We start from the raw sequence: 57,671 nt of genomic DNA, 5'->3' as shown, positions 1-57,671 counted from the left end.
CGCGTGATTCCACACCACGATTTCGTCATCCGGCCCGAGCGAGCATACCGCCAGCGGCAGCTCTTGCAGGAGCTGACGGTGATAGCGGCGCAGCGCATCGAGCTCGGCCGCCAGGCCTTGCAAGCGCGAGCGTGATTCCTCCAGATGTTCCTCGAGCGAGTGCACCGTGTCGGCGAGCGCGAGTGGCGAGCCCCGGTCGAGCTGCAGACGGTCGTTCACCACCATGCGCGCGAGCAGCGGGCCGATCAGACCCGAAAGATTGCGCTCGATGCGCTCGCGCAGGCGGCGCAATTGTGTCGGTCGGCGCTCGTTGTCGTCCATCTCGAGATCGACGAGCGCTTGGTGTACCTCGCGCGCGGCGGTCTGGGGACCGACGATGCGTGCCAGTTGATCCGCGAACTGTTGCGGCGAAAGCGCAGCCACCACGCCGCGCGGCGGCAACATCTCGCGTGCGCAGGCGCGCGACGCTTCCATTTCCTCGGCCGTCGGACGCGTGAACACAGACAATCCCACGAACAACAAACTGTTGACCGCGAGTGACCAGAACGTGCCGAATGCGATCGCGTCCTCGCCGCCGGCGCCGAGCCACTCTTGCAGGTTGACGCCGGTGTGGACGATGCCGGAGCGCTCGAACAACGGCACCAGCAATGCCAGCGCCCACACGAGTCCGCCGCCAAGCAGTCCGCCGATGAAGCCGGTGCGGGTCGCGCGCGGCCAGAACAGCAGCCCGACGATGCCGGGCAGGAACTGCGCCACCGCCACGAACGAGATCAGGCCTAGCTGCACTAGGCTCTGGTTCGCCTCGAGCAGCAGATAGAAGCCGTAGCCGGCGAGAACGATCACGGCGATGAGCAGCCGCCGCCACCACAGCAGCCGCTGGTAGAGGTTCTCGTACGGCGCCTCGCGCGCCGAGAAACTCATCGGCAGGATCAGGTGATTGAGACACATGGCCGCCAACGCGAGCGTCTCGACAATCATCATCGCGCTCGCGGCGGATACGCCGCCGAGAAACGCGATCGTCGCCAGCCATGCCGAGCCGGATTTAAGCGTAATCCCGAGCACGTAGTAATCGGGATTCGTGCCGGGTTGAAACGCCGCGCCGGCCCAAAGGATAGGCACAATCGGAAGATTCAACAGCAACAGGAACAGCGGAAACCCCCAAGCGGCGAACGGAAGCGTGCGCGGTTCGATGTTCTCGGTGAAGGTCATATGAAACTGCCGCGGCAACAGAAACGCCGCCGCGAATGCGAGCACCATCAGCGCCATCCACGGCCCGTGCTGCATCGGCTGGTAGAGCGCCTTAAGCGCTTCGGGATGACTCACCAGCCACTCCCCCATTCCGCCGACGTCGCCGAACAAACCAAACACCGCGAACACGGCAACCGCGCCGAGCGCGAGCAGTTTCACGGCCGACTCGAAGGCGATCGCCACCACCAGCCCTTCATGCTTCTCGCGCGCCGAGGCGTGGCGCGCGCCGAATAGAATCGCAAACAGGATCAGCGTCACGCAGAACCCGAACGCCAGCACCGACGGCGTGGCCACTTGGGTAAGCGATCGGACCGACGCCGTCACCGCCAGAATTTGCAGCGAGATATAAGGCAGGATGCCGACCAGCATGAACAGCGTCACCAGCACGCCCGTCGCCTGGTTGCGGTAACGGAAAGCGAACAGGTCGGCGAGCGAGGTAAGCTGATAGTCGCGCGTCAGCCGCAGGATCGGCATCAACAATACCGGTGTCAGCGCAAACGCGAGCGTCACCCCGAGGTAGATGGTCAGAAAACTGAAGCCCTGCGTTTGGGCGAAACCGACGCTGCCGTAGTAACTCCAGGAGGTGGCGTAGACGCCGAGCGAGAGCACATAAGTCAGCGGGTGGCGCGCGACCGAAGACGGTATCCAACCCCGCTCCGCCGCATAGGCGATCAGAAACAGGACCAGCAGGTAGGCGACCCCGGCCAGAAACAGCGTCCAGAGTTCAAACGTCATGATGGTGACGATGCGCAACCCAGGCGATCAACCCAATCAACCCGAGCCACAACAGATACGGGAGATACCAGACGCTTGTGGTCGCGGCCCACCAGAAGGTGAAGGGCGAGAAAAACACGAACAGCCCGAACAGAAACAGCAGCACCACGCTGTCGCGACTGTGACCGTTTTCCTGGTCTAAAAGCATGAGCTTAGGCTAACAGAAACTGTTACATAAGGTAACACCAGGGAGAATGCTGTGTGAGCGGCATTTACGCGGCGAAGTTGATTGCGTGTAACCGGTGTAACAGGGGCTGTCCACGTTTAGCGTTTCGCCCCTTTGCCCCTCCCTCCCGGGAATAACCTTGTCTTGTGCTCGTCTAGCGGATGGAGCTCGCTAAGTCTGGTCAGCCGACATGCTCGGACATGCTACGGGAATAGCGCCGGGCCCGGGGTGAGCCAGATCGAGCCAGGGATCACGCAAGCGCCTGCCAAGCGCCTCCCGCAAAGTGCGATCCAGCATGGCCTGATTAAAACTGGCATGAAACGCCACAAGCGGATATTTACCAATGAATCCAAGAAATACCATCAGCGCGGTCTCCGGTGCCTCGCCCGCCGCTTGGGGTTGCGGGCTGATGCCGTGGATCGGGATATTGTTTAGCTCACTTGCTTGGTGGTGACGCCAAATGGCCTCGAAACCTTCGCCCGGGCGCTGACGCAGCGCCTCAACGCCGCAGGCGCCGATGGAAAGCAGCCGGTCCTGGCGTGTGTCGAGCCCTGTCGTTTCGACGTCCACAACCACACAGCGTGCTTGTCTCAGCGGCACATTTTCGCTTACGCCGGGAAGTTTTTTCCAGGTCGCAACACGGTGGGCGAAGCCGGGGGTAGTTCAACGTGTGGACGGAAAAGGCGTCTAAGCCAACTATAGCTAGTAGTCCAGCGACAGACGCGTCTGCAATTTGCGCGCCTGGCGGAAGGCCTCTATTAGGATACGGCGGTCAAGATCATTGAGCGTGTCCGGGTTGATGTGGTTATCAAGAGTCAATCCCTGGCTTTCCTGTTTCTGGTGCGAACGCATGCGTAACAATTGAATAAAGTCAAAGGCATTGCACCAGGCTTCCGCCTCTTCGTCGGGGATCCCCCCTGCCACGGCGGTGGCGCGCAACCGCCCTGCGGTGTTGGTATCAGTTATGCCGTGCGCCAGCGCAAGCAGCCGCGCGCCGTCGACAAACGGTGTGGTCCCGCGCAGCTTCAGGTTAATTGTGTTGGGATGCTCGCCGCCACTTTCGACGACGAAGTCGCGAACAAGTCCCAAAGGCGGGCTATTTCCCAGGGCATTCTCCGCCATCTGATGCAAGAAGGCGTCATTTTTGGCCACGCGTTCCGCCACCCAGCGCCGAAGTTCTTCCACCGGTGTGCGATCGCCGTAAATGGCACGGAAATCGAAATAGATGCTGGCTTTCAGCAGATGCATCGGTGAACCGTGCTCGATCCAGTTCTGGAAACAAGCTTTCCACTCATCCAGGCTAAGACAACACTCGGGGTTGCTGGCCATGATGTTGCCGGGACACAGCGGGAAACCGCACTCAGCGAGGACCTGATTGATGCGGTACGCGACCGGCAGCAATTCCTCGCGCACCGCGGCGGCGTTCGCCCCGGCTGCGGGCACAAAAAGGATGCCGTTGTCCTGATCGGTTTTCAGTGTCTGTTCCTGGCGTCCTTCACTGCCAAAAGACAGCCAGCCAAACGCACAGGTCGGCGTACCCAGTTTGTCCAGAGATAACGTAATTACGCGCCGGGTTATATGATCATTGAACTGCGAGATGATTGTTGTCAGCTGCGCGACCGATGCACCTTGCGCCAGCATCTGGTCAATAACGCGGTGTATGTCCTCGCCCAGTTGCACCAGCTCAGCCACGTCCGGAGCATTCTTGATGGCACGGCTCAAGTGCACCAGGCCCACGCGTTGCAGCGAAAAGAGATCCCGCTCGGAAACGACCCCGACTAATCGGTCATTTTCGACCACGCACACATGGCCAAAGCCCATGCGTGTCATGAGTTCGACGGCTTGATGCCCGAAGGCTTTTGGCGGCAGCGAAAGCGGGCTCCGTGTCATCACCGTTTCGATAGGGGCGTCGCGGTCCACGCTTGAATTCACCACGCGCCACAACAGGTCATGGAGCGTGAATACACCCAGCGGTTTGAGGCTAGTGTCCGTGATCACCATGGAACCGATACGTGCGGCATTCATGGCCTGCAAGACTTCGCGAATGGGAGTTTGCGGCCGGCAAGTGACCGGTGCCCGGCGCACGATGCGCGACAACGGCGCGTTCAGAGAAGTTTCGCCAGAGGCAACCTTGGTGGCGACTTGCGCCTGAAAGCATTCCAGCGCCTGGTCGAGGAGACTGGCCAGTCGCCGGGTACAGAAATTGTGAAAAACCGCACTGTCTTTAAGAAGTTTTTGAAAGTCTTTCTGGTCCAACTCGAAGCAGAAGGTGTCCTCCACGGCGCGATGCACGGTATGGACAGGACGATCGGCTAATAGCGCCCCGACAGGGAAACACTCGCCGGTGACTAGTACCGCCTCGTCCACTGCCGGATCGGAATTTTTGTCTTCACGCGCGGTAGTATTCGTCCAATTGGCTTGTTTTTCATGGATGGCGCTTATCTCCCCACGCACACGCCCCTGCTTGATGATGTAACAATGCCCGGCGGCTCCTTCGGCAGGATCCGTAATCACTTCCCCGGCGGCGTAAAACCCGAGATGTAGGTGCTTGGCGAGAAATTCGAGGTGGGCGGGCGCCATGCGGTCGAAAGGCGCGTGCCGATTCAGGAATTCGATAACCGGGGCCTGCCCATGCCGTGCCTCTGTCGGTTGTGATGTCCTAACCATCATCGGATCGTGAATTGATTCCACGTGTACACACAAGCACCCCCATTAATTACGGGTTATGGCTGCTCCGGTACTGGTGCGGGTTAAGTTAACAGAATTACCGAAATAAGTAACAATGACCGCTGTCGGCTGTATCAAGTACCGGCAAAACAGTGGCTTGACGCGATCGCCCCACCACGGCCCGTGCCACATCGATCCGCTATGCCAGCAATCTCCCGGACGTGGGATGTGCCGGCGCCATCCTAATCGCGCTGAATGCTCGCAGCCGTGGCTAATCCGTAAACGCTAGCGCAGGGTCATCGCCAACTAATCAGGCATCAACAATGGGTGAGATTATCAAATTCAAAAAACCGTCCTTGAAGGAAAAGGCGGAGGGCAAAACTTTATGCAAGCACGGATTTCACCGATGGCAAGTTGCGGTGGAAAGAAAATTCGATGTCATACAAGGAAAATTGGTCACACTCCTGCGCTGCGCGCGTTGTGGAAAGGAACGAACAAAACTCCTGTAAGCAGGGTTGAACACGATGAATCGGCTGGGCATTAACCCGTAGGGCGGAATAGCGCAGCGTCTTCCGCCGTTATGTACTCATCTAGTGCCGCAAGTTGGGTTGAACGCAGTGAATCACAAACATGCTGGGTTTCATTTCTCAATCCAGGCATCAGCGTTGTACGGTTAACCATGGGCGACGACAAGTTTTGCGGCAACACATCTTAATTTTTTATCCAGTGTCCACAGCTTCACGCGAGATATCAGACAGGAAGCGAGAAGATGAATATCGATCAACCCGAGGCCGAGACCAGCGAGTTTCCGTTCTTCGATAAAGAATAGAATCTCGTCGGACTCCACCAAGGTAGCGATCGGCAATGCCTTCAGCAGGGAAAGAATTTGTTCGCGGGACCTGAGATGGCCGCAGGCGAGTTCGCCAATCACAAACGGGTGACAGACTACCTCGCCTTTGTTCAGGAGATCCCGAAGTTCGGGCTCGCCCCTTCTGAGATGCTCAACCCAGACAGAGGTGTCAACGAGCACCATGCCGGGTAGCGGTCCTTCTTCGGGGTATGGACTTCAACGATTTTTCCGAGCCACCCAGTTCAGCCAAACGCTTGCTGCTTTCAAGTGCGAGCAGAGCCTCCAGCCCGGCCTTCACCAGCGCGGTCTTTTCGGAAATGCCGGTTAACGCTGCCGCTTTTTTCAGCAATCTGTCTTCGATATTTAATGTGGTGCGCATATGCATATATATATGCACTGATAATGCATATATGTCAAATTTGGGTAGTTCGGCAGAAATCTATGCTTGCCGGGCGCCCAGGGCACGAACCTGCTGCAACCATTTCTTGCGTTTCTCATCCGTCGAATCTTTGACCGGACCGATCTCGGTAATGCGCACTGGTTTGATGCCGCAGAATTCGAGGATGGTTTTTTTCATGGTGTTGTGCCCGGGACGACCGTAGACCCAACGGTAAATCCATGAAGGGGTGTTAAGCGTGACGATGAGGCGGGCGCTACGACCGGTGAGCAGCTTATCCCACAGGGGCGAGTTGTCGCGGAAATTCACGGCAAACCCGGGGAGAAAAACCCGCTCGATGAAACCTTTTAACAGCGCCGGGATGGTCCCCCACCAGATGGGATAGACAAACACCAGATGCTCGGCCCATTTAATCGCTTCCTGGGCCATCACCAGATCGGTTTCCAGTGCCGGCGGCGAGGAATGATTCATGGCACCCGTGGGATCGAATTTGAGATCCCCGAGAAATATTTCCCTTACCTCGGCCCCGGAGGCGCTCGCCCCCTCGGCATAGGCCTGTGCCAGCGCCGCACCGAAACTCTGCCGTTGCGGCTGGCCGAGAATGACCAAAATTCTTTTTGGCATCGATTTTCTCTAGCTTGTTTTCCCTGGAAGCGGGGTCATCGTACCCAAACGCATGTATACCGGCCACTGGACGGTAAGCCGCTTTTCCGCCGGATACCATGTTTCCGCCAGTTTCCCGCGTATCAATTCCAGCGGGTTGTAACCGTTTTTATCCTGATAACGCTGTGTCGCCGACCAGGTGCGAAGATATCCGATGAGATTATTCAAATTCCAGTCCGCCTTCATGATGAATTCGGGCGTCGGCAGCTCAACCAGCGGAAAAGGCACGGTTTGATACTTCTCGTCGATGTAGCGGCGCTCCGGGGGCCAGCAGGAACCCACAATATTTTTATAATAATGTTGCACAATTGGGTCCACGGCAGGATTGACCCGCATCGACCCGTAACACCAGACGGCGATCAACCCTCCCGGCTTCAGGACCCGGTGCACTTCCCGAAAAAAAGACTCGAAACCGAGCCAGTGCAGCGCCTGGGCCACCGTAATCAAGTCCACGGTATGTGAGGGAATATTCGAGTTTTCCGCCGCCGCCACGTGATAACTGATTCTTGCGTGCGGCACGGCATTTCGAATCTGCTCCGCGCTCATGTCCGTCGCGATAACGCGGTCAAAATATTCCACCAGTCCGCGCGCCGCCTGACCGCTACCGGTGGCACAGTCCCAGGCCAGGTCATGATCCTTCACTGTCCGGGCGAGAAATTCAAACAGCGCTTGGGGATATTCCGGCCGGAATTCGGCGTAATCCACCGCATGATCCGAAAAATGGTCTTTGAATTCCATAAAATAAATAGACAGGATTAACAAGATTTACAGGATTAAAGGCGAAAAACCGTTTTAATGTTTCTGATTTTCAATCCTGTTAATCCTGCGAATCCTGTCCATTATCCCTCTAATAATATTTTTTCAGCCTGCTCCAGGGCCTCGGGCGTGCCGTGGAGTACCAGCACGTCACCGGCAGCAAGGCGGGTTTCCGGTGCCGGTTCGGGGCCGCGGATACCGCCACGGCGCACCGCGCTGTCCGTGACTCCGGCTTTTTCAAGTTGGAGGGTAGAGATCGGCTGGCCCACGGCATGCGCCCCATCCGGCTGGGTGACAGAGTGCAGCCGCGCCTGGTAAGCATGCGTATCCTTGCCATCGTGAAGGTCCTCGCCGTGGAAGAAACCGCGCAACATTTGGTAACGGTCGGCGCGTACATTGCGCACATGCCGGACGATACGCGATATCGGCACACCCATGAGCAGCAGGTGCGAACCCATCATCAGGCTGCCTTCGAGGCTTTCCGGGACCACTTCGGTCGCCCCGGCGGCACTAAGCCGTTCGAGATCGGCGTCATCCTTGGTGCGCACGATCACCGGCATGTCCGGTCGTACCAGGCGCGTGGTGTCAAGAATCTTGAGGGCGGCGGGCACGTCGTAGAAACTGATGGCCAATGCCGTGGCGCGCGACAAGCCGGCCGCCTCCAAAACGTCTCGCAGCGTGACGTCCCCGTAAACGACGGGCTTGCCGGCATCGCGCGCATCACGCACGCGTATCGGATCGAGATCGAGCGCCAGATTCGGGACTCCTTCCTGTTCAAGCATCCATGCCAGATTCTGTCCGCTCCGGCCATAACCGCAGACGATCACGTGCCGATCCGTCACATCCGCCTCGGCGCGGATCACGTCAAGGCTGCTTTCGCCGGCGTGGGTGTAACCGGGCACCAGTCGCTTGGCCAGGTTACCGTTGTGACGCACGATGATCGGCGCGACCATCATGCTCAGAATGATTGAGGCAAGCAGGATCTGCGATGTTTGCTGGTTAAAAAGATGAAACTGATTCGCCAGCAACAACAGGGCAAAGGCAAACTCGCCGACTTGGGACAGCACCAAGCCGGTGCGCAACGCCACTGCCGTTTCCATGGCAAATAATTTTCCCAGACCGAGGATCAGCAGCGCTTTAAAGAGAATAATCGCGGCAACGCTGACGAGGACCCATGGCCAGAGCTGTCGCATGGCGCTTAAATCAAGCATCATGCCGATGGTGACAAAGAACAACCCCAGCAATATATCGCGAAACGGAAGGATATCGCTCTCGACCTGATGGCGGTATTCGGTTTCACCCAGCATCACACCGGCCAGAAACGCCCCGAGCGCCAGCGACAGGCCCGCAACATCGGTCAGCCAGGCCGAAGCCAGGGTGAGCAGTAACACGGCCAGCATGAAAAATTCTCGCAACCGTGCCGAGGCGACTTCATGAAAGAAGGGGCGCAGCAACCAGCGTCCGAGAAAAATTATCGCGATCATCACCATGACGCCTTTCAGCAGCGCCCAGCCCAGTGTGATCCACACCGTTTGTTCGCCATCTCCGGCCAGCGCCGGGATCAAAATCAGGAATGGAACGACGATCAAGTCCTGAAACAACAGCACGCTGAAGGCGTGGCGTCCATGAAGTAAATTCTGTTCGAGCTGTTCGGACAACAATTTCATGACAATGGCCGTGGATGACATCGCCAGCATGCCGCCGATGACAATGGCGCCTTCAGCCGGTACGCCAACCAGCCACGCCACAAACCCGAATACGAGACAACTGAAGAACACCTGCGCGCCACCGAGCCCGAACACCACGGTCTTCATGGCCATCAGCTTGGGGAACGAAAACTCAAGGCCGACGGTGAACATGAGAAACACAAGCCCGAACTCGGCAAGGTAACGCGTTCCCTCCAGATCCGGGATCCATGCCATCCCGTATGGTCCCACGACGATACCGGCGCAGAGATAAGCCAGAACCTGCGGCAGCTGCAGATAGCGGAACATTGCAACCAGCACCACCGCGACTACCAGCAATATCAGAATGCTTTGAAAGCCAATGGGCTCCATGGGATTATCGCAGCCGTTTGGATATACTCAAATATAATCACTGCTTTCAAGCCGGCGGCTTTTGATGTTGTCGGCTTGAAGTCAACCGACTCCCCCTCTCTCGCGTAAGCGGGAGAGGGCAAGGGGTGAGGGCGAAATGCCAAACACAGGAACGAATTCCGCGCCACCCCTCACCCTAACCCTCTCCCCGCCAGCGGGGAGAGGGAACATAAATTTGCTTCGCCGGAAGGCGAGAGATTTCAACCATCCCCTAAAGGGACATGAAAGATTACCCTAAGCCAACACAAACCGCGAAACACATGAATTCATCTTCTTCATTCGAACAACTGGGGCGCGAGGTAATTCAGCTCGAAGCCGAGGCCTTGCTCGCCCTGGCGAAACGGTTGGATGGGCATTTCATGGAGGCCTGCCGGTTGATATTGAATTGCCAGGGACGCGTGATCGTCACCGGCATGGGGAAGTCGGGGCATATTGGTAAAAAAATCGCGGCCACGCTCGCGAGCACCGGCACGCCATCATTCTTCGTGCACCCCGGCGAAGCCTCGCATGGCGATCTCGGCATGATTACACCGGCCGACATCCTGCTGGCCATTTCCAATTCCGGTGAAACGGAGGAAATCGTCACCATATTGCCGATCATCAAGCGCATGGGCGTGAAGCTCATCTCGTTTGTCGGCCAAACCGACTCCAGTCTTGCCAAGCAAGCCGACGCGGCACTTTTTGTGGGCGTGGAAAAGGAGGCTTGTCCGCACAATCTGGCCCCAACCGCCAGCACCACGGCGGCGCTTGCCATGGGCGATGCCCTGGCGGTGGCCTTGCTCAAATCGCGCGGTTTCACGCGCGAGGATTTTGCGCGCGCGCATCCGGCGGGCAGTCTCGGTCGACGCCTGCTGCTCTACGTCAGCGACGTCATGCACACGGGGGGCGAAATTCCCCAAGTCGCGGAACAAGCCGAGCTGCGCGAGGCACTCCTCGAAATGACCGGTAAAGGGCTTGGCATGACCGGGGTGGTGGACCGCAACAACCGCCTTGTCGGTATTTTCACCGACGGCGATCTGCGTCGTGTCCTGAATCGCGGAGTCGATGTCTACCGTGTCATCATCACTGAAGTCATGACAAAGAATCCCAAAACCACGCGCGCGGACCGGCTGGCGGCCGAGACCGTGCAACTGATGCGCTCGCTCAGGATCAACGGTTTATTCGTGGTGGATGAAGACAACCACGTGCTGGGTGCACTCAACATGCACGACCTTTTCCGCGCCGGCGTCATCTGAATGAACCAGATCCACGCACCGGCATTCGAAGTGAATCCGGAAGTTCTTGTTCTCGCGGCAAAGATAAAGCTGGTGCTGTTCGACGTGGACGGGGTGCTTACCGACGGGCGGATTGTGATCAGCGACGATGGCCAGGAGTACAAGGCGTTCAACTCGCGCGACGGTCATGGCATCAAAATGCTGCAAAACAACAATATTGCCGTGGGCGTGATTACCGGCCGGACATCCGAAGTGGTGAAACACCGTATGCAGGAACTGGATATCAAACATGTCTATCAGGGCTGCGACGAAAAATTACCGGTATACCGCCGGCTGATCGCCGAATTGGGGCTCGCACCGGAGCAGACAGCCTACGTTGGCGATGACGTCGTAGACCTCCCTATCATGCTGCAGACGGGCCTCGCCATTGCCGTGCTGAACGCGCATCCGATAGCGAAGAAATACGCGCACTGGATCACACCGAGCATTGGCGGATACGGTGCCGCTCGCGAGGCTTGCGAGCTGATCCTGTATGCACAGGGGGCCTTTCACGCTGAAATACAGAAACTCATCTCGGATGCAGGTCATTAGACTTCCGGATGACGCTCGATCTCAAAAGATTCGCCATCGCCTTGACCCTGGTTCTGCTCGCCGGCGGCTCCTGGTGGCTGACACACAAAGTCAGCGAACCGGAAAAACCGTTCGACGGCAAGGCGCGCCATGATCCCGACTACATCATCGAGAATCTCATCGCTACCGTTATGAATGAGGATGGCAACCGGCGCTATACGCTTGCCGCCGTTCGTCTCACACATTACGGCGATGACTTCAGCTCGGAACTCGACCAGCCCTATCTCGTCCAGTTCCGCCCGGGGCTCGCGCCGCTCCATACGCGCGCCGACAAGGGATGGATGCCGATGGATAATAGCCGGATACTCATGAGCGGAAATGTCATTTCTTCCCAGGGACGCGATCCGCGAAGCGCCGGTGGGGAAATCCGGACTGACACCATGAAAATCCTGCTCGACAAGTAATGCCTCCGTGATCACGCGCCATGACAAGACACGACTCACGGCGATGGCGGCCTGCCTGTCACTTTGGCTGTTGATGTCCCCGGATTCCTACGCCGTTAAAAAAAATGAGGATGAGCCTATCCAAATCAATGCGCGCTCCGTGGAAGCCAATGAAAAAACCGGATTATCGGTATATTCCGGGAACGTGCTGGTTGAACAGGGGCTGTTGTCAATCAAGGCGGATCGCATCGAAATCCGCATGCGCGACAACAAACCCCAGACGATCCGCGCCACCGGCAAGCCGGTGAAACTCAGACGACAACCGGACGATGAAAGCGAGGAGATACAGGCTGAGGCCAGACGAATTGATTACTATATCCCGGGGAAAAAACTGGAGATGACCGGTGACGTGACGGTGCGCCGGGGCGGAGATTTATTTACGGGCAGCGTATTGCACTACGATATCAATGAAAAAAATCTGACTGCCCAGGGCGACGCCAACTCCGGCGGCCGCGTGCATGCCGTGATACAGCCCAGAAAGCGGGGCGAAGCGCCGAATTCCGGTACCGATGCCGCGCCCCGTTCCCGGGAAGTCACCCAATGAAAAAAACTCCCGGCCAGCTCTCCTCCACCCTTCCCGCAGGCACCCTTACCGTCAAACGTCTCAACAAGCAGTACCAGGGACGTGACGTCGTAAAAGACGTATCAATGGAAATAAAGAGCGGAGAGATCGTCGGGCTTCTCGGTCCAAACGGCGCCGGAAAGACAACCTGTTTTTACATGATCGTTGGACTTATTCCGAAAGACAGCGGAACCATACTTCTGGATGAAGTGAATATCGGCGATTTGCCGATGCACCGGCGTGCACAATTGGGCGTGGGTTACCTTCCGCAGGAACCTTCCGTGTTCCGCAACCTGACCGTCGCGGAAAATATCATGGCAATACTCGAGACGAGACCTGAGTTACCGGATTCCGAACGAAACCGCATCCTCCAGGAATTGATGCACGATCTCAATATTACCGCGAGACGTGATGCCCTGGGGATCAGTCTTTCCGGAGGTGAGCGAAGGCGTGTTGAAATCGCGCGCGCCCTGGCATCAAAACCGCGCTTCATGCTGCTCGATGAACCGTTCGCCGGTGTCGATCCGATATCCGTTCTGGAAATACAACAGTTAATCAAACACCTGCAAAATCGCGGGATCGGCGTACTGATCACGGATCACAACGTGCGGGAAACCCTCAAGATTTGCGACCGCGCATACATTCTCAGCGAAGGGATGGTGCTTACGTCGGGTATGCCCGGCGATATCTTGTATAATGATGCGGTCAAAAAAGTTTATCTGGGCGAGGACTTCCGTCTCTAAGATATTGGTCTTTTTCCTTGAAATTGCATCGTCACCTAAATCATGGAGACGACAAACGGAACATCTTCAGGAGAAAAATGGACTAAACTTTTAAGCAAGACGATATGGACCGACCCTTGAAGACGAAAGCAGAACGCATTCCATAAAAGAACCGCCTGTAATTTTATGAAGCAATCACTTGACCTCAAATTTGGTCAGCATCTAACCATTACTCCTCAATTGCAGCAGGCCATCCGGCTGCTGCAGCTTTCTTCCGTCGAACTACAGCAAGAAATTCAGGAAGTCCTGGAAACCAATCCCCTGCTTGAGGAAATCGAAAGGGAGGACGACACGGCGGAAGTCAAAGCGGAGTCAGACGCCGCTATCACCGACAGCCGGGACAACGGCGAGGCTTCCACTTTCGACGAAACAGATATGCTCCCTGCTACCGAATCCGGTGAAGACATGGACTCCAACGATGGTGCCGATGACGATTGGGCCAAGAATTTCGAGTCCATGACGGCACCCATGGGCAGCGGTTCTACATCCGATGACGGTTTTCCCGATATCGATGCACGCAACAGCCCACCTCAAACGTTACACGATCACCTGTTGTGGCAGATGCACATGACACCATTCTCGGACGATGACAGGCAGATCGCCCTCGCGCTGTTAGATGCCATCAACGAAGGGGGTTATTTAAGTTGCAAACTTGAGGAAATCCAGCAGGCCCTCGACGGCCCTCTTCATCCTGAAATTGACGAGATTGAAGCGGTATTGCACCAGATCCAGAATTTCGACCCCATCGGAGTCGGCGCACGCGACCTCGCCGAATGTTTGAGGTTGCAGATGAAGATGCTCCCTCCGGAGACCGCCAACCTGGCAGCAGCGCTGCAAATGGCCACTCCGCAGAATCTCGCCCTTCTCGCGGACAGGGACTACACTCAACTGCGACGTATTCTCAAGATTTCTTCCGACGAACTGCAGCAGGTTGTTCAACTTATACAGAGTCTGAATCCACGACCCGGCAATTCCGTTACTTCCTCACAGGCGAGTTACATCGTTCCCGACATCATTGTCAAGAAAATCCGCGGTGTTTGGCGCGCGGAACTCAACCAGGGTGTATCGCCGAGATTACGCATCAATCATCATTATGAAAAAATGATCCAGCGCGGTGATTCGAGCGCTGATAATCGTTACCTGCAGGATCAGTTACAACAGGCGCGTTGGTTTATCAAAAGCCTCAACTCACGCAACGAGACGCTGCTCAAAGTGGCGCGCACGATCGTGGACCGGCAGCGCGCCTTCTTCGACCACGGGGCGGAAGCCATGAAACCGCTCGTATTGCATGATGTGGCCGAGACGGTGAGCATGCATGAGTCCACCATATCGCGCGTGACAACCAACAAGTACATGCTCTCGCCCCGCGGAATATTCGAACTCAAATATTTCTTCTCCAGTCATGTTACCACCGTTGATGGCGGTACCTGTTCGGCGACTGCCATACGGTCGATTATCAAGAAACTGGTGGAGAGCGAAATGCCCACCCGGCCCATCAGCGACAGCAAGATTGCCGAAATCCTGACCGAACAGGGCATTAATGTAGCCCGGCGCACGGTCGCCAAGTATCGCGAGTTCATGAATATCCCGCCGTCCAATCAGCGCAGATCGCTCGTCTAACTGTTTCGGAGATCATCCATGCAAATCACGGTAAGCGGACATCAAATCGAAATTACCGAATCAATGCGCACGTATGCCTCGGAGAAAGTCGGCCGCATCCAGAAACATTTCGACCATGTCATCAATGCCAACATTGTTTTGCATGTTCAGAAAAACCAGCATATCGCCGAAGCCACTATTCACGCCCGCGGTACGACGATGCATGCCAACGCGGAAGGGGCGGACATGTACGCTGCCATCGATTCAGTGGCCGGAAAACTTGACCGGCAAGTGCTAAAACACAAGGAAAAAACCACGCACCATCGCCGCGGAGAAGGTGCTATCAAGAAGCTCCGTACACTCTAATCAGGCGCAAACCTGCTACAATTGTCCCCGTTCTGCCAGTACCGGATAATGCTGCCGATAATGCTTCATTAATCCTTTCCTGGCCAGTGGCAGGAAATTTCAGCAACCATTTTACGAGGCAATAACTGCTTGCGGCGCAAACGACGGAAGAAATCTCCCGATGCTTCGCCCGAGCCGAAAATCGGGCAAGTCAATGACTCCATGAACACGCCGGCTGTCACGGCGCGAGATTTGTACGTTGCCGAATCCGGTCCGTTGAAACTCAAATGGATCGGGGGTGAAGCAGGGAAAGACCGCCTGCTGGAGCCCATGACCGCGAAATTCCCCGGCATGGCACTCGTGGGCCATCTCAACTTTGTGCATCCGAACCGCATTCAGGTTATCGGCGAGGCGGAAATCAACTATCTGCTGAAACTGGGCAAAGCAGAATACAAAAACGCCATCCGCAACCTTTTCACTTGCGATAAAACGTCGGCCATCATCGTCACCAACAACAAGAAGGCGCCATCAGACCTGATCGCTACCGCCAACGCAAAATCACTGGCACTCTTTTCAACCCCCTTGCCGAGCCCGGTGGTGATTGACCACCTGCAGTATTACCTTACCCGGGCTCTGGCACCGCGCATTACCGTGCATGGCGTGTACATGGAAGTCATGGGGATGGGCGTGCTGATCACCGGAAAACCCGGAATCGGGAAAAGCGAGCTCGCGCTTGAACTGCTCTCCAGAAATCACCGGTTGATAGCGGATGATGCCGTCGAATTTATCCGCGTCGGGCCGGACGTGCTCGTCGGGCAGTGCCCCACCCTGCTGTCGGATTACCTGGAGGTGCGCGGGCTGGGCATCCTGGATGTCCGCCTGATGTTTGGTGAAACAGCTGTAAGGCACAAGAAGAAATTGCACCTGATCGTTCGCCTGGAAACCACGCTAAGCGAGGAGATGAACAAAATTGACCGCCTCCAGGCATTGCAGAAAACCCGCAATATTCTTAACGTGGAAATTCCGGAAGTCTCGCTGTTCGTGGGTCCCGGCCGCAACCTGGCGGTATTGGTGGAGGCCGCCACGCGCGCGTATATCCTTCGCATGTGGGGCATTGATCCCCTCCAGGATTTCATGAGACGTCATCAGGATTATTTGGACAATCAGAAAAATGGGAATCCGGTTTACCGCAATGAACATGATGAAGATATGCTGCGCAAGACACGTGGCAAAGTAGACTAAATGAGTTTTTTTATTGTCAGCGGTCTCTCCGGTTCAGGAAAAACCATCGCGCTTCAGGCTCTGGAAGACACCGGTTTTTACTGTATTGATAATCTGCCTGCCGTGCTGCTCTCGCACTTTGCGGGACTGCTCTCCGATCTGCGTAACAGCGCCATCATGAATGTCGCCATCGGTCTGGATGTGCGTAACCGCGCGTTCCTGGCGGATTTGCCCAACAGCCTGAGTGAACTGCGCACGCGCGGTATTCAGTACCGCATCATTTTTCTTGAAGCCGAGGAATCCATCCTGGTCAAGCGCTTCAAGGAAACGCGGCGAAAGCATCCCATGCTCGATCACCAGACACCGCTGGTAGAAGCGATAAGGGCTGAAAAGGAATTGCTCGGACCGTTGTCATTCGATGCCTCGCTGCGGATTGACACTACTCATACTTCGCCCCACGAGTTACGCTCGCAGGTGCGAAACTTCGCCCACGGTGAAGAAACTGCCGGAGTGACGTTACTGTTCGAGTCTTTTGGATACAAGCATGGAACGCCTCTGGATGCCGATTTCGTCTTTGATGTCCGCTGTCTGCCCAATCCGTATTGGCAATCCGACCTGCGGCAATACACGGGGCTGGATGAACCGGTAGAGCGCTTTCTGACGCAGTATCCCGAAGTCCAGGAAATGTACGATGGAATTCGCGGTTTCCTGGAAAAATGGCTGCCTCGGTTCGAGCGCGAAGACCGCACTTATCTGACGATCGCCATCGGCTGTACCGGGGGTCAGCACCGTTCCGTCTATCTGGTGCGGCGTCTGGCCGTATATTTCTCGGACAACGGAATCAAGACACAGGTGCGCCATCGGGAACTGAAATGATCGGCCTGCTGATATTGACGGAGAAAAAAATGGGTGCGGGACTGATCGCCGCTGCCACGCATACGTTTGGCAGCCGTCCTTCCCAACTCGAAGCCATGGATCTGGAGTACTCAACCGCTCCGGAGGCCATTGACGCACTGCTGCGAAAAAACCTGCAGCATGTCGATAAGGGGGATGGGGTGCTGATACTTGCCGACGTGTACGGCGCCACCCATACGAACGTGGCCTGCCGTCTGCTGGCACGCGGTCGAATTGAGCTTATTACCGGTGTCAATCTGCCCATGCTGCTGCGGGCGCTCAATTACCGGCATCTTAAAATGGATGAGCTCATTGACAAGGCGTTGAGCGGCGGGTGCGGCGGCATTATCTGCGCCGCCAACCCGAATAATGCGCGGGGGGCGCGATAATGCGTTGCCAGAATATTACCATCATCAACAAGCTCGGACTGCACGCACGCGCTTCGGCCAAGTTTGTGAGTCTCGCGGCGGAATTCGAATCCGAGATTACGCTCAAGCGCAACGGTCAACAGATTAACGGGAAAAGTATCATGGGCATCATGATGCTCGCAGCGGCCAAAGGAGCGGAGATTGAAATTTGCGCCGATGGCAACGATGAAAAAACGGCAATCGAGGCGCTGACGGAACTGGTCAACGATCGCTTCGGGGAAGGCGAATAATGCTGGCCTTGCACGGCACGGGCGTCAGCGACGGGATTGCCATCGGCAAGGCATTCGTACTGCACCGTGAACTTCCGGAGATACCCGAGTATGCCATCCCCGCGGAATTCATAGAGGAGGAAGTAACCCGATTCAAACGGGCGGTCGACGCTTCACGGAGGCAGCTGACAAGCATCCGCAATCAAATCCCGGCCAATGCGCCGCCGGAAGCCGTGAGCTTCCTCGATGCGCACTTGCTGATGCTGGATGACAAAATGATTTCCTCGGCGCCGATCGACGCCATTCGGGAAAAGCTGTGTAACGCCGAATGGGCGCTCAAATCCCAGAGTGACATTCTGAGTGCGGTGTTCGAGCAGATGGACGATCACTACCTGCGCAACAAGAAAACCGACGTCAATCAGGTAGTCACCCGCATCCTGCGCAATCTGCTTCAGCAAAACTACGACGAACACGAGAAAATCGGCTCCGGCGAGATCGTGGTCGCAGATGATCTCACGCCGGCTGACACGGTCATGCTCAAGCAAAACCGCGTGCATGCGTTCGTGACGAACCTCGGCGGTCCCATTTCCCATACAGCCATTCTGGCGCACAGCCTCGGCATCCCGGCGATTGTTTCGGCGCACAGCGCCACCCGCTACGTCCAATCCGGTGAAGAAATCATCATCGACGGACGGCGCGGAATGCTCATCATTGCGCCGGATACCAGCATCATCGCAGAGTACAAACGACGGAAAAAAGACATCTTACGGCAGCGTCGCGAGCTCAATCTTCTCAAGTCCAGCCGTGCCATAACTCGTGACAAGCGCCGAGTCACGTTGCTGGCCAACATCGAACTTCCGGCGGACGTGCGTGCCGCTATCCAGGCGGGTGCGGAAGGGATCGGTCTCTATCGCACCGAATTTTTGTTCATGAATCGGAGCGAGTTGCCGGATGAGGAGGAACAGTACCGCGCTTATCTCAAGGTCGTTAAATCCCTGCCAGGAAAACCGGTGACCATTCGCACGCTCGACCTGGGCGCGGACAAACAGGTGGACGGAGGCCGTGCGGGGACTGCCATCACGGTCAATCCGGCGCTCGGACTGCGTGCCGTACGGTTGTGTCTGCACGATACGTCCCTGTTCCGTCCGCAGTTACGCGCCATTCTCCGCGCATCGAGTCACGGAAACGTGCGGATGATGATTCCGATGCTTTCGAGCCAGGAGGAGCTGTTCCGCGTACTCGATTTGATCGAGGAAACCAAATCCGAACTAAAACGCAACCGAATCAAATTCAATCCCAAGATCGCCGTGGGGGGGATGATCGAGGTGCCGGCCGCCGCCATATCGGCGGATCTGTTTGCTCCCTATCTCGATTTCTTTTCAATCGGCACGAATGACCTCATCCAATACACGCTCGCGATCGACCGCGTGGACGATGCGGTTAACTATCTTTACGATCCGTTGCATCCGTCGGTGCTGCGTCTGATATCCATCACGATCCAGGCAGGTAAATTGGCGCGCATCCCTGTGGCCATGTGCGGCGAAATGGCGGGTGATCCGCGTTACACCAGCCTGTTGCTGGGGCTCGGACTGACTGAATTCAGCATGCACCCGGCGACTTTACTTGAGATCAAGAAGAACGTGCGCAATGCTGACGTGAGCAAGCTCACACGTGCTGTGCGGAAATTGCTACGGGCCCGGGGTACCCGGGAAGTGCACGCGTTGGTGGAAAAGCTCGGCTGAGACCGAGCCGTATATGCCTGAAGCGGAAGCGCTTCAGCGGCGGATCTGTTCGGGCAGGTGTGGGCCGATTTCCGTTGTCTGTGCCGGGTAGACGTAACCAAAGACAGGTTGACTGTCCTGCACGATGGCCACCAGACCGCTGCGGTACTTCATCCGGCTCGAGCTGAATCCCTCCGCGATCCGCGGTTCGAATTTCTCCTTCAGCACGGAAACAGCGGTGATTTTGGTCAGCCGGAATGGCCGCCAGAACGGCGGCGGACGGCCGGAGGCGGAATAGCCGCGCGATTGATAAGCGTCCAGGGTCAATTCGCCACGCTCATCGGTGTAGACGGCGTGCGGTTCCACCACCCGAACCTGCCGCTGGTCGTGGTAGCGGATGGCAATACAGCGTTTGTCTTTGATCGCCTGGCTGATGATCTGAATCGTATTCGGCAACATGTTATGCGCTCCCTATCTGAAATAACTATGGCACATGCCCGCGAGAGCTTCAAAGTCGCCTGATAAATGGCTGATTTCACGGCATGTGTGGTTTTGTACCCGTGGGGAAAAGAGGGCAATCCCCCGGATAATTCAGATCAGAAAGATAGTTGCAAGCCCGAGGAAGGAAAAAAAGCCGACGACGTCGGTGATAGTGGTCAGGATGACTCCACTCGCCACCGCCGGGTCCACTCCTATCTTGCGCACCAGGATCGGAATCGTGACCCCGGCAAGCGCGGCCATCACCAGGTTGATCACCATCGCCAGGGTGATCGCCAACGCCACCAGGTAGTTCTGGTGCCACAGGATGGTCGCCAGCCCCACCGTGAGCGCGAACACCAGGCCGTTGAACGCGCCAACCATCAGCTCCTTGATCAGCACGCGGCGCGCATTGGCCTCGGAGACAATGCCGAGCGCGAGCGCCCGGATCACACTCGTCAACGTCTGGGTGCCGGCGTTGCCGCCCATGCCGGCGACGATCGGCATCATGACCGCGAGTATTGCGACCTGCGCGATGGTCTGCTCGAAAAGTCCCACCACCGAGGCGGCGATGAACGCGGTGACGAGATTGACCCCGAGCCAGATGGCGCGCTTGCGGCTGGTGCGTACCACCGGCGCGAAGATATCCTCGTCCTCGCTCAGGCCCGCCGGTGCCATCACCTGACGATCGGCCAGATCGCGGATGACGTCCACGACGTCATCAATTGTTATGCGCCCGAGCAGACGATTGTTATCATCCACCACCGGGGCGGAAACAAGGTTGTAGCGTTCGAACGCCTCGGCGATCTCCTGGTCCGGAGTCAGCACCGTGAATTTGACCATATCTCGCTCCATAACCTGAGAGACGCGCACCCGCGTTTCCGTGATCAGCAGCCGCGAGACGGGCAGGGCGCCGACCACGCGATCGCTGCGATCCACGACAAACAACTGGTTGGTGTGTTCCGGCAATTCACCGCGACGACGCAAGTACCGCAACACCACCTCGAGCGTGATATTTTCCCGTACCGTGACGGCATCGACGTTCATTAATCCGCCGGCGGTGTCTTTGGGGTAGGACAGGACCGCGTTGAGCCGCTGGCGGTCCTGCAAGTCGAGCGCGAACAGGATTTCCGCGATCACTTCATCCGACAGGTCCGGGATAAGGTCGGCGATGTCGTCGGTGTCGAGCACACGGGCCGCCGCAACCAGCGCCTGGCCGTCCATCTGCTTGACGAGATCGATACGGACTTCTTCCGGCAGCTCGAGCAGTACTTCACCCATGCGCTGGATGTCCACCTGCCCCCACACCGTGGCGCGCAACTCCGGGGTCAGGCCTTCCAGTACATGCGAGATGTCCGCCGGATGCAGGCCGGAAAGAACTGCGCGCGCAGCCGCCGTGTCGCCGGCCTCCAAAGCGGCCAGAACCTGTTTCAGATAATCCGGTTTCTTGGGTTTGCGTGCCTTGGCCATGGGGATTTGCCTATTTTTCGCGGGCAGAGTGTAGAGGACTCCGGCAATGACGCAAAGGGAAATTTGCCGCACAGAGTAAGGCTGTTGATCGCTTGCTTCGAAATTGAAAGGTGGAAACTTAGATCAGGATGGGATGTTGCCAACCCACGAATCAGTGGAAACGGGTATGCCTCAGAGTGATTTAATTTTGCGCGAGCACCAACTCCTTCTGTTACCTGAAAATTACCTCAACTCCCCGCCACCGTCATATTCTCGATCAAAATCGAACCGCTGCGGATATTGCCGCGGGTGTCGACGTCGCTGCCAACGGCGACGATGCGGCGGAACATGTCCTTGAGATTGCCGGCGACGGTGATTTCCTCCACCGGGTACTGAATCTGCCCGTTTTCCACCCAGAAGCCGGCGGCGCCGCGGGAATAGTCGCCGGTAACCGTGTTGACCCCGAAGCCGATGAGTTCGGTCACCAGCAGGCCCGTATGCATGCGCTTCATGAGCGCGGCGAGATCGTCCTTACCGGGGTCGATCGTGAGGTTGTGCACGCCGCCGGCATTGCCGGTGGTCTGCATCTTGAGCTTGCGCGCGGAATAGGAGTCGAGCACGTAGCCTTGCAGTATCCCGTCGCGAATCAGGTCGCGTGGCTGCGTCGCCACGCCCTCGCTGTCAAACGCCGCGCTGCCCTGCGCACCCTTGAGATGCGGCTGCTCGTGGATGCGCACGAAATCCGCGAACACCGGCTGGCCGAGCGCATCCAGCAGGAACGAGGCCTGGCGGTAGAGGCTCGTCCCGCGCACCGCGCTGACGAAATGGGACAACAGGCTGCTGGCCAGCGGTGCTTCGTATAATACCGGGCACTGGCGCGTGGCAAGTTTGCGGCTGCCCAGACGCCACAGGCTGCGGCGCGCCGCCGTCCGGCCCACCGACTCCGGCGATTCCAGCGCGTCGGACGCGCGCGCCACGGTGTACCAGAAATCGCGCTGCATGCCGGATTCGTCCTGCGCGATAACGCTCACCGACAGGCTGTGGCGCGTGTTCGCGACCGTGCCGAGGAATCCATGGCTATTGCCATAAACCTCCAGCCCTTCGTGCGTGGTCAGGCTTCCACCCTCGGAATTGGCGATGCGCTTGTCCTGATTGCGCGCGGCGTCTTCGGCCGCGCGCGCGAGCTCGATGGCCCGGTCCGTGCCCGGATTCCACGGGTGATGCAGATCGAGATCGGGAATGTCTTTTGCCAGCCGGTCGGGATCGGCGAGGCCGGCGCAATCGTCCTCCGCGGTAAATTTGGCGATGGTGCAGGCGGCGCGTACCGTTTCGCGCAGGGCATGCTCGCTGAAATCCGTGGAGCTGGCCGAGCCGGTGCGCTGCCCGAAATAGACCGACACGCCCATGCCCTTGTCGCGCGTGTGCTCCACCGTCTCGACTTCACCCAGGCGCACCGTCACCGACAGACCCTGGCTGATGTTCACCCCGGCTTCGGCCGCGGTGGCGCCGGATTTTTTCGCCTCCGCGAGCACCTGGCCGACAACACCGGCGAGGCGCTCGCGTGAATTCCTGTCCGCGACCGCGGGACGCGTGGCGACGGTGGTGGTGCTCATGCCTGCGTGCCCCCAACCGTCAGGCCATCGATCTTGAGCGTCGGCTGGCCCACGCCCACCGGCACGCTCTGGCCTTCCTTGCCGCAGGTGCCGACGCCCGGGTCGAGCTCCAGATCGTTGCCGACCATGGATACGCGCGTGAGCACATCCGGCCCGTTGCCGATCAGCGTGGCGCCCTTCACCGGACGCGTGATTTTTCCGTTTTCGATCAGATAGGCCTCGGAGGCGGAAAACACGAACTTGCCCGAAGTGATGTCGACCTGCCCGCCGCCGAAATTGACGGCGTACAGACCCTTGCTCACCGTACCGATGATCTCCTTCGGATCGAATTTGCCGTTCAGCATGTAGGTGTTGGTCATGCGCGGCATCGGCAGGTGTGCGTAGGATTCGCGCCGGCCGTTGCCCGTGGGCGCGACCTTCATCAGGCGCGCGTTCATGGTGTCCTGCATGTAACCTTTGAGCACGCCGTTCTCGATAAGCACGTTGTTCTGTGTCGGCGTGCCCTCGTCGTCCACGTTGAGCGAGCCGCGCCGGTCGGGGATCGTGCCGTTGTCCACCACGGTGCACTGCTCGGAGGCCACGCGTTGCCCGATGCGTCCGGCGAAGGCGGACGTGCCCTTGCGGTTGAAGTCGCCTTCGAGCCCGTGGCCGATGGCCTCGTGCAGCAAAATTCCGGGCCAACCGGGGCCGAGCACCACCGCCATGGTGCCGGCGGGCGCATCCACGGCCTCAAGATTCACCAGCGCCTGGCGCACGGCCTCGCGCGCATAATCCAGCGCGCGGTCCTGCTGGTTGAAATAATCGTAACCGAACCGGCCGCCGCCGCCGGCGCTGCCCGATTCGCGTCGGCCGTTGCTCTCCACGATGACGGTGACGCTGAGCCGCACCAGTGGGCGTACATCACCGGAGATTACGCCGTCCGAGCGCACCACCAGAATCGACTCGTGCGTCGAGGCGAGACTGGCCATGACCTGCTTCACGCGCGGGTCCTGCGCGCGCGCCTCCTGCTCCACGCGCTCGAGCAGTTTTACCTTGGCATCGTCCGCGAGACTCGCGAGCGGGTCGGCCGGGCGGTACAGTTGCCGTCCCGTCTCGCCGTGGAATGCGGCGGGCATGTTCGCCGGCGCGTTCTGCTGCGCGATGGCGCGCGCGGCGCCGGCGGCCTCCAGCAGCGTGGGCAGGATGATTTCATCGGAATAGGCGAACCCGGTTTTCTCGCCGGCCACGGCGCGTAAACCCACACCCAGTTCGATGCTGTGACTGCCGGATTTGACTTTACTCTCCTCGAGCGACCAGGACTCGCTACGGCTGTACTGGAAATAAAGGTCGCCGTAATCCACACCGCCCGTGGTTAACTGGCCGATCAGGCGCATCAGCTCCGCATCGCCGATACCCGCCGGTTCGAGCAGGGATTGACGTGCCAGGGTGAGCACGCCGTCACTCATGATGTAAACCGCCGGTGTTGTATGCTCGGCAGGCTCGTACGCGCCCCCTGCTGCAGGGTGCGGTCGCAATCCGCGATGACGTATCCGGCGCCGCGCGCGAGTCTCGAAACGATATCGCCCCAGGGACTGACAATCATGCTGTCGCCGTAGGTTTCCCGGCCATTCGCATGATATCCGCCCTGGGCGGCGGCAATGACATACACGAGATTTTCGATGGCGCGGGCGCGCACCAGCACTTCCCAATGGGCCCGGCCCGTGTGCGCCGTGAAGGCGGAAGGCAACGCAAAGAGTTCCGCTCCCTGGTCGAGCAACCGGCGGAAAAGCTCGGGAAAACGCAGATCATAACACACGGCCAATCCCAGCCGGCCGCAAGGCGTGTCGATCACCACGACGGAATCGCCGGGCTCGATATTTTTTGATTCTTGATAATGCTCGCCGTTGCCTAGCCGGACATCAAAGAGATGTATCTTGTCGTAACGTGCCACGCGCTCGCCGCGGTCGTTGTAGAGCAAGCAGGCGGCACGCACCTTGTCCGAAGAATTCGCTATCAGCGGAATCGTGCCGCCCACAATCCATGTCTGATGCCGTTGCGCCTGCGTCGACAGAAAATCCTGGATCGGGCCCCGGCCGTCCTTTTCAGCCACGGACAGCCGGTCGGCCTCCTTCTGCGGCATGATGGCGAAATTTTCCGGCAACACGATGAGTTGGGCGCCGGCTTTGGCGGCGGCGGCAATCTGCCGCTCCGCTTCACCGAGGTTCGCCGCCACTTGCGGCCCCGAAGCCAGTTGAATCGCAGCGACCCGCGTCACGGTAACCCGACGCCCGGACGGGCATCGGCCTCAGCATTGATGGAAATGTCTTTCGCTAAAAATGCCGGGGAAACACGCAACGAAGGAAAAAAAATAAAATACCGGCTCATGCCGCTAGGATATCACTGTACGCCTGGCTCATCACTCGTTTTCGGGGCGGCATTCCGGTTATCAGGTCCTTCGCCTTTGACCTGTTTGGTAATGACCGGATTTTCCCACGGACCCTTTACCACATAAGTTACGCGGGTACCCTTGGCGATCTGTTTTTTGAAAATCTTTTGCACGGCCAGCACGACCGCGGCCACCTGCGGACCCCACACGCCCCAGGAGGCAAGCGTGAGACTGTCGCTGAGCTTTGGTTCCAACTCGATGACCAAATCGTAATCTTCCGCGGCCAGGCCCACGCGCCCGCCGACGGCGATTTGCGTCGCCGGCCCACGAATCGAAAAGTCGCGGGAATGGGCGTTGCCTTTTTCAATATCGATTTTCCCCTTGATCTGATCGAAGATAAAACCTTTACCGAACACCGGCGTGAAATCGAGCGTGAGGTAGCGGCCGATGGCGCTGAGATCGAGCAGCCCGAACATTCTCCCGGCGCCTGACTTCACCTGGAGAAAGCGGCCTTTCTTGGCCGAAATTTCGATGCCGCCGTTCAGATTGGCGAGTTGTGGATTCGCCGGCGATCCGGGCCATGACAAGTGTGAATTAACGACCACATCGCCGCCGGACAGCCGGTCAGGCGATCCAAACGCTTCCATGGTCTTGCCCATGTCGGAACTTTTAAACTCGATGGTGAAATCACTGGCATGCTTGTTATTGAGATATTGCCAGCTGCCGGTGACATCCACTTTCATCTCGGGCCTGACCAGAGTGAAACGCTTGAACTGCCAGCCGGATTTTCCGGGAACAGCCTGGAAATCGAGTTCGCCCAGAGCTTTGTCACGAAGCTGGAATGACTTGCTGCGCACTACGACAGTAGGCAGGCGGCGCGGGTCAACCTCGGTGTCACTCCGGCGGTGCTGCTTTTCCGGCAAAACCAGATGCGCCATGTCAAGTTCATAACGGGCGGAGGCGCCCTTGCCGGAAAGCTTGATGTCACCGGCCATGGAATCACCATTGACAGTACCGCTCCAGGTTCCGCGACGGCGGGAAATATCAAGATTGATGCTTCCGAAATTACGGTCGAACATCGTGAACGATCGTGCCTCGGCAGTGACGCGATTAACCGATTCCGCGGCGCCGATCGTGCCCTCGCCCAGCAACGGCCACCATTGATCCAGATCCACCGCGTCAAGACGCGCGCTGACATGCAGCCCACGGGCTTTTGGAGGCGGCACGCGCTCTTCCCCGAAACCGATCCGTCCGCTCGACAGACGCCATCCATCGGCCGCGCGAGCCACAATCAGCTTGCCGCTCAGGCGATTGCCCGCATTAAGCGTGAGCGACAAACCGTCTTGCGTGCTCGATACGGTTCTGACAAGTAAATTATTTCCTCCGAACAAGGTCGGCTGATCAAACGGCGGTGGAAGAGAGATTTTGATATTTTGCAAATCGACATCGGCGCGCAGATCCCTCGCCTCGTTGCGCGAACGCCATGTGACATTCCACTTGGCATTGCCCTGGATTCGCGGGGCGATTTTCGGTCCGACGATTGGGGCCAGCCCTGGCGCGGTGATGCTGCCCTGGCCATAAAGTAACAGTTCGTCATTCTCCCGATTGACGGCCATTACGGCCTCACCACCCATGAAACGGCCGTGCAGGGTTCCTCGACGAATCCCCGCTTCAGTGAATTGAACGCTACCCTCAATCTCTTCGACTGCCGCGGCCGTATCGGGAATATACAAGGTGCTTTTCAAAAAACGATAATTGCCGTTGATTCGAATCTGATGCGCCTCGCCTACCGGAATCGTCAGGCCCAGGTTGAGAATACCCTCACCCGAACCATGCAATCCGGATGGCAAGTTGGAAAGCCAGCGTGACTTATCGGGTTCAGACTTCACTTCACGAAGTACTTTCAGTGTCTCATCGACCTTCCCGCTGACCTTGCCACTGATTTGCACCACATACGGTTCATCGTTGTTGTAACCCCCCTTAACACTAATCTGGGAAGCGTCGAGGCTTCCGATTTTTCCACTGCCGGTCACAAGTATCTCGGGGCCGGTAATCGCCACGTCCACTTCGGCGTGCTTGACCGGTTCCCAACCGGGAAGGAAACGAAAAATGCCGTTGCGCACGTGGCCGCGCACTTCAAACTTTCCGCTACGGTTCCGGAAAGGAAATTCGCGAATCGGGCCATCGTAGATCAAATGTCCTTGCGTGATCTCGCCACCGGCAAAAGCGCTTTCCATCCAGGCCAGCGTACGTGCCGGAAAATGATAAGCGGGAAAATACCGGGCGGCGCGCGCGCCCTTCCCCTCTTGAAAATCCACGCGCAGCCTTACATACGGAGATATTGACTTGTCCAGCGGGACTCGCACAATCAATTTGCCATGGCCGCGGCCATCTTCGCTCACCACGCGCAGATTATCTCCAATCACTTGCCAGCCATCTTTGGTTTTTTCCCACTTGATGTCGCCGCCGGCCCGCTGCGCCATTAACGGAGCACGGAATATCTTGGGAAGCGAAACGGTAATTTTATTTGAATCCAGCTGCAGACTGCCCGTGCTGCGCGAGAGGGATAGATGTCCGTTGAGTCCTTGTATCCCGGGAAAATCTCCATAGGGCAGTACATTCCCGCCGGATACATCGCCAACCAGGGAAAAATCCTCCGCTGCCGTCCAATCGCCGTGCAGGCGGAGCGCGAAATTATCGACCAGACCTTCAGGCCGGCTGACGAGCCAGAAATCGAGCAGCTTGTTATGTTCTTCCAAACCTTTTTTAGCGATTTCAACGATGTCGCTTTTCATGCGCCTGATAAAACCGGTGATATCGCCGAATTCAAGATGCTTGGCCTGGATCAGGGTTTCATCCGGCTGATGCGTAATCCGCAGATGACCGGCGGACCAGGCCGGGCCGATCAATCCTATCCGGGGGTTCGCCACGTCAAGTCGCCACCCGTCACGCCGGGACTTCCAGTTCAAATCGCCAGTTGCTTCGCGGATACCAAGGGGTGAATCCCATCCCGGAATCGGCAACTTGAGATCCGCCACGTGCACTTGGCCACGAAATGAAACCGGCAGCCCCTGCTCCCATTCCGACCAGAGCTGCACATTGAACTTTCCCCTTAACACAGCCGGAAGCTTCTCTCGTGCTATCAATGGAAGCGCCAAGACATTCACTTCCGCCGCGCGCAGATAGATATCACCGTCCCATTCAGACGAGTGAAACGGATTACCGGTTATATCGACCGCGAAAGAACAATCGCGACAGATCGCGGGAGGAAATTGCGCGCTGAAATCCAGGCGATGACGATCGCCGTTATTTCTGAGGCTCAGGTTTACGCTGGTCAAATTCAGGACCGGGGCATTCTCCCGGTGGTCGATCCATTTCAGCGCGCCATTTTCAATCTCAAGCTTTCCCTGCTGGAACAGCCAGGTGACGAACTTTTCGCCTTCACCCAGTTCATCTCCCCGCAAGGGATCAAATCCGGATATGCGGAAACGTCCGTCTTTGAGACGCTCGAGTACAAGATTGGGATTGACGACGACGAGATGATTGATTTCCAGATTTCCCCGGATCAGGGGGAACAGTGCCAGACTCAAACGAACTTCGCTCAGTTGTATCGCCGGTTTTACTCCATCGGCGGCAAACACCTGAAGCCCGGTGATCCTGGCGCCGGGATGCAACCCGTCCCAGTAGGCCTGCAGCGTATCGATGCGTACCTGGCGGTTGGAACGTTGGCTCAGATATTGCTCCAGCTCGGATTTCTGCTGCGCCACTTTCGGCAACAGAAAAAAAGCGATGGAGAAAATAATCGCCAGTAATACCAGCAAGGCGCCGGAAACGTACAAAGTCCAGCGGCTGATATGGAGCGTCGCACGTCCGGCATGGGTGGCATATCGCCGTAATCGCTTTTTCATGTCGTCGTCCGCTGGCGCATCCGGGTGGTGAATGTGAACATAATGCTATTCTGGCGCTCCCGGCGGAAAAAGCCGAAATTGCCCGGAGGGAATCGATTCATATTTCTTTCGATTCCAGGAACTTGCATAAGTTTCCGGCTCCGGCATGGGCCGCCGCTTGGCGCTACATCAATACTACGTCAAATTGTTCCTGCGTATACACCGGATCAACCTTTAGTTGTATCGGCTTGCCAATGAACTCATGCAGCTTGACGAGGCTTCCTGCCTCATCATCGAGCAGCAGGTCAATGACCGGCTGGGAGGCAAGCACCAGGTATTCATCAGCGCCGTACTGGCGCGCCTCGCGCAAGATTTCACGAAAAATTTCATAACACACGGTTTGCGGCGTTTTGATCATGCCGCGCCCTTCGCAAACCGGACAGGGTTGGCAAAGAACATGCTCGAGACTTTCACGCGTGCGTTTACGGGTGAGTTCCACCAGCCCCAGGGGCGACATCTCGGTGATGTATACCTTGGTGCGATCGCGTGACAGGGCGCGATCCAGGGCACGCAGCACCTGGCGCTTGTGTTCAGGCTCATTCATATCGATGAAATCGATAATGATCATGCCCCCCAGATTGCGCAGGCGCAGCTGACGCGCGATGGTCTGCGCCGCTTCAAGATTAGTCTTGAAAATGGTTTCTTCAAGATTCCGATGGCCGACGTACCCCCCGGTATTCACGTCGATGGTGGTCATGGCCTCCGTCTGGTCCAGGATCAGGTATCCGCCCGACTTCAGCATTACCTTCCGGTCCAGGGCCTTCTCGATTTCATCCTCAATTGAATACAGGTCAAAGATCGGACGTTCGCCCGGATAATGTTCGATTCGATCGGCGATCTCGGGTATAAATTCATTTCCGAAGTCACAGGCCTTGAGATAGATTTCACGCGAATCGATTCGGATTTTCTCGATGTTGTCGGGCACAAGATCGCGCATGGATCGGAGCGCCAGCGGCAAGTCCTCATGGATAAGACTGGTTGCCGGAGCTTCGGAAATTCTTTCCTGACAAGTGGACCAGGCCCGTCGCAAATAGCGAATATCGGTATGGATTTCTTCTTCCGTCGCCGTCTCGGCCAGGGTACGCAAAATATATCCGCCATTTTCCGTATCCTCCGGTAAGGCGGATTTAACCAGCAGGCGCAGACGTTCACGCGTCGCCTCGTCCCCGATCTTCTGCGAAATCCCGATGTGTTTACTGTATGGAAGATAGACGAGATAGCGTGCGGGCAGGGTAATCTGCGTGGTCAGGCGCGCGCCCTTGGTGCCAAGCGGATCCTTGACCACCTGAACCACAATTTCCTGACCATCTTTCAGCAACTCATGAATGGTCGGAGACGTATTGGCCTCGTTATCAGCGCTTGAGACGGCACGGATATCGGAAGCATGGAGAAACGCGGTGCGCTCAAGACCGATATCCACAAACGCCGCCTGCATGCCTGGAAGAATTCGGACTACCTTGCCTTTGTAAATGTTTCCGGTGATTCCGCGCTGGCGGGCGCGCTCGATGTACACTTCCTGGAGCATGCCGTTTTCGACGACCGCTACTCTAGTTTCCTGCGGCGTTACATTGATGAGGATTTCTTCGCTCATAGGCTATCGGTATTACCAGCCATCCCTGGCGCGACATTCGTGCACGGTTGATCCCCAGCTCGGCCATCCGGCCGGGCGCTCAGCGGCGCGAATACATGTTAAATGCATTCGCGACAATTCTGCCTGGAGCAGAATTGGACAGCGGAGCGAAGCGACGCTGGCCCCGGAGCGCGAAGCGCGCAGGGGCGAGCCCCAAGGATGGGGCGGGCGATTCTCCGCTTTGCCCTGCGGCGTGACGTTGATGAGAATTTCCTCGCTCACGCGCTTTGCCTGCGGATTTTTTTCATAATCTCGGCCAGTTCGTAGAGCGGCAGGCCCATAACGGCCGAGTAACTTCCTTCCAGCTTGGTGATAAATCCACCCGCGCGACCCTGGATCGCGTAGGCACCGGCCTTGTCGGCGGGTTCGCCCGATTCCCAGTATTGCGCAATTTCTTCTTCAGTGATGGAAGTAAACGTGACCAGGCTGGTATTGAGGGCGGTGTATTCCTTTCCGCGATCGAGCACGCAAATCGCGGAGAGAACCTCGTGCGTGCGATCCGAGAGCCGGCGCAACATATCCATGCCGTGATCGCGACCACCCGGCTTGCCCAGAATTTCTCCGTCCAGTACCACCTCGGTATCCGCCCCCAGAACGGGATACTCCGGGAGACCGCGTTCTTTGACGAGCTTGGCGACAAACTCGGCTTTGTCATGCGCCACGCGTGTCACGTAATCCACAGGCGCTTCATTCTTTTGGTGCACCTCAAGCAGGTTGGACGGCAGCGCTTCAAACTCCAATCCATAATGGCCGAGTAAATCATGACGCCGGGGACTGGCCGAAGCCAGATAAATTTTGGCAGCGGAATTTCCGTTTTTCATGAACGGTACCTCGATTAAAACCGGATTCAGCGATGATACGGCAGATTTCGGATGATACTCCAGGCGCGATAGAGCTGTTCGGCCAGTACCACGCGAACCACGGTATGCGCCAGGGTCAGTTCCGAAAGCGACCAGCGATCGTGAGCGCTCTGGAGACACTGCGGTGCCAGGCCCTCGGGTCCGCCAATCAGAAAAGCGAGATCCTCTCCGACGGCCAGGCGTTTTTTGATTTCAGTCGCAAGCGCCTCAGTATCCAACTTTCTGCCCGCGCGGTCGAGCGCGATAACACGCGCGCCCGAAGGGACAGTGGCCCACTGGCGCGCGCCCTCCTGTGCGATGAGTCGGCTGATATCGGCGCCCTTGGCGCGCCGACGTGCGGGGATCTCGTGCAGAACCAGGGTGCATTCTCGCGGAAGGCGCCTGGCATACTCCTCGTATCCGGCCTCAATCCAAGCCGGCATACGCGCACCGATCGCGATGATATGGATTCGCATAAAAAACTTCAGTGGCAAGTATAAAGTGGCAAGTAGCAAGAATCAGGCAACAATTTGCCACTTGCTACTTGGAACTTGCTACTTTGATTCTCTTGGCATCGGACCAGAGTTTCTCCAGATTGTAAAAATCCCGCGTCTGTTCGCGCATCACGTGAACAACAACGTCACCGAAATCAATCAGCACCCAATCGCCTATTTTTTCTCCTTCAATGCCCACCGGGCGGATGTGGCGTTCGCGCAAGATATCAACTACCTTGCCCGCCGTCGACTGAACGTGCCGGTTCGAGGTGCCGGTCGCGATCACCATATAATCCGTGAAATCACTGACCTTCCGAACATCGAGCACGGCAATGTCGTGCGTCCGGGCATCTTCCAGGGCTTCGCATACCCAATCACGAATCCTTCTGGATTTAGAGACGCTTGCCATCCAATTCCTTGAGCCGGTAGATTCGGTTAGCGCGAATGTATTCGAGAACGGTCGGGGGTATAAAATTCTCCACCGGCTCTCCGCGGGCGATAGCCTCCCGAACCTGCGTGGCGGAGATAGGCTGCGGTGTCACTGCCTGAAAAAATATCTTTCCATTTATGTTTTGAATCAGTTTTTCACGATCGGGCTCGATTCGGTCTTGCGCCCACGACGGCAATTCTTCGTTCCCGAAGAAATCCCACCCCGGCCGCGTCATCACGATGATATTCGCCAGGGTCGGCAACCGTTCTGCTCGATGCCACGATCCCATGCCCGCGAACGCATCCATTCCCATCATCAGACACAATGATCGGGATGCCCATTCCTGACGCAGGGACTCCAGCGTCTCCACGGTGTATGAAAGCCCTCCGCGAATGATTTCGCGCTCGTCCACGACGAACCCGGGAACTCCCTCCACGGCCAGCGTAACCATGCGCCAGCGCTGCTCGGCCGTGGCCACCGGCGGGCGACGATGTGGGGGAATCGCGGCAGGGATGAACCGGATTTCGGCCAGATCCAGGGCATGCAGGACTTCCTGTGCCGGGCGCAAATGACCGTAATGAACGGGATCAAACGTGCCGCCGAGAATGCCAAGGGGTTTCACTTAATGCAGCGTCAATCGGGAAGCGCCGGCCATCAGTACCGACATCGAGATGTCAATCCAAAAATCATGCTTATTTCCGGATATGACCATCTCCGAGGACAATAAATTTTACCGACGTCAAGCCCTCGAGCCCCACCGGCCCGCGCGCGTGGAGTTTATCGGTCGAGATTCCGATCTCCGCCCCAAGACCGTATTCAAACCCATCCGCAAAGCGCGTGGAAGCGTTGACCATTACCGAGCTCGAATCCACTTCGCGCAGAAAACGGCGTGCACAGGTGATGTCCTCGGTCACGATCGAATCGGTATGCGCCGATCCATATTTCGCAATATGGTCAATTGCCTCCTCCGCGTTTTTCACGAGCCGGATAGACAAAATCGGCGCGAGATATTCCGTATACCAATCTTCTTCGGTGGCGCTCTTGATGCCGGGAAGAATCCGGCGTGTAGCCTCACAGCCGCGCAGTTCCACCCCTGCCTCCTGGTACATCTCGCCCAGGGCGGGCAGGATTTTTCCGGCGATGCCTTGCGCAACCAGCAGGGTCTCCATGGTGTTGCACGTGCCGTAGCGCTGGGTCTTGGCATTAAAGGCAATCTTCACGGCTTTATCTCTATCGGCCTTATCATCGATGTAAACGTGACACACCCCATGCAAATGCTTGATGACGGGGATGGTCGCCTCATCGCTGATCCGTTCGATGAGCGATTTGCCCCCGCGCGGAACAATAACGTCCACGAATTCCTTCATGCGTATCAATTCCCCCACCGCGGCGCGGTCGGTGGTCTCGATCATCTGGACGGCGTCTTCGGGAAGCCGTGTTTGCTTGAGCCCTGACTGGATGCAGGCCGCGATGGCCCGATTCGAGTGAATGGCTTCACTGCCGCCGCGCAGAATGGTCGCATTGCCGGACTTGAGGCAAAGTCCCGCCGCATCGGCGGTAACGTTCGGCCGCGATTCGAAGATAATGCCGATGACACCGAGGGGAACGCGCATGCGTCCCACCTGAATACCGGACGGGCGATAGTTCAAATCGGTGATTTCACCGACAGGATCGGGAAGCAAGGCGATTTGACGCAAACCTTCGGACATAGCCTTGATGCGCGAATCGTTGAGTTCCAGCCGGTCCAGCAAGGCATCATCCAGCCCCTGGTTGTTACCTGCGTCGAGGTCCATCTTGTTTGCGTCAAGCAGCGTGCCGCTCTCGCGTTCGATCTCGGCAGCCATGGCAAGCAGCGCGTTATTTTTCGCGGCTGTCTCGGCGCGCGAGATAATGCGCGCCGCGGCGCGCGCGCGACGGCCGACATCCTGCATATAGCCATGGATGTCCACGTCGGCGGTATGTCTCGATGCTGTCTTCATGCGTATCGCTCTTGGTGCATCAATTTACTAAATATTACATGTTCCGGGCTTCATACCGCTCATGCAGAGCGCAAGGCACTGTAATTCCTGCCATACATCGCCGGTTCCACGGCCTTTCAATATGCGGTCCGCCCTGGCGGCGCGCCGCAGGAGATCCTGTGACGCATTTACCGACAACCGCTTCAACGCGCCGGTCACGAGCGGCTTGCGCTTGGTCCACACCCGTCTCGCTTCAAGCACGCGCGCAATCGGTTGGCCATCGGCGACCATCGCCGACATTTGCGCCATTTCGCGTGCCTCGCGCGCCAGCGCCCAGAGAACCAGTATCGGTTCAACGCCCTCACGGCGCAGGTTGTTGATAATCCGCTCCACTGCCACCGGTTCGCCGCGCAGACTGGCGTCCGCCAGCGCAAAAACGTTGTAGCGGGCATTGTCGCTGAGATTACCTTCGATGTCATCAAGACCCACCTCGGCTGCGCCAAGGAGCATGCTCAGTTTGTCAATTTCCTGCGCGCAGGCGAGGAGGTTTCCCTCCATAAGATGCGCCAGCAATTCCACCACGCCGGCACCGGGCTTGAGACCTTTCATTTCCATGCGATGTCGTATCCATGACGGCCATTGCGCTCCTTCAAGTGGATAAACCGCGATGACTTCTCCGGCGGTTTCGAGCCCCTTCACCCATTTGGCCGCGCGCGCCTGCTTGTCGAGTTTGCCACTGCTCACCAAAAAAATAATGTCGGACGGCGGGTGCGCCGCGATATCCATGAGTATTTTCGCGCCGGCTTCACCGGGCTTGCCGGTGGGCAGGCGCAATTCGATGAGACGGCGTTCGGAAAAAAGCGACAGGGATTGAGTGGAATGAAAAAGCCCGTTCCAGTCAAAACCGCTTTCCACGGTAAGCGCCTGACGCTCGTGGTAACCGGCGGCATGCGCCGCTTCACGGATCGCGGTGCAGCTTTCATCCACCAGCAGCGGCTCATCGCCATAAACCAGGTAAATCGGCGACAGTCCCCGCTTCAAATGCTGCGCTAAATTGTCAGCGCTGATCGACACGCCTTGCCTCCGGATTGATCCGTGACAGTCGTCTCAATATTTGCTGCACGGCGTCGCGTTGCATCTCGCGCCGCAACTCTTGCTCTTCCCGCTCGCTCGACAGAATATTCAGCCGGTCGTAGGCATGATCGCGCCGAACCCTGACTGTCTGCGGTTCCGACAACGGTTTGTTTTCCTTATCGATCAGGCGGAAACTGACCTCGTATTTCAACAGGTAGGCTTCGGCCTTGCCGGTTGAGATCACGGACAATAGCTGATTTTCCGACCGTTCCCCGTAGAGCAACAGCAGCGGTGCATCGCCCGAATCTTCAACCTGTATGATGGTTTGCAAACGCAGGGCGCTTTTCATGGCCACAAGCAGCGGTTCATTCTGCAACTGACTGCCCTCCACCATCACCCTCATTTTGGCCAATGCGGGAGACAGCTCGAACATTCCGGCACCGCGCAGGTGAAATCCGCACGACAACAGCAGCAAGTGGCAAGCAGCAAGTAGCAAGAGAAAAACTTGCCAACGGCTTTTACTCGCTACTTGTAACTTGCTACTTGTCACTTTATGCCACCACGATATTCACCAATTTCCCGGGCACGACGATTACCTTCTTTACCGCTTTGCCGCCGACATGGCGCGACACCGCTTCGTTCGCCAGCGCAATCTCCTTCACTCTCTCCTCGCCCGCCTGCACTGGAACAGAAACACGGCCGCGGAGTTTGCCATTCACTTGAACGACCATCTCGAGGCTGTCTTGTTTCAAGACAACCGTGTCCAGCCGGGGCCAGCCAGAATCGACCACGGCTTGCTTGTTTCCCAGCGCGAACCATAATACGTGTGAGATATGCGGAACGATCGGTGAAAGCACCTGAACGCTAATCTCGAGCGCCTCGTGACGCACCCGTTTGGCGGGCTCGGAGTTGTCTTTGAGCTTGCCGAGCGCGTTTGTCAATTCCATCACGGCGGCGATGGCGGTGTTGAAAGTCCGACGCCGCCCCATGTCATCGGTCACTTTCTGCAACGTCAGATGTGTAAGACGCCGCAACTCAAGTAGGTCCGGCGGCAAATCGGGCCACTCCTTTCTGGCCGGCAATCCGCCGCGGACGTGCTCGGCCACCATCCTCCAGAGCCGCCGCAAGAACCGGTTGGCGCCGGCCACGGCTTCGTCCGACCACTCCAGCGTCATCTCGGGCGGCGAGGCAAACATGATGAACAGCCGCGCCGTGTCAGCGCCGTACTGTTCAATGAGCGATTGCGGATCGACGCCGTTATTCTTTGACTTCGACATGGTGCCGATGCCCGCGAATTCAACCGGCTGGCCGTCGCGCTTCAGTATCGCACCGGTGCGATTGCCTTTCTCGTCACATTTTATTTCAACGTCAGCCGGGTTAAAGTAAACCACCCGCCCGTTCGCCGGTTTACGGAAGAAAATATCGTTCAACACCATGCCCTGCGTCAGCAGCCGCGCGAACGGTTCATCGCCCTGAACCAAACCGACATCGCGCATCACTTTCCACCAGAAGCGCGAATACAGCAGATGCAGGATCGCGTGTTCGATGCCCCCGATGTATTGGTCGACCGGCATCCAGTATTTGACCTGCTCGTCCACCATCGCTTTGCCGTTGTCCGGACAACAGTAGCGCGCGTAATACCAGGAGGAATCCACGAACGTATCCATGGTGTCGGTTTCGCGCCGCGCCGGTTGGCCGCACTCTGGGCAGCGGGTGGCGACGAAATCCGCGCGTTTGTTGAGCGGGTTCCCGCTGCCATCGGGGACGCAGTCTTCCGGCAACACCACCGGCAGGTCCCTGTCCGGCACCGGGACATCGCCGCAGCGATCGCAATGAATAATAGGTATCGGGCACCCCCAGTAACGTTGTCGCGATATCCCCCAGTCGCGCAAGCGCCACATGACCTGTTTCTCTCCCAGGTTTTTGCGCTTGAGGTCCACGGCGATGGCCTCCACGGCCCCGGCGTAGTCAAGATCGTCATATTTACCGGAGTTAATGCAACGTCCCCGCTCCTTTTCGGCATACCATTCCTGCCAGGCATCCGTAGAGAAGGATTCGCCGGATACCGCGATCACCTGCTTGATGGGCAACTGGTACATTTTGGCGAAATGGAAATCGCGCTCATCGTGCGCCGGCACCGCCATCACGGCGCCCTCGCCGTAACCCATGAGCACGTAATTGCCGACCCATACCGGGACCGGTTCTCCCGTCAGCGGATGCATAACATGAATTCCGGCCGGCATGCCCTTTTTTTCGATTGTCGCGATGTCGGCTTCCATCACCGATCCGCGCTTGCATTCATCGACGAATGCGGCGAGAGCCGGGTTGTTTTTGGCGGCATGGGTCGCGAGCGGATGTTCGGCCGCCACCGCACAGAACGTAACGCCCATGATGGTGTCGGCGCGCGTGGTAAACACCCAAAGCTTTTCTTCTTTCCCGTTCAGTTGATATGGAAACGCAAACCGGACGCCATAGCTTTTGCCGATCCAGTTGGCTTGCATCGCGCGGACGCGTTCCGGCCATTCAGGGAGCTTTTCCAGATCGTCAAGCAGTTGATCGGCATACCGGGTGATCGCGAGGTAATACATGGGAATCTCGCGTTTCTCGATCAACGAGCCGGTCCGCCAGCCTCGACCGTCAATCACCTGTTCGTTGGCGAGCACCGTCTGATCCACCGGGTCCCAATTCACCACGCCGGTCTGTTTGTAAGCGATACCGCGCTCGAGCATGCGCAGGAATAACCACTGGTTCCATTTGTAATATTCCGGCTTGCACGTGGCGAGCTCCCGGTCCCAGTCAATCGCAAAACCAAGCGCTTTCAACTGCTTCTTCATTTCGTCGATATTGGCATAGGTCCACTGAGCCGGTGGGACATTGTTGGCCATCGCGGCGTTTTCCGCCGGAAGTCCAAACGCATCCCAACCCATCGGCTGCAGCACGTTCTTGCCCTGCATCCGCTGGTAGCGTGCGATCACATCGCCGATAGTGTAGTTGCGCACATGACCCATGTGCAGCTTGCCGGAAGGATAGGGGAACATCGACAGGCAGTAGAATTTTTCCCGTTTCGGATCCGTTACGGCCCTGAACGTCCGATGTTTTTCCCAGTATTCCTGAGCGTTAGTCGCTACTTTCCCCGGAAGGTATTGCTCGTCCATCGTTGTTTAAATCAGGAAATTCATCGGTGCCGAGTAGGATACCGGAATATACGAACGTCGCCTACGTTGTTGTTAACCGCCGATCGAAACGCACCGCCATTTGGCAAGCCATTTCGATGACCGGAGTGTTCGCGTCAGGATTTCATGACACGCTACACGGATATTCCCGCCAGAATGCTTCGCCGGGAAGTGTGTGTTATTTTCCCGACTTGGCGTCGTAGCGTTCAAGAACTTTCCGTGTCAGATCCAGCGCACTGTCGGCATACAAGAGACCGGATTCGGAGGCTTCGAGCACAAGGCTGATATTCATCTCCTTGGCAACCTCGGCGATGATCTTACGGATTTCCGCAATCGACTTCGCGGCAAACTCCTTGTCTTTCGCCGCGATGTCCTGGTTGGCGTCGGAAACCATTTTTTGAAAGACATCGGCACGCTGCTGAAACTCTTTCTGCTTCTCGCCCTTCTGTGCATCCGTCATCAACAGCTGCTCTTTCTGGAATTTCTCCTGCATCGCTTTCAGCTTGTTCTCTTCTTCCGTGATGGCACTTCGTCGTTGCTTGACCAGTTTTTCAAGCTCGACTTTGCTTTGCTTTCCAACCTTGCTTTCCACCAGCACCTTGCGCAGGTCCACATAGGCGATTGCAGGTTTGTCGGCGGCAGGCACCGTGGCGTACGGTAAGGCCATCAATAACAGAATAAAAAGGGAGGATATTTTCATTACAATTTCCAAAATAAAATTTTGTTGAAGCGTAAAATCGGCGAATCATATCACTGTCCATCGAATGTTCGCAGATTTTGGCGCATATTAATTACCATCACGATCTGAAATGACCTGTAGTCACCCGGAAAATCGCCGGCGTGACGCATACGCGATGCCTCCGACGACACCGATAAGGGACAGGATCAGTACTGGAAAGTTTCCGAACCGAACGTAGGGCGTGGCGCCCTGCATCGGCTGCACTAGAGTCGTCAAGGAATAAACCTGAAATGCGGGCGTAGTGGCGATGATTTGACCACGATAATCCACTGCCACACTCGGTCCGGTGTTGGCAGCCCGCAGCATGGGACGTCCGCTTTCTATCGCCCGCATGCGCGCCATCTGGATTCGTTGATGCGGCGCGAACGAATCGCCGAACCAGGCGTCTTCGCTCACATTTACCAGCAACGTGGCCTCCGGCAATGCATCGATCATCTCGGTTCCAAAGGCATCCTCGTAGCAGATGGACACGCCGATTATCTGCCCCGCGGCGATTAACGGCGGTTGCGCGCGCGCCCCCGAGCTGAAATTCGACATGGGTATCCGGAAATTCTGCATGAGCCAGGAGAACAGTGGCTCCAGGGGAGGAAATTCACCGAACGGCACCAGATGTCGCTTGCGGTAAACGCCGGGTTGTGCGCCCACGCTCACCACACTGTTGTAATAACGGCGTGATTCCTTGTCGCGCTCCGCCACCCCGAACAATATATCCACGGGCTTTCTCTGACTGATGCCCCGCAGGCTGTCGAAAAATTGCTGGTCAATCTCGTCGAGATAAACCGGTACCGCGGATTCCGGCCAGATAATCAAGTCCGATTTGTCCGCCGCTTTGCTCAGCGTGAGATATCGGTTCACGATGGCATCGCGTTTCTCGGGCCGCCATTTGTCTTCGATGGGAATGTTGCCCTGAATCAGCGTTACCTGTAATGGATTGCCCGCCGGCTGGACCCACTCGGTTTTCCCGGCTAGCCAGCCAACGGTCCAGATAATAAGTATCAGCGGCAAACCGATCCGGAAAAATTTCCCCGGCGCCTGCGTCCCCCAAACAATCAAGCCGCCGCTGACGGCACAGAAATAGCTGACGCCGTAGACACCGAGCCATGACGCATAACCCGAGAGCGGAACAGAAACCTGGCTGTATCCGAGATCGAGCCAGGGAAAGCCTGTCAGCAGCCAGCCGCGCAGCCATTCAAACAGCACCCACAACGAAGGCAATATCAGAACGATATGGAGCGTCCCGCGTTTTGGAAAAAAACGCCGCTGCGACCATCCCAGCAAAGCGGGATAAATCGACAACCCGGCCACGAACAGGAGTGTCACGAAAGCGGCCAGGGGAGCCGGCATGTTGCCGAAATGATGCATGCTCACGTACACCCACGATACGCCAAGTCCAAACATGCCCAGACCGAAGAGCAACCCGCGGAACGCGGCGCGCCGGGGGGAGACATCCAACCACGTTACAAACAGCAGCGCCGGGGCGAGAACCGCGAACGGGAACAGATTAAACGGAGCGAACGCGAGTGGCAGCAAAAGACCGGCGGCGAAGGCCGCAAAGTCGGTCCAGGCTGGCGGGAGAGAAAAAAACCGGCTCGTTGTCTTAAGACTGGGATTTCTTTTCAACCGGAGTCACTTTCAGCAAATAAACTCGCCGACTGTCGGCGCGCAGCACTTCAAATCGAAAACCATCGATATCGATTTTTTCACCCCGACGGGGAACGTGCCCAAGCCGATTCATGACCAGTCCGCCAATGGTTTCAATTTCGTCGTGGGCAAATTGCGTGTTTAAACGTGAATTAAAATCGGCAAGATTGACCAGCGCCTTGACCACGTACTCTCCTCCTTCGCGCGGCATGATCATGACATCGTCGTCGATATCGTATTCATCCGAAATTTCACCGACGATCTGCTCCAGCACATCTTCGATGGTCAACAGTCCCGCCACCCCTCCGTACTCATCCACGACAATGGCCATGTGATTTCGGCTGGTGCGAAATTCACGCAGCAGAACGTTCAAACGCTTGCTTTCGGGAACAAACACGGCCGGGCGCAACATGTCATGGACATTAAAATGAGCGCGTTTTTTCTTCTCAAGAAACAGGTAACGCAACAGGTCTTTGGCGAGCAGGATCCCAATGACCTTGTCCTTATCCCCTTCCACCATGGGAAAGCGCGAGTGACCGGATTCGATTATCAGCGGCAGATAATTTTCAGGCGTGCTGTTTTTGTCGACAACATCCATTTGCGACCGCGGCACCATGATGTCCCGCACCTTCATCTCGGAAACCTGCAACACGCCCTCGATCATGTCGAGTGAGTCGCGGTCGAGCAAATCCCGGCCGGTGGCATCGCGCAGTATTTCGATCAGATCGTTGCGGGTGCCGGGTTCCCCGAGCAGAACGTGGCTCAAGCGGTCGAGCAAGGAGCGCTGTCCGCCAGGCGTTTCTTCCGCCGCCTCCGGGTTATCTGCTTTTTTATCACTCATGAATGGCAGGGACTGGCGTAACCCAGTTTCTTGAGGATACGTATTTCCATTTTCTCCATCGCCCTCGCGTCCTGCCGATTCTGGTGGTCATAACCGCGCAGATGCAGTATACCGTGAACCACTATATGTGCCCAATGCGCCATCACTGACTTGTGTTGCGTGCGCGCCTCGCGTCTCACGACCGGCGCACAGATGACCAAATCGCCAAGGATTTCGCTCCGTGCCCCGGGCGGCGCAGCGAAAGGAAATGCCAACACATTGGTCGGTGAGCGATGATGACGAAATTGCACGTTGTAAATTTCGGATTCGGCAGAACCCACGATGCGTACACCGAGGGCGGCATGCCTCCGCCGCAATCCTTTGAGGGCGGCGCGCGCCCAGCGACGAATCGTGGATTTCGCCGGGAGGCCGGTACGCGCCAGACCGTACTGCACACTCAGATGCAGTCTCATTTAGAATGTTTTTCCGGTCCCATTTCGCCAATTTCGTAACTGTCGTAGGCCTCGACAATTTTCTGCACGAGCGCGTGACGCACCACGTCCTGAGGAGTGAAATGCGTGAAGGTAATTCCTTCGACATTACCCAGGATTCCGATCGCCTGTTTAAGACCCGATATCTGGGTACGTCGCAAATCAATTTGCGTGATATCTCCGGTGATCACTGCGGTGGTGCCGAAACCGATGCGCGTGAGAAACATCTTCATCTGCTCGGCGGTGGTATTCTGCGCTTCATCCAAAATGATGAAGGACTCGTTCAGCGTGCGCCCGCGCATGTAGGCGAGCGGTGCGAGTTCGATGATATTTTTTTCCAGAAGCCGCGCCACCTTTTCAAAACCCAGCATTTCATGCAAGGCGTCGTAGAGCGGGCGCAGATACGGATCGATCTTCTGCTCGAGATCTCCGGGAAGAAAACCGAGGCGTTCGCCGGCCTCCACCACCGGTCGCACCAATAGCAGGCGCTGCACGCGACTGGTTTCCAGCGCCTCGACAGCGCAGGCCACGGCAAGATAAGTCTTGCCGGTGCCGGCGGGACCGATGCCAAAATTGATGTCGTGCGTGAGAATATTCCGGATGTACTGGCGTTGCCTCGGACCGCGCCCCCGGATGATGCGCTTGGGGGTGCGCAGCGTCGTTTCACGATCGTCCTCCTGCTCGGGCACGCGCAACGCCAATCGCTGCAACGCCGCGTGCACGCCTGCCAGGGTCAGGTCTTCGCTGCCCTCGGTGCCGTCGTAGAGTTCCTTCAACAATTGCGAAGCGGCCGTGCTGTCGTCCATTTGACCGGTAACGCGGAACAGGTTTCCCCGATTGGCGATTTGAACACCGAGATATTCCTCGATCTGCTTGAGATGTTCATCATGGACTCCGCAGAGATTGGCGAGTCTGCGATTGTCCGCGGGAGCGAGGCTAAATTCGATGTGCTTGGATCTTGGCTTCAAACGCGTGCGCCATTTCGGAAATAAACCGGCATCAATTAAGTCTTAAAACCGGGAGGTAAATCAAGCGCTGCGTGCTTGCGGCGGGGTAAACAGCCGTCCGCGCAGGGAATTGGTCAGCGACTCGGTGATGACTACGTCCACAAACTGCCCAATCAGGTTTGCTCCGGAATGGCTGAAATTGACGACGCGGTTGTTCTCGGTGCGGCCGCACAGCTGCCGGGAAGTCTTGCGCGCCGGCCCTTCCACCAGGATGCGCTGTGTCGTGTTCACCATGCGCCGGCTGATCGCTGCGGCCATTTCGATATTACGGCGCTGCAGGTGCGCCAGGCGCGCCTCCTTGACATCCCGTGGCGTGTCATCCGTCATTTCCGCCGCCGGCGTGCCGGGACGCGGGCTGTACAGGAAGCTGAACGAGGTGTCGAAACTTACTGCTTCCATGAGATTCATGCTCGCGGAGAAATCCATTTCGGTTTCTCCCGGAAAACCGACGATGAAATCCGTGGTCACACTGATTCCCGGCCGGACTTCGCGCAACCGGCGGATTTTCGATTTGTATTCGAGCACGGTGTGGCCTCGTTTCATGAGCGCCAGAATACGATCGCTTCCGCTCTGCACCGGCAGGTGCAGATGTCCGGCGAGCTTCGGCACTTCGGCGTAGGCCGAAATCAGCCGTTCGTTGAAAACCTGGGGATGCGAGGTGGTGAAACGGATCCGCCCAATGCCGTCGATTTCGGCGATGTAGCGAACGAGCCGTGCGAGATCGGCGGTTTCTCCGGTATGCATGGCTCCGCAGTAGGCGTTGACGTTCTGACCGAGTAATATCACCTCGCGCACCCCCTGTTCGGCCAGATGCACGACTTCCGCGATTACGTCGTCGAACGGGCGGCTGAATTCCTCGCCGCGCGTGTAGGGCACGACGCAGAAAGTACAATATTTGCTGCATCCTTCCATGACTGACACGAACGCGCGCGCCCCTTCCACGCGCGGATCCGGCAACCGATCGAATTTTTCTATTTCGGGAAACGATATGTCCACGGCCGGACGGTGGGTAGACAACACCCCATCGAGCATTTCCGGCAAGCGATGCAGGGTCTGCGGCCCGAAGACCATGTCCACGTACGGCGCGCGCCGGAGGATGGCCGCGCCTTCCTGGCTGGCGACACAACCGCCGACCCCGATAACCAGGTCGGGCCGGGACGTTTTCAGTTCACGCCACATTCCGAGCTGGGAAAACACCTTTTCCTGGGCTTTTTCGCGGATCGAACAGGTATTGAGCAATAACACGTCGGCCAGCGCCGGGTCTTCGGTGGTTTCCAAACCGTGGCTGACCGCGAGCGCATCCGCCATGCGCGCGGAATCATATTCGTTCATCTGACAGCCGAAGGTTTTGATATAGAGTTTGCGCGGCATGGTCGGGGGTTGGCCAGCGGAATCTGCGCTTAATCTACCGCCAGCTCGGGAAGATTACCAGCCAACAAAACGCGGGGGCTCACGCCGCCCGCGCTTTATCGCCGGATCAAGGGAATTACTACCGGGATTTTTCGTTGATCTGAGAGAGTATCGCTACCACGAGTGCGACGACGCACAAGACGAAAATATAAAAGATGTTTTCCAGAAGTTGCGAATTAGTCGACGCGAGATAGGTAATTATTGTCGGTGTACCAATCCAGAAACTAAGCTTTAGCATGACACTTCCCCTCCTGCAAGGATAAAGTCTGCGGGAGGGGCGCAGGCCCAACAGTCCTTTCTACCCGCAGTTCGTCCCTTGAGTTAGAGTCTTGGTCGGCCTTATCGGGTTCACAAGGTTTGACCGACACAAGGCGGTCTGCCGGGGATAGTCGGAATACCTTAACGATTCAACGATTGACAGGTTTGTAGTAGCCGATCGATTCAAAATGCCATTTTTATCGTTAAAAAGCCGGTTTGATCCCCTTCCAGTAGCGCTCCCCGGCGCTCAGGGGGTTGCCGCTCAGGATATGGAGATTCATGTGCGGGAGACGGGTTTCAATGTGTGCCGGTAATGCAGCGGTGTGGAGCGCCGCTGATAAGCGGCGCGATTACCGAAGATGATCAATATTGCGGGCGATACGTTCCAACGCCTCGGCAGAAAGTCTTATCCGCTCATTTTCCTCCCGTTCCTGCGACGCGAAGTGGCGCAACGCTTGGCGCAAAAAATCCATCTGCCGCTTGAAATTGGTGCAGGCCGCGCAAAGCAACAAGTGCAAACGCATGCCGATCCGCTCACGCCAGAACAGTCGACGATCGTACGACTGCGACACAATCAGCGAGGTCTGTTTACAGGTTAACATCATTTATTCGCTCGTCTTTTGTCCAAACCAGTGGTTTTCCAGACATTGCCTCAGCCGCAATCGCGCCCGATGCAGCAGTACCCATAAATTGGTCGTGGTGATCCCAAATACCTTACAGGCTTCGGTGCTGTCGAAACCTTCCAGCTCGCACAAAGAAAAAACCCGCGCATGACGTGACGGGAGGGCGTCGAGACATTTGGACATTACCTTCCAGAATTGCTTTTGCTCCAAAGCGCGGGTGGGATTTACCCAGTCAGACGGCGGAGTTTTCCAATTACCCGAGGGATCGAACATGGCCTCGGTATCCAGGTCTTCCCCGGTCATGTCGCCCGACGCCACCTCCCGGGCATGTTTACGCAGATAATCCACAAGTTTGTTTTTCAGGATTCCGATAAGCCACGTGCGTTCCGCGGAACGACCGGAAAAACCATGCCGCCCCTGAAATGCGGCAACCAAGGTTTCCTGAACCAGATCTTCGGATTGGGTTGTGTCCCTAAGCCTGGAAAAGGCATAGCGATATAGGGCGTCGCCATGGTCCTTGAGCCATGATTCGGGATTGGTATGGGATAATGAGGGAGTTTTTTCCTGCATGATTTGTCCAAGACATAGTAAAGTGTCCGCCCCGGATCGGCAACCGATACAGCCGGAAATAAATTACTGTCGTATTACCGTGTGCGGCTGAGTGTAAGGTCAACTCCAGTCACACGACTAACCCGTTGAGTGCGATCAACCGGCCCGGTGACGAGTTTTCTTAGTGAAACGACACGCGCTCCGCGTTATCGAAGTAAAAAGCGAGACAAACATGCAAACAGATTACGATATCTGTGTCATCGGTGGCGGCGCAGCCGGGCTGGTGGTAGCCGCCGGCGGAGCCAAATTGGGCGCCAAGGTGGCGCTGGTCGAAACCCGCGCTTTGGGAGGGGATTGCCTGCACTATGGCTGTGTGCCGAGCAAGACGCTGCTGCACGCGGCCAAGGTGGCGCAGACCATGCGCGACGCGGCGCAGACCGGGCTCCCTCCCCACGTTCCGGAGATATCGCTTGCCCATGTCATGGAACACGTGCAGGACGTCATCGATCAGATCAAGCCCAACGACAGCCCGGAGCGTTTCCGTGGCCTGGGTGTTGAGGTTATTTTCGGCGCCGGTCATTTTATTGACCGCTATACCTTCAAGATAAACGACCGGTTACTTAAGGCGCGTCGTTTCGTTCTGGCCACCGGGTCACGTCCGATGGTTCCGGCGGTGCCGGGTCTCGAATCAATACCGTTTCTGACCAACGAAAGCGTATTCGACTTGCGCGAGCCGGTACCGCACCTGCTGATACTGGGGGCGGGACCGATCGGTATGGAAATGGCTCAGGCCTTTCGACGATTTCGCAGCCAGGTCACGGTGATCGATATCGGTCAGCAGGCGCTCCCGCGCGAAGACACGGATCTCGTCGGCGTCGTTGAGGGGCGCCTCAAGTCGGAAGGGGTCAAATTTTATCTCGGCCATCGGACACGGCGGGCCGAGGGCAACGCCGGTGATATTGCTTTAACGGTCGAATCTCGCGAAGGTCATGAGACCTTGCTGCACGGTACCCATCTGCTCATCGCCACCGGGCGCGCGCCGAATGTGGAACAATTGGGACTGGAGGCCGCCGGGGTCGGGCAGGAAAACGGACGGCTGAAACTCGATGCGCGCCTGCGCACGACCAACCGGCGCATTTTCGCCTGCGGCGACCTCGCCGGTCCTTACTTGTTCACGCACATGGCGGAACATCAAGCCGGCGTGGTCCTGCGTAATGCCCTGTTCCATCTTCCCGCGCGGGCCCAAACAAAGAAGGTGCCGTGGTGCACCTTTACCGATCCGGAACTTGCACGCGTCGGCATGTCGGAAACTGAAGCGGCGAGTGCCGGAATTTCTCATCGTGTCTACCGCTTTCCCTTTTCGGACATCGACCGCGCCGTGACCGATGTCGACACCGCCGGATTCGCCAAGGTTATCGCCGATCGCCGCGGTCGGCTGCTCGGTGCGGCGCTGGTCGGCGCGCACGCTGGGGAATTAATCCACGAATACGCGCTGGCGCTTTCCAAGAAAATGAAAATCGGCGATCTCGCCGGCGTGATCCATATTTATCCTACCCGCGCACAGATCAATCGCCGCGTAGCCGAGCAACGCGCGAAAGAGGCGCTTACGCCTTCGCGCCGCCGTTGGCTGCAACGTCTCTTCGGTCTGCGTGGCGGCAAGGCGGCGACCGAGCTCCCGGTCACGGAGGTGGCGCGTGCACCGGCTCGGGATTAGCGTGTTGGCCGTCGTGCTCGCGAGCGCAGCGCTCGCCGAACCGGTCAAGAATGGCTTCGACCTCGCCGGCGCGCTTATTCCGCCCGAGGCCGTCGAGTCCGGCGGTCCGCCGCGCGACGGCATTCCCTCCATCGATCAGCCGCGCTTTGCGCCGGGTACGCGCGTCAAGTTCGTGCGCGACGAGGACCGCGTGCTCGGCGTGAACCGCAACGGCGTCGCCAAGGCCTACCCGATCCGGATCCTGAACTGGCACGAGATCGTTAACGACACGTTCGGCGACGAACGCATCGCGGTGACGTACTGCCCGCTGTGCGGTACCGGCGTGGCCTATGTCGCCGAGGCCGGCGGCCGCAAGCTCGCTTTCGGGGTCTCGGGGCTGCTCTACAACAGCGACGTTCTGCTCTATGACCGCGCTACCCAATCCCTGTGGTCGCAGCTCATGAATCAGGCCGTCGCCGGCCCGATGAAGGGCGCGCGGCTCACGGCCATTCCGCTTACGCACACCACTTTCGCCGACTGGCGCGCCCGCCATCCCGACACGCTGGTGCTCACGCCGGAAACCGGCTATTCACGCGACTACCACCGTGATCCCTATCGCGGTTACGAAAGCTCGGCCGCGCTCTTTTTCAAGGTGAGCCGGCTCGACAAGCGTCATCATCCCAAGGAGCTTGTAATCGGCCTAGAGGTCAACGGCCGTTTCAAGGCCTATCCCTTCGCGGCCCTGGAACGCACGACCGGCGATGTGCGGGGATGCACAAGTGTCGCGAGCGCGCCGGGATGCGCGCCGCGAGCGACCGAGCTGCGCGACACGGTGGGAAGCCGCGCCGTCATCGTGCGTTTCGATCCACAAAACCGTACCGGCGCGGTCCACGACGCCGCGAGTGGCGCGGAGATCCCAAGCGTCATCGCCTACTGGTTTGCGTGGTATGCGTTCCATCCGGACACCGATGTGTTCGAGTCCGCCACCGGCGGTTGACGGCGGCTGCGGAACTTGAACAACATCCAACCCACAACAAGGAGGACATTCATGAAGCCTGCACATTACCCGGTTGCCGCGCTTGCCCTGTTCGGCGCGTCGTTCGCCTGGGCCGCCGACGTCCTGATCACGGTGCCGAGCGCGCACGACGCCAAAACCACCATGGACCGGCTGGAAGCGGTCGTAAAACAGAAAGGGATGAACGTGTTCGCCCGCATCGACCATGCCGCCGGCGCCGCCAAGGTGGGCAAACAGCTGCGCCCGACGGAGGTTCTCATCTTCGGCAACCCTCAGGGCGGCACGCCGCTCATGCTGTGCGCCCAGACCGCGGGTATTGACCTGCCGCTCAAGGCTCTGGCGTGGCAGGACAACACGGGGAAGGTCTGGCTCGGCTACAACGACCCGGTCTGGCTCGCCGGACGCCACCAGGCCGGCGAATGCGGCGAAGTCGCGCAGAACATAAGCAAGGCGCTCGCCGGATTCGCGCAAGAAGCCACTCGCCGTTAACCATTGATCGACTGCCCTCTTCCCAGCCAACCCATGACAGCGGAAACCAGACCCCACGACTCCCGCCGCCACGCGGCGGTCAAGACGGTGATCATCCTGATCCTGGTCGCCGGTCTGGTCGCGTTCTTCGCATTTGGAGGAAACGATCTGCTCACGTTGAACACGATCAAAACGCACCGCGATCAGCTCCTGGCATTCGCCCAGGAACGCCTGTGGACGGCGCTCCTGCTTTGGGGTCTGTTGTATGCCGCGGTCGTGGCGCTCAGCATACCCGGCGCCACCGTCTTGTCGCTTGCCATCGGCTTCGTGTTCGGCCGCGTCACGGGCACGCTTTTGATCGTGGTCGCGGCAACGCTCGGCGCCATTCTGTTGTTCCTCGGGGCCCGCTATCTGTTCGCCGATGCGGCCCGCGAGCGCCTGGTCCGCAACGCACGGGCGGCGCGGCTACTCCAGGGTTTCGAGCACCGGGCATTTCACTATCTGCTTTTTTTGCGCCTGGTGCCGCTGTTTCCATTCTGGATGGTCAATCTCGCGTCGGCCTTCACTTCCGTGCCGCTTCGAACATATGCCCTGGCCACCGTGATCGGCATCATTCCCGGCAGTTTCGTGTTTGCCAACCTGGGGCGCTCCCTCGCCAGCATTGATTCCCTCGATAACCTGGTTTCGTGGGAAGTGCTGGCTTCATTTGGTCTGCTCGGTTTGTTCGCGCTCCTGCCCATAATCTTCAAGCGGCGCATTGACACCACGCAGAAGGGAACCTTATGAACACCGCCGCCCTGATATTAATCGGCACACCCGTTCTGCTGCTCGCCTGGGTCAACGGCGCCAACGATGTTTCCAGGGGCGTTGCCACCCTGGTGGGCTGCGGACTGTGCGACGCGCGCCGGGCCATCCGCTGGGGCACGCTGTTCACGGTGCTCGGCGGACTGACCGGCATCCTGTGGGGCGGCGTGCTGGCGGCCAACTTTAGCACCGGATTTCTCGCGCCGGATTACCGTCCCGATACGGCATTCATGGCGGGCGCCATAGCCGGCGCCTTCGGCTGGGTCGGCCTCGCCACCCGTTTCGGGTGGCCAGTCTCCACCACTCATGCACTGCTCGGCGGCATCGCCGGCGCCGCACTCATCGCCATCGGTCCGGACGGACTGCACCTCGCTGTCATTACCAACAAAGCCGTCGCGCCCTTGCTGCTCAGCCCGCTGATCGCGATCCTGCTTTGCTGGCTGCTGCTGCGGGCGTCGCGCTGGGTGACGAACCGCTTGCCGGACTGGCGGCCCGGCTGCTGCGCCGAAGACGAGTGGCGCGCCGATCCGTACGTTTGTGCCGAACCGCGCCAGCCCGGGCACACCTGGCAACAGCGGCTGCTGCGCGCGCTCCACTGGTTGAGCGCCGGCGCCACCAGTTTCGCCCGCGGCCTCAACGACGTTCCGAAAATCGCCGCGTTTCTCATTCTGCTCCTGGCCGGCACGAGCCTCCCGCAACCCGATGCCTGGGTCGTGGCGATCGCCCTGGTCTCCCTGGTCATGGGCGCCGGCAGTCACTGGGCCGGCAAGCGCGTGACGCGGGTGCTGGCCCATCGTGTGGCCCGACTGGACCCGGGCCAAGGTCTGACCGCCAACGCCGGCACAGCGTTGCTGGTGCTGATGGCCTCGCCGCTCGGTCTACCCGTCTCCACCACGCACGTCAGCACCGGCGCACTGATGGGTATCCGTTTCGCGGATCGCTCCGTGCCCACACAGGCGGATGCGCTGCGCGCTATCCTGCTGGCGTGGATCGTGACGCTGCCCGCGGCAGGAATTCTGGCCGCCACCGCCACGTTTCTCTCCCAACAACTTTATCACTGAGATATAAAATCATGCACGCGATACTTCACCGACTCGAACTCAGCGATTTTCCTGCCATCACCCGCGCCCAGCTGGAAACGTTGCAGGTTAATCTTGGTTACCGCTGCAACCAGGCTTGTTTGCATTGCCACGTCAACGCCAGCCCGCAACGAAAAGAAATGATGGACGAGAAAACGATCGAACTGGTAATTGCCTTCCTGCGTCATCGGGGAATAAAAAAACTGGACCTCACCGGCGGCGCCCCGGAATTGAATCCCCGGTTCCGTTATCTCGTGCAAGCCGCCGCACAAATGGGAGTTCACACCATCGATCGTTGCAACCTCACGATTCTCGAAGAACCGGGCCAGGAGGGCCTGGCGGAGTTCCTGGCGGAAAACCGCGTGGAAATTACCGCCTCGCTGCCCTGCTACCTGGAAGAAAACGTCGAGCGGCAACGCGGGCCGGGTGTGTTCGCTACCAGCCTGCGGGCGCTAAAACGCCTGAACGCCATTGGATACGGGGTAACCGGTTCGGGACTTACGCTCAATCTGGTTTACAACCCGCAAGGACCCGTGCTGCCTCCGCCGCAGGCGGCACTCGAGGAAGACTATCACCGGGAACTCAAGACACGCTATGACATCGTGTTTAACCGTCTCTTTATCATCACCAACATGCCCATCCAGCGCTTTGGCAGTACGCTGGTTTCCAAAGGTCAATTCAAGCCGTACATGACCCTGCTCAAGCAGGCGCATCGTGATGAAAACCTCGAGCAGGTCATGTGCCGCCGGCTGATCAGCGTGGATTGGCGCGGATACGTGTACGACTGCGATTTCAATCAGATGCTGGGCCTGCCCTTGGGCGGTGGCGCCAAACCACGAATGCATCTCACCGATTTGTGGCACGAGGATCTGGAGGGCAGAGCCATTACCGTCGCCGATCACTGCTACGGCTGTACCGCGGGCGCCGGCAGCAGTTGCGGCGGCGTGTTGAGTCAGTAAATAACCACCGGATTCAAGCCGCTGGTATTTGATGTTTCCGGATTGAACCGACCGACTTCCCCTCTCCCACAGGGAGAGGGCAAAGGGTGAGGGGATCTTACCCCTCATCCCCACCCCTTCTCCCGCAAGGGGAGAAGGGGGCGAGCCGTGGCGCGCGAGGCGCGCGTTCTTTCACTTTGAACACGATATAAAACGGAGGCAATCCATGGGTCAACAACAGCATATCCTCGAACGTTATTCGCAAGCCGCGCAATCGGCGCAAGCCGATCTGTGCTGTCCGGTCGATTACAACAGGGAATTGCTGGCGATCTTGCCGCCGGAGATCGTCGAGAAAGATTACGGCTGCGGCGACCCTTCGCGCTACGTGCGCGCGGGCGATACTGTGCTCGATCTCGGCAGCGGCGGCGGCAAGGTCTGTTACCTGGCCGCGCAAATCGTCGGCAAGCAGGGGCGGGTGATTGGCGTGGACATGAATGACGACATGCTGGCGCTCGCGCGCAAATACCAAAACGAGATGGCAGCCAGGCTGGGAGGCGATCGCGTGCGTTTCGTCAAGGGCCATATCCAGGACCTGGCGCTCGATCTCGAGGCCACGGATCGGTATCAGAAATCGAATCCGGTGTGTGACGCCAACGACCTCGCGGCCCTGCTGGCGTTCCAATCGCAACAACGTGCACTACGCCCGTTGATCCCCGATTCCTCGGTGGACGTGGTGATTTCGAACTGCGTCCTCAATCTGGTCAACGAGTCCGATCGGGCGCAAATGGTGCGCGAGATTCATCGTGTGCTCAAACCCGGCGGACGCGTGGCGATTTCGGACATCGTGAGCGATGAAACGGTCCCGGAATCGCTCAAAAACGATCCCGCATTGTGGAGTGGTTGCATCTCCGGCGCTTTTCAGGAGCAGGCGTTTTTGCAAGCCTTCGCCGACGCCGGATTTCTCGCCGTCGGTTACGACAAATGGGATGCGAAACCGTGGCAAATCGTTCACGGCATCGAGTTTCGCTCCGTCACGCTCACGGCGGTAACAGGCGATAACGCGCCTTGTCTGGATTATGGTCATGCCGTGATCTACCGCGGACCTTATGCCTCGATTACCGACGATGAAGGGCATGTGTTCCCGCGTGGCCAGCGCATGGCGGTATGTGAGCGTACTTTCCGGTTTCTCACGCAAGGTCCGCTTAAGCATGACTTTATCGGAATCCTGCCCGTGTCACCGCGCATTCCCCCGGCAAGTTGGTGCCTCCCGGCCGGGGCACCGCGTCCGGCCGCGGAAACCAAGGGTGCCGGGCCTGTTTCGTCCTATTTGTCCGACACGAAGTGCTGTTAAAACCACAATTTTTATATGGGAAGTAGGAGGCCAAAATCTATCGATCGTTATGTTAATGGTGACCGCGCAAACGCGACTAATAGTCGTGTCGCCGCGGCTTGGCTCCCAGTAAAGAGTTAGGCGCGATTGCACCATTGTCGTGAATCGCTGTCATAGGTCTCACGTGCATGATAACCATGCATGCTCTCATTCAATCAACTCAATATAAATTGGAGATCAGACATGAATGCTAAAAAACTCACCGGCCTCGCCCTGGCCACCGCGGCCGCCGGGCTATTTGCCACCGCCTATATCACCCCGGTTCTGGCCGCCAAACACATGGCCGAGAGCAAGGTGCAGTGCAAGGGCGTGAACAGCTGCAAGGGCCAAGGCGCCTGTCAAACCGCCACCAACGCCTGTAAGGGACAGAATAGTTGCAAGGGTCAGGGATTTCTTGAGATGTCCAAAGCGGATTGCGATGCCGCCCTGGCAAAATTGAAAAAATAACAGTAATCCACGCGTTTTCTTTCCATTGAAGTAATAACGCCGGGTGTCCGCACAGACACCCGGCTTTTTAATCCGCTAGCGCGCCGTCCACCCGAGGTCCATGGACAGTGCAGCACCGGTGAACACACCGCCGGGCGGACTGCAGAGGTAGGCAACAAACTCCGCAACCTCTTCCGGCTCGATGAGGCGTTTCACCGCCGCGGGTTCCAGCATGATTTTTTCGATCACTTCTTCCGTCGGAATGCCGCGTGTGCGGGCCTGGTCGGCGATCTGGCTGTTCACGAGCGGAGTGCGGACGTAGGCGGGACATATGGCGTTGACGGTAATGCCGAAGGGGCCGCCCTCAAGCGCCGCGGTGCGCGTGAGCCCGATCAAGCCATGCTTGGCGGACACGTATCCGGCTTTATGCGGAGACGCGACCTGGCCGTGGATGGAGGAGATATTGATCACCCGCCCCCAGCGCTGCGTCTTCATGGCCGGCCAGGCATAGCGTGTAAGCAAAAACGGCGCGGTCAGCATCACCGCGATCATGTTGTCCCAGATGTCCTCGGGAAAATCTTCGATCGGGGAGACGTGCTGGAAACCGGCGTTGTTCACCAGGATGTGGATCGTCCGGTAGCGTGCCAGCGTTTCGTCGATCAGTTTCCGGCAATCCGCGCGCCGGCTTGAATCCCCCTGGATAAAAAAACCGCCGATGTCCTGGGCGACCTGCGCGCCGCCGGCCGAGATATCGGCGACGACCACTCGCGCGCCCTCCGCCGCCAGCCGCTCGGCGATGGATTTGCCGACGCCGCTCGCCGCACCGGTCACCACCGCGACTTTTCCCGCCAGGTTTTTTCCCGTCATAGGCTAGCGCTCCACGGCCAGCGCCACGCCCATTCCCCCGCCAATGCACATGGAGGCAAAACCTTTTTTCGCGTCACGCTTGATCATTTCGTGGATCAGCGTCACCAGGATGCGGCACCCCGAGGCGCCGATCGGATGACCGATCGCGATGGCCCCGCCGTTGACGTTGATTCGATCCATATCCCATTTCATCTCGCGGATGACCGCGAGCGATTGGGCGGCAAACGCCTCATTGAGCTCGATGAGGTCGATGTCCTGCGGTTTCCAGCCGGCCTTGGACAGACAGAGCTGACTCGCCGGTACCGGGCCCATGCCCATGATTTTCGGATCGAGCCCGGCCGAGGAATAAGCCTTGATGCGGACCAGTGGTTTCAATCCCTGTGTTTTCGCTTTTTTCGCACTCATCACCACCACCGCCGCCGCACCGTCGTTGATGCCCGAGGCATTGCCCGCGGTGACGGTCCCGTCTTTGCTGAATGCCGGTTTGAGCGTGGCGAGCGAATCGACCGTGGTGCCGTGGCGGGGATACTCGTCGGTGTCGAATATAATCGTGCTCTTCTTGTGGGCGATTTCAAGCGGAACGGTTTCTTCCTTGAACCGAAAGACCTTTTGCGCCGCTTGGGCCTTCTGCTGTGACGCGGCGGCGAAGGCGTCCTGTTCCTTACGACTGATACCGTACTTGGCGGCGACGTTTTCGGCGGTCACGCCCATGTGGTACTGGTTATACACATCCCACAGCCCATCAACGATCATGCTGTCGATGAGCTTGGCGTCTCCCATGCGAAAGCCGTCACGCGATCCGGGCAACACGTGGGGCGCGGCGCTCATGTTCTCCTGGCCGCCGGCAATCACAATTTCGGCATCGCCGCACTTGATGGCCTGGGCGGCAAGGTGAACGGCCTTCAACCCGCTGCCGCAAACTTTCCCCACCATCATGGCGGGAACCCTGTCCGGCAACCCGGCTTTCAGCGCCGCCTGGCGCGCCGGATTCTGGCCGCACCCGGCGGTGAGCACCTGACCCAGGATGACCTCGGAAATCTGCCCGGGATCAAGACCGGTTCGATCGAGCAGTGCCGCAATCACACGCGCGCCGAGTTCCGACGCCGGAGTCTGCGAAAGTGTTCCACCAAACTTGCCCACCGCCGTGCGCGCCGCGGCCACGATAACGACTTCATCCATTTTCTACTCCTTGGCTACAACGATTTCTTCAGAACTCGCTCCGGTTCGCCACCGACTCCGTGACGGAAAGCGAGTACACCCACGACAAAAATCGCGCCCTGGACCACCGTCACCCAGGCACCGAGTTGCGCGAGATAATTTTCCATATTAATTCTGCCAGTCAGCTCCTGACGGTCACGAAAGTACGCCAGCGCCTCCGGATTGGCCAGAGTCGCGATATTGTCTTTCGCTTCCTCCGCCTCGATGCCCATGTCCACGAGCCGGTCCTTTAGACAGGATTGACGGGATTGGTACAGACATCAAGACCGCTACCCCGGTTTCATGGATTTGATCTTATTTAGTCCGGTAAACATGGTCCGGGCGAGCGGGCGCGCCGAGTACCGGGTGGGGGGCGCGTTCGTGTGGGACCCGGAATGCGAAACTCACTCCGGCCCCGTTCTTCGCGCCTTCAAATAACCATGGCCGGCTGTCCTCAGCCGGCCATGGTGTTCAGCCCTTACCCCGGTAACTAGTGGCCGGGTTTAATCGTGTGAATCCCGGCTAATTTTTCAATAGGGCAGCCAGGTCAGCAGGATCGCAAAGAACGGCAGCAACGCGAACATCAGCGTGATGCAATAGCCGAACATGTCGCGCGCGCGCATGCCGGTGAGGCCGAGCAGCGCAATCGCCCAGAACGGCTGGAACAGATTGGTCCAGGCATCGCCGGTGCCGTAGGCGATGATCGTTTTGCCGATCGGCACCCCGAGCCCCTGCCCCGCGCGGATGAGTGTTTCGCCCAGTACGGCCCACTCCCCGCCCCCGGACGGCACGAACAGGTTGACGAACCCCGAAGCGAGCCACGCCATCATGGGGAAGGTGGTGGGGCTAGCGATGCTGATCAGCCAGCCCGCCATGATGACGCCAAGCCCGGAGAAGCTGATCATGCCCATGATCCCGGCGTAGAACGGGAACTGCAGGATGACCCCGGCGGAGGCGCGAACCCCATCATAGAAGGCGAGCAAGTACTGGTAGGGCCGCAGGAAAAGGGCGAGCCCGACGATCAGGAAGATGAAAATGACGATGTTGAGATCGAGCGTGCCGCCGCCCCAGAAGTGCATCACGATGTAGATGAGGCCCATCAAGGCGATGAGCCCGCCGAGAATCACGCTGTTGTTGATGCG

57 protein-coding genes (1 of these 57 running past the window's edge) are annotated in these 57,671 nt (G+C 58.0%); 21 read left to right on the top strand and 36 right to left on the bottom strand.

Annotation, left to right across the window (positions count from 1 at the left end; all coding sequences use genetic code 11):
* The 9 genes from WD823_RS13695 to WD823_RS13655 form a co-directional block, all read right to left on the bottom strand.
* Positions 1-1,983, bottom strand: the 5' portion of a protein-coding gene (locus tag WD823_RS13695; protein WP_368430058.1) for an ATP-binding protein. The gene continues 993 nt to the left of window position 1, outside the view; the window shows 1,983 of its 2,976 coding nt (coding positions 1-1,983); it begins with the start codon at positions 1,981-1,983; the stop codon falls past the left edge of the window.
* Positions 1,973-2,170, bottom strand: a complete 198-nt coding sequence (locus tag WD823_RS13690; protein ID WP_368430057.1) for a hypothetical protein — start codon at positions 2,168-2,170, stop codon at positions 1,973-1,975. Before WD823_RS13690 ends, WD823_RS13695 begins: the two co-directional genes overlap by 11 nt.
* Positions 2,171-2,359: 189 nt before the next feature.
* Positions 2,360-2,788: an exonuclease domain-containing protein gene (locus tag WD823_RS13685; protein ID WP_368430056.1), complete on the bottom strand. Its 429-nt coding sequence runs from the start codon at positions 2,786-2,788 to the stop codon at positions 2,360-2,362.
* 102 nt (positions 2,789-2,890) lie between these two features.
* Complete coding sequence (locus tag WD823_RS13680; protein ID WP_368430055.1) at positions 2,891-4,768, bottom strand: DUF294 nucleotidyltransferase-like domain-containing protein; 1,878 nt, start codon at positions 4,766-4,768, stop codon at positions 2,891-2,893.
* Positions 4,769-5,528: 760 nt separating this feature from the next.
* On the bottom strand, positions 5,529-5,888 hold the full coding sequence (locus WD823_RS13675) for a type II toxin-antitoxin system VapC family toxin (protein ID WP_368430054.1): 360 nt from the start codon (positions 5,886-5,888) through the stop codon (positions 5,529-5,531).
* Positions 5,875-6,084, bottom strand: a complete 210-nt coding sequence (locus WD823_RS13670; RefSeq protein WP_368430064.1) for a type II toxin-antitoxin system VapB family antitoxin — start codon at positions 6,082-6,084, stop codon at positions 5,875-5,877. Before WD823_RS13670 ends, WD823_RS13675 begins: the two co-directional genes overlap by 14 nt.
* A gap of 60 nt (positions 6,085-6,144) precedes the next feature.
* Positions 6,145-6,726: an NAD(P)H-dependent oxidoreductase gene (locus WD823_RS13665; RefSeq protein ID WP_368430053.1), complete on the bottom strand. Its 582-nt coding sequence runs from the start codon at positions 6,724-6,726 to the stop codon at positions 6,145-6,147.
* A gap of 9 nt (positions 6,727-6,735) precedes the next feature.
* Positions 6,736-7,503 carry a methyltransferase domain-containing protein gene (locus WD823_RS13660; protein ID WP_368430052.1) on the bottom strand — a complete coding sequence of 256 codons (768 nt, stop codon included), beginning with the start codon at positions 7,501-7,503 and terminating at the stop codon, positions 6,736-6,738.
* 101 nt (positions 7,504-7,604) lie between these two features.
* Entirely contained in the window at positions 7,605-9,578 is a 1,974-nt protein-coding gene (locus tag WD823_RS13655; RefSeq protein ID WP_368430051.1) for a monovalent cation:proton antiporter-2 (CPA2) family protein, read from the bottom strand.
* 299 nt (positions 9,579-9,877) lie between these two features.
* Here WD823_RS13655 and WD823_RS13650 point away from each other — a divergent pair, with 299 nt between their 5' ends.
* The 12 genes from WD823_RS13650 (at position 9,878) to ptsP (ending at position 19,686) form a co-directional block, all read left to right on the top strand.
* Entirely contained in the window at positions 9,878-10,852 is a 975-nt protein-coding gene (locus tag WD823_RS13650) for a KpsF/GutQ family sugar-phosphate isomerase (RefSeq protein WP_368430050.1), read from the top strand.
* A complete protein-coding gene (locus tag WD823_RS13645; protein WP_368430049.1) occupies positions 10,853-11,422 on the top strand; it encodes a KdsC family phosphatase in 570 nt (189 codons plus the stop codon).
* Positions 11,423-11,430: 8 nt separating this feature from the next.
* Positions 11,431-11,865, top strand: coding sequence for an LPS export ABC transporter periplasmic protein LptC (gene lptC / locus WD823_RS13640; RefSeq protein ID WP_368430048.1), 435 nt, complete (start codon positions 11,431-11,433; stop codon positions 11,863-11,865).
* Positions 11,866-11,872: 7 nt separating this feature from the next.
* Entirely contained in the window at positions 11,873-12,448 is a 576-nt protein-coding gene (gene lptA, locus WD823_RS13635) for a lipopolysaccharide transport periplasmic protein LptA (protein WP_368430047.1), read from the top strand.
* Positions 12,445-13,209: an LPS export ABC transporter ATP-binding protein gene (gene lptB, locus WD823_RS13630; RefSeq protein ID WP_368430046.1), complete on the top strand. Its 765-nt coding sequence runs from the start codon at positions 12,445-12,447 to the stop codon at positions 13,207-13,209. Before lptA ends, lptB begins: the two co-directional genes overlap by 4 nt.
* 165 nt (positions 13,210-13,374) lie before the next feature.
* Positions 13,375-14,868 (top strand): RNA polymerase factor sigma-54, encoded by a 1,494-nt coding sequence (locus tag WD823_RS13625; protein WP_368430045.1) that lies wholly within the window; start codon positions 13,375-13,377, stop codon positions 14,866-14,868.
* 18 nt (positions 14,869-14,886) lie between these two features.
* Positions 14,887-15,213, top strand: coding sequence for a ribosome-associated translation inhibitor RaiA (raiA, locus tag WD823_RS13620; RefSeq protein WP_368430044.1), 327 nt, complete (start codon positions 14,887-14,889; stop codon positions 15,211-15,213).
* 129 nt (positions 15,214-15,342) lie between these two features.
* Complete coding sequence (gene hprK / locus WD823_RS13615; protein WP_368430043.1) at positions 15,343-16,434, top strand: HPr(Ser) kinase/phosphatase; 1,092 nt, start codon at positions 15,343-15,345, stop codon at positions 16,432-16,434.
* Positions 16,435-17,289 (top strand): RNase adapter RapZ, encoded by an 855-nt coding sequence (rapZ, locus tag WD823_RS13610; protein ID WP_368430042.1) that lies wholly within the window; start codon positions 16,435-16,437, stop codon positions 17,287-17,289.
* Positions 17,286-17,696 carry a PTS sugar transporter subunit IIA gene (locus WD823_RS13605; RefSeq protein ID WP_368430041.1) on the top strand — a complete coding sequence of 137 codons (411 nt, stop codon included), beginning with the start codon at positions 17,286-17,288 and terminating at the stop codon, positions 17,694-17,696. Before rapZ ends, WD823_RS13605 begins: the two co-directional genes overlap by 4 nt.
* Positions 17,696-17,965, top strand: a complete 270-nt coding sequence (locus WD823_RS13600) for an HPr family phosphocarrier protein (protein WP_368430040.1) — start codon at positions 17,696-17,698, stop codon at positions 17,963-17,965. Before WD823_RS13605 ends, WD823_RS13600 begins: the two co-directional genes overlap by 1 nt.
* Positions 17,965-19,686, top strand: a complete 1,722-nt coding sequence (gene ptsP, locus WD823_RS13595) for a phosphoenolpyruvate--protein phosphotransferase (RefSeq protein ID WP_368430039.1) — start codon at positions 17,965-17,967, stop codon at positions 19,684-19,686. The genes WD823_RS13600 and ptsP overlap by 1 nt, the downstream gene beginning before the upstream one ends.
* Positions 19,687-19,719: 33 nt before the next feature.
* Here ptsP and WD823_RS13590 read toward each other — a convergent pair whose 3' ends face one another.
* From WD823_RS13590 to WD823_RS13485, 22 genes are all read right to left on the bottom strand, one after another.
* Positions 19,720-20,124 carry a WYL domain-containing protein gene (locus WD823_RS13590; protein ID WP_368430038.1) on the bottom strand — a complete coding sequence of 135 codons (405 nt, stop codon included), beginning with the start codon at positions 20,122-20,124 and terminating at the stop codon, positions 19,720-19,722.
* A gap of 132 nt (positions 20,125-20,256) precedes the next feature.
* Positions 20,257-21,612 (bottom strand): magnesium transporter, encoded by a 1,356-nt coding sequence (gene mgtE / locus WD823_RS13585; RefSeq protein ID WP_368430037.1) that lies wholly within the window; start codon positions 21,610-21,612, stop codon positions 20,257-20,259.
* A gap of 227 nt (positions 21,613-21,839) precedes the next feature.
* Complete coding sequence (pmbA, locus tag WD823_RS13580; RefSeq protein WP_368430036.1) at positions 21,840-23,204, bottom strand: metalloprotease PmbA; 1,365 nt, start codon at positions 23,202-23,204, stop codon at positions 21,840-21,842.
* A complete protein-coding gene (tldD, locus tag WD823_RS13575; RefSeq protein WP_368430035.1) occupies positions 23,201-24,649 on the bottom strand; it encodes a metalloprotease TldD in 1,449 nt (482 codons plus the stop codon). Before tldD ends, pmbA begins: the two co-directional genes overlap by 4 nt.
* Positions 24,646-25,458, bottom strand: a complete 813-nt coding sequence (locus WD823_RS13570) for a carbon-nitrogen hydrolase family protein (protein ID WP_368430034.1) — start codon at positions 25,456-25,458, stop codon at positions 24,646-24,648. The genes tldD and WD823_RS13570 overlap by 4 nt, the downstream gene beginning before the upstream one ends.
* A 122-nt stretch (positions 25,459-25,580) precedes the next feature.
* Positions 25,581-29,477 (bottom strand): YhdP family protein, encoded by a 3,897-nt coding sequence (locus tag WD823_RS13565; protein ID WP_368430033.1) that lies wholly within the window; start codon positions 29,475-29,477, stop codon positions 25,581-25,583.
* Positions 29,478-29,640: 163 nt separating this feature from the next.
* Positions 29,641-31,107, bottom strand: a complete 1,467-nt coding sequence (gene rng / locus WD823_RS13560) for a ribonuclease G (RefSeq protein ID WP_368430032.1) — start codon at positions 31,105-31,107, stop codon at positions 29,641-29,643.
* A gap of 257 nt (positions 31,108-31,364) precedes the next feature.
* Positions 31,365-31,967, bottom strand: coding sequence for a nucleoside triphosphate pyrophosphatase (locus WD823_RS13555; RefSeq protein ID WP_368430031.1), 603 nt, complete (start codon positions 31,965-31,967; stop codon positions 31,365-31,367).
* Positions 31,968-31,993: 26 nt separating this feature from the next.
* Positions 31,994-32,461 (bottom strand): 23S rRNA (pseudouridine(1915)-N(3))-methyltransferase RlmH, encoded by a 468-nt coding sequence (gene rlmH, locus WD823_RS13550; protein ID WP_368430030.1) that lies wholly within the window; start codon positions 32,459-32,461, stop codon positions 31,994-31,996.
* Positions 32,462-32,525: 64 nt separating this feature from the next.
* Positions 32,526-32,888 carry a ribosome silencing factor gene (gene rsfS / locus WD823_RS13545; protein ID WP_368430029.1) on the bottom strand — a complete coding sequence of 121 codons (363 nt, stop codon included), beginning with the start codon at positions 32,886-32,888 and terminating at the stop codon, positions 32,526-32,528.
* Positions 32,872-33,531 (bottom strand): nicotinate-nucleotide adenylyltransferase, encoded by a 660-nt coding sequence (nadD, locus tag WD823_RS13540; RefSeq protein ID WP_368430028.1) that lies wholly within the window; start codon positions 33,529-33,531, stop codon positions 32,872-32,874. The genes rsfS and nadD overlap by 17 nt, the downstream gene beginning before the upstream one ends.
* A 70-nt stretch (positions 33,532-33,601) precedes the next feature.
* A complete protein-coding gene (locus WD823_RS13535; protein ID WP_368430027.1) occupies positions 33,602-34,888 on the bottom strand; it encodes a glutamate-5-semialdehyde dehydrogenase in 1,287 nt (428 codons plus the stop codon).
* A gap of 27 nt (positions 34,889-34,915) precedes the next feature.
* The gene (gene holA / locus WD823_RS13530) at positions 34,916-35,941 is read right to left on the bottom strand and encodes a DNA polymerase III subunit delta (protein ID WP_368430026.1); all 1,026 of its coding nucleotides are present in this window, start codon (positions 35,939-35,941) and stop codon (positions 34,916-34,918) included.
* Complete coding sequence (gene lptE / locus WD823_RS13525) at positions 35,925-36,437, bottom strand: LPS assembly lipoprotein LptE (RefSeq protein ID WP_368430025.1); 513 nt, start codon at positions 36,435-36,437, stop codon at positions 35,925-35,927. Before lptE ends, holA begins: the two co-directional genes overlap by 17 nt.
* A gap of 55 nt (positions 36,438-36,492) precedes the next feature.
* Positions 36,493-39,096, bottom strand: coding sequence for a leucine--tRNA ligase (leuS, locus tag WD823_RS13520; protein WP_368430024.1), 2,604 nt, complete (start codon positions 39,094-39,096; stop codon positions 36,493-36,495).
* Positions 39,097-39,292: 196 nt separating this feature from the next.
* The gene (locus WD823_RS13515; protein ID WP_368430023.1) at positions 39,293-39,814 is read right to left on the bottom strand and encodes an OmpH family outer membrane protein; all 522 of its coding nucleotides are present in this window, start codon (positions 39,812-39,814) and stop codon (positions 39,293-39,295) included.
* A 120-nt stretch (positions 39,815-39,934) separates the two neighbouring features.
* Complete coding sequence (gene lnt / locus WD823_RS13510; RefSeq protein ID WP_368430022.1) at positions 39,935-41,473, bottom strand: apolipoprotein N-acyltransferase; 1,539 nt, start codon at positions 41,471-41,473, stop codon at positions 39,935-39,937.
* Positions 41,451-42,335: an HlyC/CorC family transporter gene (locus WD823_RS13505; protein WP_368430021.1), complete on the bottom strand. Its 885-nt coding sequence runs from the start codon at positions 42,333-42,335 to the stop codon at positions 41,451-41,453. The genes lnt and WD823_RS13505 overlap by 23 nt, the downstream gene beginning before the upstream one ends.
* Positions 42,332-42,787, bottom strand: coding sequence for an rRNA maturation RNase YbeY (ybeY, locus tag WD823_RS13500; protein ID WP_368430020.1), 456 nt, complete (start codon positions 42,785-42,787; stop codon positions 42,332-42,334). The genes WD823_RS13505 and ybeY overlap by 4 nt, the downstream gene beginning before the upstream one ends.
* A complete protein-coding gene (locus tag WD823_RS13495) occupies positions 42,784-43,773 on the bottom strand; it encodes a PhoH family protein (protein WP_368430019.1) in 990 nt (329 codons plus the stop codon). Before WD823_RS13495 ends, ybeY begins: the two co-directional genes overlap by 4 nt.
* A 60-nt stretch (positions 43,774-43,833) precedes the next feature.
* A complete protein-coding gene (gene miaB / locus WD823_RS13490) occupies positions 43,834-45,183 on the bottom strand; it encodes a tRNA (N6-isopentenyl adenosine(37)-C2)-methylthiotransferase MiaB (RefSeq protein WP_368430018.1) in 1,350 nt (449 codons plus the stop codon).
* 118 nt (positions 45,184-45,301) lie between these two features.
* The gene (locus WD823_RS13485; protein ID WP_368430017.1) at positions 45,302-45,460 is read right to left on the bottom strand and encodes a hypothetical protein; all 159 of its coding nucleotides are present in this window, start codon (positions 45,458-45,460) and stop codon (positions 45,302-45,304) included.
* 379 nt (positions 45,461-45,839) lie between these two features.
* On the opposite strand from WD823_RS13485, the gene WD823_RS13480 reads away from it, so the two are divergent.
* Complete coding sequence (locus WD823_RS13480; RefSeq protein WP_368430016.1) at positions 45,840-46,079, top strand: hypothetical protein; 240 nt, start codon at positions 45,840-45,842, stop codon at positions 46,077-46,079.
* Positions 46,080-46,085: 6 nt separating this feature from the next.
* Here WD823_RS13480 and WD823_RS13475 read toward each other — a convergent pair whose 3' ends face one another.
* The gene (locus WD823_RS13475; protein WP_368430015.1) at positions 46,086-46,673 is read right to left on the bottom strand and encodes a sigma-70 family RNA polymerase sigma factor; all 588 of its coding nucleotides are present in this window, start codon (positions 46,671-46,673) and stop codon (positions 46,086-46,088) included.
* A 211-nt stretch (positions 46,674-46,884) separates the two neighbouring features.
* Here WD823_RS13475 and WD823_RS13470 point away from each other — a divergent pair, with 211 nt between their 5' ends.
* The 8 genes from WD823_RS13470 to WD823_RS13435 all read left to right on the top strand — a co-directional run bounded on the left by WD823_RS13470 (position 46,885) and on the right by WD823_RS13435 (position 54,486).
* A complete protein-coding gene (locus tag WD823_RS13470) occupies positions 46,885-48,366 on the top strand; it encodes an NAD(P)/FAD-dependent oxidoreductase (RefSeq protein WP_368430014.1) in 1,482 nt (493 codons plus the stop codon).
* A gap of 1 nt (position 48,367) precedes the next feature.
* The gene (locus WD823_RS13465; RefSeq protein WP_368430063.1) at positions 48,368-49,342 is read left to right on the top strand and encodes a DUF3179 domain-containing protein; all 975 of its coding nucleotides are present in this window, start codon (positions 48,368-48,370) and stop codon (positions 49,340-49,342) included.
* Between the two features lie 51 nt (positions 49,343-49,393).
* Entirely contained in the window at positions 49,394-49,849 is a 456-nt protein-coding gene (locus WD823_RS13460) for a DUF302 domain-containing protein (protein ID WP_368430013.1), read from the top strand.
* A gap of 33 nt (positions 49,850-49,882) precedes the next feature.
* Entirely contained in the window at positions 49,883-50,614 is a 732-nt protein-coding gene (locus WD823_RS13455) for a TVP38/TMEM64 family protein (protein WP_368430012.1), read from the top strand.
* Positions 50,611-51,693: an anion permease gene (locus WD823_RS13450; protein ID WP_368430011.1), complete on the top strand. Its 1,083-nt coding sequence runs from the start codon at positions 50,611-50,613 to the stop codon at positions 51,691-51,693. Before WD823_RS13455 ends, WD823_RS13450 begins: the two co-directional genes overlap by 4 nt.
* Positions 51,694-51,704: 11 nt before the next feature.
* Positions 51,705-52,670, top strand: coding sequence for an arsenosugar biosynthesis radical SAM (seleno)protein ArsS (gene arsS / locus WD823_RS13445; RefSeq protein WP_368430010.1), 966 nt, complete (start codon positions 51,705-51,707; stop codon positions 52,668-52,670).
* Positions 52,671-52,875: 205 nt separating this feature from the next.
* Positions 52,876-54,000: a methyltransferase domain-containing protein gene (locus WD823_RS13440; RefSeq protein WP_368430009.1), complete on the top strand. Its 1,125-nt coding sequence runs from the start codon at positions 52,876-52,878 to the stop codon at positions 53,998-54,000.
* Positions 54,001-54,222: 222 nt separating this feature from the next.
* Positions 54,223-54,486: a hypothetical protein gene (locus WD823_RS13435; RefSeq protein WP_368430008.1), complete on the top strand. Its 264-nt coding sequence runs from the start codon at positions 54,223-54,225 to the stop codon at positions 54,484-54,486.
* A gap of 75 nt (positions 54,487-54,561) precedes the next feature.
* Here the strand turns inward: WD823_RS13435 and WD823_RS13430 are convergent, their stop codons facing one another.
* From WD823_RS13430 to WD823_RS13415, 4 genes are all read right to left on the bottom strand, one after another.
* The gene (locus tag WD823_RS13430; RefSeq protein WP_368430007.1) at positions 54,562-55,332 is read right to left on the bottom strand and encodes a 3-hydroxybutyrate dehydrogenase; all 771 of its coding nucleotides are present in this window, start codon (positions 55,330-55,332) and stop codon (positions 54,562-54,564) included.
* A gap of 3 nt (positions 55,333-55,335) precedes the next feature.
* A complete protein-coding gene (locus WD823_RS13425; protein WP_368430006.1) occupies positions 55,336-56,511 on the bottom strand; it encodes an acetyl-CoA C-acetyltransferase in 1,176 nt (391 codons plus the stop codon).
* Between the two features lie 14 nt (positions 56,512-56,525).
* Positions 56,526-56,768 (bottom strand): hypothetical protein, encoded by a 243-nt coding sequence (locus WD823_RS13420; RefSeq protein ID WP_368430005.1) that lies wholly within the window; start codon positions 56,766-56,768, stop codon positions 56,526-56,528.
* A gap of 291 nt (positions 56,769-57,059) precedes the next feature.
* Positions 57,060-57,671 (bottom strand): TIGR00366 family protein (locus WD823_RS13415; protein WP_368430004.1); only part of this gene is annotated, 612 nt, incomplete at its 5' end.

The sequence above is a fragment of the Sulfuricaulis sp. genome, from assembly GCF_040901545.1.
Lineage (GTDB): Bacteria > Pseudomonadota > Gammaproteobacteria > Acidiferrobacterales > Sulfurifustaceae > Sulfuricaulis.
Note: the sequence above shows the minus strand (reverse complement) of the source record. Positions and strands in the feature narration are given on the sequence as shown.

Bases quoted from the DNA above. Each gene is read 5' to 3' on its own strand.
- WD823_RS13690 (WP_368430057.1), bottom strand. From the start codon at position 2,170: ATGCTTTTAGACCAGGAAAACGGTCACAGTCGCGACAGCGTGGTGCTG.
- WD823_RS13680 (WP_368430055.1), bottom strand. From the start codon at position 4,768: ATGGCGCCCGCCCACCTCGAATTTCTCGCCAAGCACCTACATCTCGGG.
- WD823_RS13675 (WP_368430054.1), bottom strand. From the start codon at position 5,888: ATGGTGCTCGTTGACACCTCTGTCTGGGTTGAGCATCTCAGAAGGGGC.
- WD823_RS13670 (WP_368430064.1), bottom strand. From the start codon at position 6,084: ATGCGCACCACATTAAATATCGAAGACAGATTGCTGAAAAAAGCGGCA.
- WD823_RS13665 (WP_368430053.1), bottom strand. From the start codon at position 6,726: ATGCCAAAAAGAATTTTGGTCATTCTCGGCCAGCCGCAACGGCAGAGT.
- WD823_RS13660 (WP_368430052.1), bottom strand. From the start codon at position 7,503: ATGGAATTCAAAGACCATTTTTCGGATCATGCGGTGGATTACGCCGAA.
- WD823_RS13655 (WP_368430051.1), bottom strand. From the start codon at position 9,578: ATGGAGCCCATTGGCTTTCAAAGCATTCTGATATTGCTGGTAGTCGCG.
- WD823_RS13650 (WP_368430050.1), top strand. From the start codon at position 9,878: ATGAATTCATCTTCTTCATTCGAACAACTGGGGCGCGAGGTAATTCAG.
- WD823_RS13645 (WP_368430049.1), top strand. From the start codon at position 10,853: ATGAACCAGATCCACGCACCGGCATTCGAAGTGAATCCGGAAGTTCTT.
- lptC (WP_368430048.1), top strand. From the start codon at position 11,431: ATGACGCTCGATCTCAAAAGATTCGCCATCGCCTTGACCCTGGTTCTG.
- lptB (WP_368430046.1), top strand. From the start codon at position 12,445: ATGAAAAAAACTCCCGGCCAGCTCTCCTCCACCCTTCCCGCAGGCACC.
- WD823_RS13625 (WP_368430045.1), top strand. From the start codon at position 13,375: ATGAAGCAATCACTTGACCTCAAATTTGGTCAGCATCTAACCATTACT.
- raiA (WP_368430044.1), top strand. From the start codon at position 14,887: ATGCAAATCACGGTAAGCGGACATCAAATCGAAATTACCGAATCAATG.
- rapZ (WP_368430042.1), top strand. From the start codon at position 16,435: ATGAGTTTTTTTATTGTCAGCGGTCTCTCCGGTTCAGGAAAAACCATC.
- WD823_RS13605 (WP_368430041.1), top strand. From the start codon at position 17,286: ATGATCGGCCTGCTGATATTGACGGAGAAAAAAATGGGTGCGGGACTG.
- WD823_RS13600 (WP_368430040.1), top strand. From the start codon at position 17,696: ATGCGTTGCCAGAATATTACCATCATCAACAAGCTCGGACTGCACGCA.
- ptsP (WP_368430039.1), top strand. From the start codon at position 17,965: ATGCTGGCCTTGCACGGCACGGGCGTCAGCGACGGGATTGCCATCGGC.
- WD823_RS13590 (WP_368430038.1), bottom strand. From the start codon at position 20,124: ATGTTGCCGAATACGATTCAGATCATCAGCCAGGCGATCAAAGACAAA.
- mgtE (WP_368430037.1), bottom strand. From the start codon at position 21,612: ATGGCCAAGGCACGCAAACCCAAGAAACCGGATTATCTGAAACAGGTT.
- pmbA (WP_368430036.1), bottom strand. From the start codon at position 23,204: ATGAGCACCACCACCGTCGCCACGCGTCCCGCGGTCGCGGACAGGAAT.
- tldD (WP_368430035.1), bottom strand. From the start codon at position 24,649: ATGAGTGACGGCGTGCTCACCCTGGCACGTCAATCCCTGCTCGAACCG.
- WD823_RS13565 (WP_368430033.1), bottom strand. From the start codon at position 29,477: ATGAAAAAGCGATTACGGCGATATGCCACCCATGCCGGACGTGCGACG.
- rng (WP_368430032.1), bottom strand. From the start codon at position 31,107: ATGAGCGAAGAAATCCTCATCAATGTAACGCCGCAGGAAACTAGAGTA.
- WD823_RS13555 (WP_368430031.1), bottom strand. From the start codon at position 31,967: ATGAAAAACGGAAATTCCGCTGCCAAAATTTATCTGGCTTCGGCCAGT.
- rlmH (WP_368430030.1), bottom strand. From the start codon at position 32,461: ATGCGAATCCATATCATCGCGATCGGTGCGCGTATGCCGGCTTGGATT.
- rsfS (WP_368430029.1), bottom strand. From the start codon at position 32,888: ATGGCAAGCGTCTCTAAATCCAGAAGGATTCGTGATTGGGTATGCGAA.
- WD823_RS13535 (WP_368430027.1), bottom strand. From the start codon at position 34,888: ATGAAGACAGCATCGAGACATACCGCCGACGTGGACATCCATGGCTAT.
- leuS (WP_368430024.1), bottom strand. From the start codon at position 39,096: ATGGACGAGCAATACCTTCCGGGGAAAGTAGCGACTAACGCTCAGGAA.
- WD823_RS13515 (WP_368430023.1), bottom strand. From the start codon at position 39,814: ATGAAAATATCCTCCCTTTTTATTCTGTTATTGATGGCCTTACCGTAC.
- WD823_RS13505 (WP_368430021.1), bottom strand. From the start codon at position 42,335: ATGAGTGATAAAAAAGCAGATAACCCGGAGGCGGCGGAAGAAACGCCT.
- ybeY (WP_368430020.1), bottom strand. From the start codon at position 42,787: ATGAGACTGCATCTGAGTGTGCAGTACGGTCTGGCGCGTACCGGCCTC.
- miaB (WP_368430018.1), bottom strand. From the start codon at position 45,183: ATGCCGCGCAAACTCTATATCAAAACCTTCGGCTGTCAGATGAACGAA.
- WD823_RS13485 (WP_368430017.1), bottom strand. From the start codon at position 45,460: ATGCTAAAGCTTAGTTTCTGGATTGGTACACCGACAATAATTACCTAT.
- WD823_RS13480 (WP_368430016.1), top strand. From the start codon at position 45,840: ATGATCAATATTGCGGGCGATACGTTCCAACGCCTCGGCAGAAAGTCT.
- WD823_RS13475 (WP_368430015.1), bottom strand. From the start codon at position 46,673: ATGCAGGAAAAAACTCCCTCATTATCCCATACCAATCCCGAATCATGG.
- WD823_RS13470 (WP_368430014.1), top strand. From the start codon at position 46,885: ATGCAAACAGATTACGATATCTGTGTCATCGGTGGCGGCGCAGCCGGG.
- WD823_RS13460 (WP_368430013.1), top strand. From the start codon at position 49,394: ATGAAGCCTGCACATTACCCGGTTGCCGCGCTTGCCCTGTTCGGCGCG.
- WD823_RS13455 (WP_368430012.1), top strand. From the start codon at position 49,883: ATGACAGCGGAAACCAGACCCCACGACTCCCGCCGCCACGCGGCGGTC.
- WD823_RS13450 (WP_368430011.1), top strand. From the start codon at position 50,611: ATGAACACCGCCGCCCTGATATTAATCGGCACACCCGTTCTGCTGCTC.
- arsS (WP_368430010.1), top strand. From the start codon at position 51,705: ATGCACGCGATACTTCACCGACTCGAACTCAGCGATTTTCCTGCCATC.
- WD823_RS13440 (WP_368430009.1), top strand. From the start codon at position 52,876: ATGGGTCAACAACAGCATATCCTCGAACGTTATTCGCAAGCCGCGCAA.
- WD823_RS13435 (WP_368430008.1), top strand. From the start codon at position 54,223: ATGAATGCTAAAAAACTCACCGGCCTCGCCCTGGCCACCGCGGCCGCC.
- WD823_RS13430 (WP_368430007.1), bottom strand. From the start codon at position 55,332: ATGACGGGAAAAAACCTGGCGGGAAAAGTCGCGGTGGTGACCGGTGCG.
- WD823_RS13425 (WP_368430006.1), bottom strand. From the start codon at position 56,511: ATGGATGAAGTCGTTATCGTGGCCGCGGCGCGCACGGCGGTGGGCAAG.